The 55046-nt window shown below is 62.4% G+C and carries 56 protein-coding genes and 4 pseudogenes (1 of these 60 running past the window's edge); 28 read left to right on the top strand and 32 right to left on the bottom strand.

Features of this window, described 5'->3' with window-relative positions:
* The 5 genes from BLQ58_RS24875 to BLQ58_RS24860 form a co-directional block, all read right to left on the bottom strand.
* Positions 1-1242: the 5' portion of a CHAT domain-containing protein gene (locus BLQ58_RS24875; protein WP_175459996.1), read on the bottom strand. The gene continues 882 nt to the left of window position 1, outside the view; 1242 of the gene's 2124 nt are visible here — the first part of the coding sequence; it begins with the start codon at positions 1240-1242; the stop codon falls past the left edge of the window.
* A 308-nt stretch (positions 1243-1550) separates the two neighbouring features.
* Positions 1551-2054, bottom strand: a complete 504-nt coding sequence (locus BLQ58_RS28945) for a hypothetical protein (protein WP_029051353.1) — start codon at positions 2052-2054, stop codon at positions 1551-1553.
* Positions 2055-3152 (bottom strand): sensor histidine kinase, encoded by a 1098-nt coding sequence (locus BLQ58_RS24870; RefSeq protein WP_049815926.1) that lies wholly within the window; start codon positions 3150-3152, stop codon positions 2055-2057.
* On the bottom strand, positions 3152-3961 hold the full coding sequence (locus tag BLQ58_RS24865) for a LytR/AlgR family response regulator transcription factor (RefSeq protein WP_029051352.1): 810 nt from the start codon (positions 3959-3961) through the stop codon (positions 3152-3154). The genes BLQ58_RS24870 and BLQ58_RS24865 overlap by 1 nt, the downstream gene beginning before the upstream one ends.
* A gap of 117 nt (positions 3962-4078) precedes the next feature.
* Positions 4079-5623 (bottom strand): hypothetical protein, encoded by a 1545-nt coding sequence (locus BLQ58_RS24860; RefSeq protein ID WP_139186166.1) that lies wholly within the window; start codon positions 5621-5623, stop codon positions 4079-4081.
* Between the two features lie 144 nt (positions 5624-5767).
* Here BLQ58_RS24860 and BLQ58_RS24855 point away from each other — a divergent pair, with 144 nt between their 5' ends.
* Complete coding sequence (locus BLQ58_RS24855; RefSeq protein WP_029051350.1) at positions 5768-6292, top strand: hypothetical protein; 525 nt, start codon at positions 5768-5770, stop codon at positions 6290-6292.
* A gap of 93 nt (positions 6293-6385) precedes the next feature.
* On the opposite strand, the gene BLQ58_RS24850 is transcribed toward BLQ58_RS24855, so the two are convergent.
* Entirely contained in the window at positions 6386-9304 is a 2919-nt protein-coding gene (locus BLQ58_RS24850) for a Tn3 family transposase (protein ID WP_092602837.1), read from the bottom strand.
* Positions 9305-9584: 280 nt separating this feature from the next.
* On the opposite strand from BLQ58_RS24850, the pseudogene BLQ58_RS24845 reads away from it, so the two are divergent.
* Positions 9585-11195, top strand: a pseudogene (locus BLQ58_RS24845) (phage integrase family protein); the annotation flags it as partial.
* Between the two features lie 239 nt (positions 11196-11434).
* On the opposite strand, the gene BLQ58_RS24840 reads toward BLQ58_RS24845, so the two are convergent.
* Entirely contained in the window at positions 11435-11659 is a 225-nt protein-coding gene (locus BLQ58_RS24840; RefSeq protein ID WP_029051165.1) for a hypothetical protein, read from the bottom strand.
* 41 nt (positions 11660-11700) lie between these two features.
* Positions 11701-12324, bottom strand: a complete 624-nt coding sequence (locus BLQ58_RS24835; RefSeq protein ID WP_254776132.1) for a hypothetical protein — start codon at positions 12322-12324, stop codon at positions 11701-11703.
* 443 nt (positions 12325-12767) lie between these two features.
* Between BLQ58_RS24835 and BLQ58_RS24830 the strand changes: the two genes are divergently transcribed.
* From BLQ58_RS24830 to BLQ58_RS24820, 3 genes are all read left to right on the top strand, one after another.
* Entirely contained in the window at positions 12768-14306 is a 1539-nt protein-coding gene (locus BLQ58_RS24830; protein WP_029051163.1) for a DUF1254 domain-containing protein, read from the top strand.
* A gap of 55 nt (positions 14307-14361) precedes the next feature.
* The gene (locus BLQ58_RS24825) at positions 14362-15882 is read left to right on the top strand and encodes a DUF1254 domain-containing protein (protein WP_049815897.1); all 1521 of its coding nucleotides are present in this window, start codon (positions 14362-14364) and stop codon (positions 15880-15882) included.
* 313 nt (positions 15883-16195) lie between these two features.
* Positions 16196-16570 (top strand): hypothetical protein, encoded by a 375-nt coding sequence (locus tag BLQ58_RS24820; RefSeq protein WP_049815896.1) that lies wholly within the window; start codon positions 16196-16198, stop codon positions 16568-16570.
* 427 nt (positions 16571-16997) lie between these two features.
* Here BLQ58_RS24820 and BLQ58_RS24815 read toward each other — a convergent pair whose 3' ends face one another.
* On the bottom strand, positions 16998-17228 hold the full coding sequence (locus BLQ58_RS24815; RefSeq protein ID WP_092602833.1) for a beta-propeller fold lactonase family protein: 231 nt from the start codon (positions 17226-17228) through the stop codon (positions 16998-17000).
* A gap of 20 nt (positions 17229-17248) precedes the next feature.
* Here BLQ58_RS24815 and BLQ58_RS24810 point away from each other — a divergent pair.
* Together BLQ58_RS24810 and BLQ58_RS24805 are read left to right on the top strand one after the other, a co-directional pair.
* Positions 17249-17731: pseudogene (locus tag BLQ58_RS24810) on the top strand (ChbG/HpnK family deacetylase); the annotation flags it as partial.
* Positions 17728-18714 (top strand): lysylphosphatidylglycerol synthase domain-containing protein, encoded by a 987-nt coding sequence (locus BLQ58_RS24805; RefSeq protein ID WP_029051161.1) that lies wholly within the window; start codon positions 17728-17730, stop codon positions 18712-18714. The pseudogene BLQ58_RS24810 and the gene BLQ58_RS24805, both read left to right, overlap by 4 nt.
* Before the next feature lie 51 nt (positions 18715-18765).
* Here the strand turns inward: BLQ58_RS24805 and BLQ58_RS24800 are convergent.
* Positions 18766-19012, bottom strand: a pseudogene (locus BLQ58_RS24800) (SRPBCC domain-containing protein); the annotation flags it as partial.
* A gap of 377 nt (positions 19013-19389) precedes the next feature.
* On the opposite strand from BLQ58_RS24800, the gene BLQ58_RS24790 reads away from it, so the two are divergent.
* Positions 19390-19833 (top strand): hypothetical protein, encoded by a 444-nt coding sequence (locus BLQ58_RS24790; RefSeq protein WP_029051159.1) that lies wholly within the window; start codon positions 19390-19392, stop codon positions 19831-19833.
* Positions 19834-20134: 301 nt separating this feature from the next.
* Here the strand turns inward: BLQ58_RS24790 and BLQ58_RS24785 are convergent, their stop codons facing one another.
* Together BLQ58_RS24785 and BLQ58_RS24780 are read right to left on the bottom strand one after the other, a co-directional pair.
* Positions 20135-21193 (bottom strand): bifunctional UDP-4-keto-pentose/UDP-xylose synthase, encoded by a 1059-nt coding sequence (locus BLQ58_RS24785; RefSeq protein ID WP_049815895.1) that lies wholly within the window; start codon positions 21191-21193, stop codon positions 20135-20137.
* Between the two features lie 70 nt (positions 21194-21263).
* The gene (locus tag BLQ58_RS24780; RefSeq protein ID WP_029051158.1) at positions 21264-23036 is read right to left on the bottom strand and encodes a glycosyltransferase family 39 protein; all 1773 of its coding nucleotides are present in this window, start codon (positions 23034-23036) and stop codon (positions 21264-21266) included.
* A gap of 286 nt (positions 23037-23322) precedes the next feature.
* On the opposite strand from BLQ58_RS24780, the gene BLQ58_RS28940 reads away from it, so the two are divergent.
* Entirely contained in the window at positions 23323-23658 is a 336-nt protein-coding gene (locus BLQ58_RS28940; RefSeq protein WP_139186164.1) for a hypothetical protein, read from the top strand.
* Between the two features lie 342 nt (positions 23659-24000).
* The gene (locus BLQ58_RS24775; RefSeq protein WP_029051157.1) at positions 24001-24408 is read left to right on the top strand and encodes a hypothetical protein; all 408 of its coding nucleotides are present in this window, start codon (positions 24001-24003) and stop codon (positions 24406-24408) included.
* 420 nt (positions 24409-24828) lie between these two features.
* On the opposite strand, the gene BLQ58_RS24770 is transcribed toward BLQ58_RS24775, so the two are convergent.
* Positions 24829-27114, bottom strand: a complete 2286-nt coding sequence (locus BLQ58_RS24770) for a heavy metal translocating P-type ATPase (protein ID WP_254776131.1) — start codon at positions 27112-27114, stop codon at positions 24829-24831.
* 328 nt (positions 27115-27442) lie between these two features.
* Positions 27443-28282 (bottom strand): universal stress protein, encoded by an 840-nt coding sequence (locus BLQ58_RS24765; protein ID WP_029051155.1) that lies wholly within the window; start codon positions 28280-28282, stop codon positions 27443-27445.
* A 222-nt stretch (positions 28283-28504) separates the two neighbouring features.
* On the opposite strand from BLQ58_RS24765, the gene BLQ58_RS24760 reads away from it, so the two are divergent.
* From BLQ58_RS24760 to BLQ58_RS24750, 3 genes are all read left to right on the top strand, one after another.
* Positions 28505-29050: an Hsp20/alpha crystallin family protein gene (locus BLQ58_RS24760; RefSeq protein ID WP_029051154.1), complete on the top strand. Its 546-nt coding sequence runs from the start codon at positions 28505-28507 to the stop codon at positions 29048-29050.
* A gap of 145 nt (positions 29051-29195) precedes the next feature.
* Positions 29196-29435 carry a hypothetical protein gene (locus BLQ58_RS24755; protein ID WP_029051153.1) on the top strand — a complete coding sequence of 80 codons (240 nt, stop codon included), beginning with the start codon at positions 29196-29198 and terminating at the stop codon, positions 29433-29435.
* Between the two features lie 107 nt (positions 29436-29542).
* Positions 29543-30661 (top strand): PAS domain-containing sensor histidine kinase, encoded by a 1119-nt coding sequence (locus tag BLQ58_RS24750; protein WP_029051152.1) that lies wholly within the window; start codon positions 29543-29545, stop codon positions 30659-30661.
* Positions 30662-30664: 3 nt separating this feature from the next.
* Here the strand turns inward: BLQ58_RS24750 and BLQ58_RS24745 are convergent, their stop codons facing one another.
* Together BLQ58_RS24745 and BLQ58_RS24740 are read right to left on the bottom strand one after the other, a co-directional pair.
* The gene (locus BLQ58_RS24745; protein ID WP_029051151.1) at positions 30665-30883 is read right to left on the bottom strand and encodes a YgaP family membrane protein; all 219 of its coding nucleotides are present in this window, start codon (positions 30881-30883) and stop codon (positions 30665-30667) included.
* A 181-nt stretch (positions 30884-31064) separates the two neighbouring features.
* Positions 31065-31361: a hypothetical protein gene (locus BLQ58_RS24740; protein WP_254776141.1), complete on the bottom strand. Its 297-nt coding sequence runs from the start codon at positions 31359-31361 to the stop codon at positions 31065-31067.
* Positions 31362-31542: 181 nt separating this feature from the next.
* Between BLQ58_RS24740 and BLQ58_RS24735 the strand changes: the two genes are divergently transcribed.
* The 3 genes from BLQ58_RS24735 to BLQ58_RS28935 all read left to right on the top strand — a co-directional run bounded on the left by BLQ58_RS24735 (position 31543) and on the right by BLQ58_RS28935 (position 33320).
* Positions 31543-32076, top strand: coding sequence for a flavodoxin family protein (locus tag BLQ58_RS24735; RefSeq protein ID WP_092602874.1), 534 nt, complete (start codon positions 31543-31545; stop codon positions 32074-32076).
* A gap of 165 nt (positions 32077-32241) precedes the next feature.
* Positions 32242-32886: a BON domain-containing protein gene (locus tag BLQ58_RS24730; protein WP_092602829.1), complete on the top strand. Its 645-nt coding sequence runs from the start codon at positions 32242-32244 to the stop codon at positions 32884-32886.
* A 5-nt stretch (positions 32887-32891) separates the two neighbouring features.
* Entirely contained in the window at positions 32892-33320 is a 429-nt protein-coding gene (locus tag BLQ58_RS28935; RefSeq protein ID WP_139186163.1) for a hypothetical protein, read from the top strand.
* Positions 33321-33386: 66 nt separating this feature from the next.
* Here the strand turns inward: BLQ58_RS28935 and BLQ58_RS24725 are convergent, their stop codons facing one another.
* The 8 genes from BLQ58_RS24725 to BLQ58_RS24690 all read right to left on the bottom strand — a co-directional run bounded on the left by BLQ58_RS24725 (position 33387) and on the right by BLQ58_RS24690 (position 38273).
* Positions 33387-33890 (bottom strand): universal stress protein, encoded by a 504-nt coding sequence (locus BLQ58_RS24725; RefSeq protein WP_092602827.1) that lies wholly within the window; start codon positions 33888-33890, stop codon positions 33387-33389.
* 224 nt (positions 33891-34114) lie between these two features.
* Entirely contained in the window at positions 34115-34690 is a 576-nt protein-coding gene (locus BLQ58_RS24720; RefSeq protein ID WP_139186162.1) for a Spy/CpxP family protein refolding chaperone, read from the bottom strand.
* A gap of 8 nt (positions 34691-34698) precedes the next feature.
* Positions 34699-35613, bottom strand: coding sequence for a sulfurtransferase (locus tag BLQ58_RS24715; protein ID WP_092602825.1), 915 nt, complete (start codon positions 35611-35613; stop codon positions 34699-34701).
* 186 nt (positions 35614-35799) lie between these two features.
* Positions 35800-36231 (bottom strand): YeeE/YedE family protein, encoded by a 432-nt coding sequence (locus BLQ58_RS24710; protein ID WP_092602823.1) that lies wholly within the window; start codon positions 36229-36231, stop codon positions 35800-35802.
* Between the two features lies 1 nt (position 36232).
* Positions 36233-36667 (bottom strand): YeeE/YedE family protein, encoded by a 435-nt coding sequence (locus BLQ58_RS24705; protein WP_092602821.1) that lies wholly within the window; start codon positions 36665-36667, stop codon positions 36233-36235.
* 198 nt (positions 36668-36865) lie between these two features.
* On the bottom strand, positions 36866-37309 hold the full coding sequence (locus tag BLQ58_RS24700) for a universal stress protein (RefSeq protein WP_092602819.1): 444 nt from the start codon (positions 37307-37309) through the stop codon (positions 36866-36868).
* A gap of 251 nt (positions 37310-37560) precedes the next feature.
* Positions 37561-37905 carry a hypothetical protein gene (locus BLQ58_RS24695; protein WP_092602817.1) on the bottom strand — a complete coding sequence of 115 codons (345 nt, stop codon included), beginning with the start codon at positions 37903-37905 and terminating at the stop codon, positions 37561-37563.
* A gap of 89 nt (positions 37906-37994) precedes the next feature.
* Positions 37995-38273, bottom strand: a complete 279-nt coding sequence (locus BLQ58_RS24690) for a DUF1488 family protein (protein ID WP_092602815.1) — start codon at positions 38271-38273, stop codon at positions 37995-37997.
* A gap of 298 nt (positions 38274-38571) precedes the next feature.
* On the opposite strand from BLQ58_RS24690, the gene BLQ58_RS24685 reads away from it, so the two are divergent.
* Entirely contained in the window at positions 38572-39081 is a 510-nt protein-coding gene (locus tag BLQ58_RS24685; protein ID WP_092602813.1) for a hypothetical protein, read from the top strand.
* 177 nt (positions 39082-39258) lie between these two features.
* Here the strand turns inward: BLQ58_RS24685 and BLQ58_RS24680 are convergent, their stop codons facing one another.
* Positions 39259-39597: an ElaB/YgaM/YqjD family protein gene (locus BLQ58_RS24680; protein ID WP_175459995.1), complete on the bottom strand. Its 339-nt coding sequence runs from the start codon at positions 39595-39597 to the stop codon at positions 39259-39261.
* A gap of 456 nt (positions 39598-40053) precedes the next feature.
* Here BLQ58_RS24680 and BLQ58_RS24675 point away from each other — a divergent pair, with 456 nt between their 5' ends.
* The 3 genes from BLQ58_RS24675 (at position 40054) to BLQ58_RS24665 (ending at position 41314) form a co-directional block, all read left to right on the top strand.
* Complete coding sequence (locus tag BLQ58_RS24675) at positions 40054-40278, top strand: hypothetical protein (protein ID WP_092602809.1); 225 nt, start codon at positions 40054-40056, stop codon at positions 40276-40278.
* Between the two features lie 254 nt (positions 40279-40532).
* A complete protein-coding gene (locus tag BLQ58_RS24670; protein WP_254776130.1) occupies positions 40533-41039 on the top strand; it encodes a lecithin retinol acyltransferase family protein in 507 nt (168 codons plus the stop codon).
* Complete coding sequence (locus BLQ58_RS24665; protein ID WP_092602805.1) at positions 41036-41314, top strand: hypothetical protein; 279 nt, start codon at positions 41036-41038, stop codon at positions 41312-41314. Before BLQ58_RS24670 ends, BLQ58_RS24665 begins: the two co-directional genes overlap by 4 nt.
* A 183-nt stretch (positions 41315-41497) precedes the next feature.
* Here BLQ58_RS24665 and BLQ58_RS24660 read toward each other — a convergent pair whose 3' ends face one another.
* Positions 41498-41929, bottom strand: coding sequence for an Hsp20/alpha crystallin family protein (locus tag BLQ58_RS24660; protein ID WP_092602803.1), 432 nt, complete (start codon positions 41927-41929; stop codon positions 41498-41500).
* 381 nt (positions 41930-42310) lie between these two features.
* Between BLQ58_RS24660 and BLQ58_RS24655 the strand changes: the two genes are divergently transcribed.
* Both BLQ58_RS24655 and BLQ58_RS24650 read left to right on the top strand, forming a co-directional pair.
* Positions 42311-43435 carry a PAS domain-containing sensor histidine kinase gene (locus BLQ58_RS24655; protein WP_092602801.1) on the top strand — a complete coding sequence of 375 codons (1125 nt, stop codon included), beginning with the start codon at positions 42311-42313 and terminating at the stop codon, positions 43433-43435.
* Positions 43436-43439: 4 nt separating this feature from the next.
* Positions 43440-44084: a response regulator gene (locus tag BLQ58_RS24650; protein ID WP_092602799.1), complete on the top strand. Its 645-nt coding sequence runs from the start codon at positions 43440-43442 to the stop codon at positions 44082-44084.
* 6 nt (positions 44085-44090) lie between these two features.
* Here the strand turns inward: BLQ58_RS24650 and BLQ58_RS24645 are convergent, their stop codons facing one another.
* Positions 44091-44576, bottom strand: coding sequence for a universal stress protein (locus BLQ58_RS24645; protein WP_092602797.1), 486 nt, complete (start codon positions 44574-44576; stop codon positions 44091-44093).
* Positions 44577-44761: 185 nt separating this feature from the next.
* On the opposite strand from BLQ58_RS24645, the gene BLQ58_RS24640 reads away from it, so the two are divergent.
* Positions 44762-45589, top strand: coding sequence for an adenine nucleotide alpha hydrolase family protein (locus tag BLQ58_RS24640; protein WP_092602795.1), 828 nt, complete (start codon positions 44762-44764; stop codon positions 45587-45589).
* 78 nt (positions 45590-45667) lie between these two features.
* Here the strand turns inward: BLQ58_RS24640 and BLQ58_RS24635 are convergent, their stop codons facing one another.
* From BLQ58_RS24635 to BLQ58_RS24630, 3 genes are read right to left on the bottom strand one after another with little or no spacing between them, the layout of a single operon-like run.
* On the bottom strand, positions 45668-46507 hold the full coding sequence (locus BLQ58_RS24635) for a universal stress protein (RefSeq protein ID WP_092602793.1): 840 nt from the start codon (positions 46505-46507) through the stop codon (positions 45668-45670).
* 32 nt (positions 46508-46539) lie between these two features.
* The gene (locus BLQ58_RS29570) at positions 46540-46797 is read right to left on the bottom strand and encodes a universal stress protein (RefSeq protein ID WP_254776127.1); all 258 of its coding nucleotides are present in this window, start codon (positions 46795-46797) and stop codon (positions 46540-46542) included.
* A 14-nt stretch (positions 46798-46811) separates the two neighbouring features.
* The gene (locus tag BLQ58_RS24630) at positions 46812-47363 is read right to left on the bottom strand and encodes a hypothetical protein (RefSeq protein ID WP_254776125.1); all 552 of its coding nucleotides are present in this window, start codon (positions 47361-47363) and stop codon (positions 46812-46814) included.
* 156 nt (positions 47364-47519) lie between these two features.
* Between BLQ58_RS24630 and BLQ58_RS24625 the strand changes: the two genes are divergently transcribed.
* On the top strand, positions 47520-48509 hold the full coding sequence (locus BLQ58_RS24625; RefSeq protein ID WP_092602791.1) for a zinc-dependent alcohol dehydrogenase family protein: 990 nt from the start codon (positions 47520-47522) through the stop codon (positions 48507-48509).
* 42 nt (positions 48510-48551) lie between these two features.
* On the opposite strand, the gene BLQ58_RS24620 is transcribed toward BLQ58_RS24625, so the two are convergent.
* A complete protein-coding gene (locus BLQ58_RS24620; RefSeq protein WP_092602789.1) occupies positions 48552-49208 on the bottom strand; it encodes a BON domain-containing protein in 657 nt (218 codons plus the stop codon).
* A gap of 279 nt (positions 49209-49487) precedes the next feature.
* Here BLQ58_RS24620 and BLQ58_RS24615 point away from each other — a divergent pair, with 279 nt between their 5' ends.
* Together BLQ58_RS24615 and BLQ58_RS24610 are read left to right on the top strand one after the other, a co-directional pair.
* The gene (locus BLQ58_RS24615) at positions 49488-50255 is read left to right on the top strand and encodes a helix-turn-helix domain-containing protein (RefSeq protein ID WP_092602787.1); all 768 of its coding nucleotides are present in this window, start codon (positions 49488-49490) and stop codon (positions 50253-50255) included.
* 241 nt (positions 50256-50496) lie between these two features.
* Positions 50497-50880, top strand: coding sequence for a hypothetical protein (locus BLQ58_RS24610; RefSeq protein WP_139186161.1), 384 nt, complete (start codon positions 50497-50499; stop codon positions 50878-50880).
* 51 nt (positions 50881-50931) lie between these two features.
* Here BLQ58_RS24610 and BLQ58_RS24605 read toward each other — a convergent pair whose 3' ends face one another.
* Positions 50932-52290, bottom strand: a complete 1359-nt coding sequence (locus tag BLQ58_RS24605; protein WP_092602870.1) for an MBL fold metallo-hydrolase RNA specificity domain-containing protein — start codon at positions 52288-52290, stop codon at positions 50932-50934.
* A 253-nt stretch (positions 52291-52543) separates the two neighbouring features.
* Between BLQ58_RS24605 and BLQ58_RS24600 the strand changes: the two genes are divergently transcribed.
* Entirely contained in the window at positions 52544-54040 is a 1497-nt protein-coding gene (locus BLQ58_RS24600; RefSeq protein WP_092602783.1) for a thymidine phosphorylase family protein, read from the top strand.
* Between the two features lie 713 nt (positions 54041-54753).
* Positions 54754-55046: pseudogene (locus BLQ58_RS28930) on the top strand (hypothetical protein); the annotation flags it as partial.

Genomic DNA, 55046 nt, shown 5'->3' with positions numbered 1-55046 from the left:
GTTAAGAGCGCCATCCGGGTCCATTACCCAGTCTTTTGCCCGGTTGACCTCTTCGGGGAGCTCGGCCAGCAGCATCTGTGCCAGGTTTTTGCCCACTCCCTCGGGATGCCGGCCAGAAAGCAATGCTCTGCGGAAGCTGAAAATCTGTTTGTCTATGACCGCGCATCCCCCGACTATGTGAAACTGGATGCCGCCAGGGTACAGAGCGTAGCGAAGGTAGATCGGAGGCCCGGCTGCCCCGTCGGGCGGCGGAAATGCTCGACAAACGATAAAGCCGATGGCCGGCGTCGTCCCGAGGTGCCGCACGACGTCGTCCAACAACGTTCCATCGACAGCCACGTCCTTACCAAGTCCTGCGTCGCGCAAGTATGGCAGCAGCCCGTCGAGCACGTCGATGTAGCGCATCGCCAGAGCTTGGAAAGTGGCGAAGCCCGCAGTGCTTGTTGGCTGCGATGCCATTTCGTCCTCAAGTTGATCCAGAACCTTACGCTTGCTAACAACGTCCTCGCGTGTGGCTTGGTCAAGGAGTGACCGCAATCGCTCAGCGTAGCGGGTAACGGCGCCTTTGGCTCGAACGATGTGGGACAACATCAAGGCCATCCTGGCATCGATATCCCGCCCGCTCGGCCACTGGCGTGCAATCGTGCCGCGCGAATGAGATGCCATAAACGCGCCAAGCCAGCAAGCCAACATTTCCCGGCCGATGCCAAAAGCCGCGAACAACGCCGTACCGTCCGGCATGGACGCGGTTGCTCCGGCAGAGCGAGCGAAATTCGCAGAGTACGCACGCTGAAAAGCCTCGTTTGCCAAAGGCCACTGATCTACCCGTGCGAACAGTGTAGCCAGCTTGAATTGCCTATACTCCCGTGCGACGTTCGCAACGAAGGTCCAGGCGTCGATAGGACCTTGAGTACGCAGTTCGTAGCGGTATAGCTTAGCCAGCGCCGCCGTATCACCACAAGCGACCAGTACTCGGCCCAGAGTGAACTGGATTTCGATGGATCCAGCCCCTGTGTCGTAGACCAGATTGGAGAGCGCGCGTGCTCGTCCTGATGCCAATACAACTGAGGATAGAAACTGTCGATCGAATTCGGCCTTGAGTAGAGCCGACCCCATAGCCTTATCTTGCCCCGCATCGGCGAAAATGAAGGGCCGCAGTCGGGTCTCGCGAACGCGACTCTGTGCCTCAAGTGCCTCCTCCAATACTGCGCGTGCCCTGTCTCGATCTCCAAGTTCGAACAAGACGTGTCCCAACTTCGGGCCTATATATATGCGCCACGGCCACCGCCTGCTCGGAGCCTCTTCCAATATGGTATTGGCGGCCTCAAGGACCGAAAGGGCTTCTTTCAATCGCCCAGCTTGAATCCAGAGCATTGCCTGATTTGCCAACCCCATGAGTCGCACTGCAAACGCAGGGCTCGCAGCGAACTCAGGAGTAGTTTCGTCCGAAGCCATTGTTATCTGCGGCGCCAGCATTGCTACGCCTCCGCTTAATGCTGCACGCAGGACAGTTCTACGACCGTTGTTGGGCGGTCGGCTGATACCGCGGTTCATCGGCGTCCCCCGCGCTGTGTTAGAAGAGCCGTCCAGCGCTTCCATTCTTCGACGTCAGGAGGGTAGCCCGCCATGCGCGTGACGCACTGCCGAAGTTCAGGTTCATCGGCGGCCACCCCAAGGCAGTACCTCCCCTGCTTTAATTTCTCGGCAACGCGAGCCTCCTTCTCCAAAATGCTGGCCACCACACTCACTATCCCCCTCCGCGAGTCGTCTTCTGGCCCTATGGAACATACTTCGGCAGCCCGCCGCACCGCTTCCATCGCGATGCGGGAGGGCCGGCCGTTGGCGTATAGCTGTTGATGGACCTGCGCCGTTTGGTCGATGCAGACTGCGGCGTCGATCTCAAGTGGGGTGTCTAACCAAGTCTCGTAGGCGAGTACCCGAGTTACGAACGTCATTTCGTCGGGAGCAGCATTGGTGACCTCGGCGGCGACGGACGCAGACAACGCCAACGAACAAAGAAGAATCGTGACGGTGCAGGCGGGGCGGTGGTTCATTTAGGCGGCTCCCGTTGCACCTGGAATGGAAATTCGGGCGATGACGCCGCCGCGTGGTGCCGCCATGATGGTCAGCGCCGCCCCTTCACCGTAGGCAAGCCGCAGTCGCTCTCGCACATTTCGGAGACCAATGCCCGTGCCACGAGTGGGAGGCGTAGCCTGCAGCCCCACACCGTCGTCCTCGACGTCGAGAACGAGGAGTTCATGTTGGACGCCGTTCAGTGCCGCGCTTACTGTTACCGAGACGGGTCCGATCTTCGGTTCAACGCCATGCTTGATCGCGTTTTCGACCAAGGTTTGCAGCAGCAACGGTGGAAATTCCTGCGCACGGAGATCCTCCGCGACATTTACGCTGACCGTAAGCCGCGCTCCCATCCGGATCTTCATCAGCGCAAGATAGGCCTCGACTGACTCCATCTCCGTGCCCAACGTTGACACCTTCTCGCGCATTTGAGGCATTGCCGCCCTCAAATATCGAATCAGGTGCGCCATCATTCTGGTTGCATCGGCTGGATCCTTGCTAATCAGAAACTGAACGTGAGCCAGAGAATTCCACAAGAAGTGCGGTTCGACCTGCGCCTGTAGCAACATCAGTTGTGACTGGGCGAGTTCCTTGTCGCGCAAGGCGGCGGCTGCCGTGGCCTTCGCGACCGCAACCTGGGCTTCCGTGGCCTGCGCCCTGGCGGCAGCGTATCGTCTCCAATATCGCACAGCCGCTAGCAACGCCAGGCCGACGCACGCAATGACAATGAGATCCGCCAGGGCGTCTGCCACGAACAGCCGGGAGACAACCGGAGAAGGCAGCGCGTACACAGCGGACATGCTCAGGCCTGCCACTACTGCCGCCCCTGCGGTGATCTCCAACAACGCCTGTAACGTCGCCATAAGTGCGGCGGCTTGCGCCGATTGGTGGCGATCAAGGAATGCGATTACAAGAGCCATGATGCCGACAAAGGCTATTCCCAGTAGAAAGCCTGGTAGTCCGATGTCGGCCCCGCCCTCTCTGGCCGGCCACCAGGCCACCACAGCCAATGCCACCATTGCTATGAACGTACCGCCCAGTACGACGAGGCGCTTCCGATCCGCGACCAGTTGCATCACATTGCCTTGAATTGGTGGTGGTGTGCAGTGGACACTCGAATACGCTCTTGCCGCCCACGTAGCTCAATTTCCATCGTTTCGCCTCGCCTGTGGACGGCTCGGATAAAACGACGATTCACCACGACCCCTCGATGGGTCTGCAGGAAAAGGGCTTCATCTAACTGGGCGAGGAGTTCTTTTAGCGACGCGCGAATCAGTCCTTCCACCTCGCTCGTGACCACGCGGGAATACTTGTTGTCGGACTCGAAATAGACGACGTCGTCGACGTGAACCATGTGAACCTGTTGGCCAACCGGCACTTGCAACCATTCCAGGCGAGTTACCGCGGGCGTGCTGCCGGCTTGGCCCGCTGCATCGCCCACGACGGTCGAGTTGCCGCCCACATCTGGCACGCCCGCCAGTTTGGCCAGCGCCTCCATGAGTTGTCTTGGAGAGAGGCCGTCGGCCGCGTCTAACGATTTGCGCAACCGGGTCACGACTTTCGCCAACCTTGGCAACTCCACGGGCTTAAGAATGTAGTCCACGGCGTTCGCTTCAAATGCCTCGACCGCGTAGCTATCAAATGCAGTGGCAAAGACGATACGTGTCGGCACTGTCACTGCACGTGCGACCTGAAGGCCGGTAAGCCCTGGCATGCGGATATCGAGAAAGGCGAAGTCCGGGCGCAGCTGTTCGATCTGCAACAGGGCAGTCGGACCATCCTCGAGTTCGGCAATGATCTCCAGATCAGGCCAGATCACGTTTAGCTGCTCGCGCAGCATTTCCCGCAAATGAGGTTCGTCGTCAGCAATAAGAGCTGTGGGCATAGTGCTTTGAATATGCAGGCCGGAACCTGTGCGTGATAGGCGTACTGCGCTTATCGACAGTGTGCAGAAACGACTTGAGCGTTGCCGCCCCCCTACCGAAGAGGGGGCGGCCTTGGCTTAGCGCAATACCTGCGCCATTAGGCCGTCCCGATCGACGGCAACGCGGTCGCCAACCCAGAGGAGCACCGCGCGACCGCTCTCTGGATCGACAGCCGTCACCGGTGCGGTACCCGTGAGGTCGTGCGTGGTGCGCTGCCAGGTATCAGCAGTCGCGCGCCAAGTCATGACGTTGGTACCGCGCATCGATAGCAATGCCGAACCATCATCGTTGAGATGTGCCTGTGGTTGGCCCACGCCAGCGGTACTGGTCGACAGCGCCCGAGGTGCCGTCCATCCGCCAGTAGCCGCGGTGTATCGTGCCACCCAGGGCGTACGCTGGTAGTAGCTAGCACCCACGCTGTCGACCGCCGAGAACATCAAGACAGCATCGCCCTGCTTGCCAATGGCGACCGCTGGCAGGTAGTTCGCGGCACTGCCTTGCATGCGCTCCGGCGCGGTCCATACCCCTTCGCGGCTTGCCCGAATAGTGGTCATGATTTGTCCAGTGCTGGTACCAATGCCCAACACGGCCGCGCCGCTCTCGGCTCCCGCAAGACTGAAGTCAATATCGCCGCCCGTGTCCTCCAACACGCGTTCGGGTGTGCGCGTCATGTTTGTCGCCGTGGCACGCAGCACGTTGAGCTGGCTGCCTGTGGTGCTCGACGAAGCCGCACCGCTGCTGGCGGTACGCCAGGCAATTGTCATCTCGCCGCTGGCGTCCAAGACGACTTGCGGCGCAGAGACGCGTGAGCCGGCGTCAACGCCGCCAAAGCTGCTAAGCTGGCCGCCGGCCAACATCCTGCCTTGCAGAACACTGTTGCCAGCACTGCCAGGCGCCGCCCAGACAACCGCGATATCACCGCGCCGATTGGACGAGACAGCCGGCATGGTGGTGGCGTAGCCGAGGCGCACCGGCGCCACCCACATGTTCGCGGCCCGTGTATAGCGCGCCATCCAAACCGAGGCTTGCCCCGGAAATGCCGCATCGGCCTGGGAGGCCCACACGAACACCGCGTCGCCGGTTAGCCGATTCAGGGCAACCTGGATCGCCGGGCTAGAAGGTGCCCAGCCTGACGCCGGCGTAATGCGCACGGGCTTCTGTCCCATGGGACTCATGACAATCGGCAGGCTCCACGAATCGGCCTGCGGCTGACGGGTGGCCACGTAGACTCGCCCGCCATCGGTACCGCTTTCCGCCACGTAAGCGGCCACGGCAAAGCCATCAGCAGCGATCGCGGCGGCAGGATAGTCAATCTTGGCGCCTGCCGTTGATAGCCGAACAGCCGCCGACCATGACAATGAGGAAGAGACTGGCGTGTTGGGGTTAGCCGCGTCAGTCGCGCCATTTGAGCCGCCTGGCTGTGAGGAAATCACTGCTGTAGCATCGTCTTCGCCGCCGCCACAGCCGGTCAATCCGAATGCAACGACGATTGCAGTCAAAAGTACGGTGAATCGAGATTTCATGCTGACCTCCATCAGGTGGTTGATGGCAGCAAGTCTGGAGGCGAAGCATATGGAAAGCACCGACGTTCTGACCAACACCCCGCAATTGACGACAGACATCCGCCCATGGCGGATCAACAAGGGGTAGACCCATGCAAGCCATATCACCACGTTTGTCGGCCAATGCCGACGCTCGTCGCCTGACGGGTGCGCGCAGCACTCCAGCACAGCACGATCGAGGCCCCTTCACTCAATAATCTATCGATGCTCGTTACCCTCACTCGTCCGATTCTGTGCGCCGTTGCGGCCTGCGCTGTCATGGTTTGCCCGCTGAAGGCCGGCGCAACGGGGCAGATGCCCGATTACCTTGTCATTGATGGCCAGACCCATGGCTTGACGCATGCTCGACCGTTCGAACCGATCCTTCGTAGCGATCGTCCCGGTGCTGGCGCGTTGCGCGATCAGCTTCAAGCCGCTCGTGGAAATTGCTCCGCCCTGTGGCGCGGGTATCACGGCACGTGGGAGGTGCGCGACGGCGCCCTGTACCTGACCAGGCTTACCGTGGGGCCATGTGGCATGGGCCCCGATGTCAAGGCCGCCGTTTTTCCCTACGCTGCCGGTTCGGTCAAAGCTACCTGGGTGACGGGGCGCCTGGTTTTTAACGTCGGCACCACACAACCGTACGCGCACCTGCTAGCCGAGACCCTCATGCAGAGTATCGACGTTGTAGAGGGCGAAGTGGTGGGACCACCGACCATGTTCGTACCCCCGCCATCGTTCCGGCACTAATTCGACAAAAACCGCCAACGGCATCGTTCGGCAAGGAAGTAGGGGCCACTTCAGAATTCGGAAAATATTGCCCTCTAAGACCTCGCTCGCGAGTTAGCGGTCCGCCAGGCGCCGCAAGGGGCGGAATTTTCCGGCCCCTGGTTTGTGGCTCATACGCCATACGTAGTCGCCAGTCAAGTTAATGTGCTCCCACCCCAGGGGCGACAAATAGGAATACAGCCCGGGGTCGGGCGGCAGCCCGCGATCGCTCATGGCTTGGACAGCGCGTTCGAGATAGACAGTGTTCCAGAGGACAATCGCCGCGGTCCCCAGGTTCAGCCCGCTGGCGCGGTAGCGTTGCTGCTCGAAGCTACGATCACGAATTTCGCCGAGCCGGTAAAAGAAGATGGATCGCGCGAGGGCGTTGCGGGCCTCCCCCTTGTTCAGGCCGGCATGCGTGCGACGGCGCAATTCTAGGTCCTGGAGCCAATCCAGCGTGAACAATGTCCGCTCGATGCGCCCCAACTCGCGAAGGGCAACGGCCAAACCGTTCTGCCGAGGATAGCTGCCAAGCTTGCGGAGCATCAGTGAGGCAGTAACAGTGCCTTGTCTGATCGACGTGGCAAGGCGGAGAATCTCGTCCCAGTGAGACCGGATTAGGTTTTCCCTGTACGTTCCGCCGATCATCGGCGCCAAGGCCGGATAGTCATCTGGGCTACCAGGGATATACAGCTTCGTTTCCGCGAGATCGCGAATACGCGGCGCGAATCGAAATCCAAGCAGATGCATCAGGGCAAAGACGTGGTCGGTGAACCCATTGGTATCCGTGTAATGCTCCGTGATTCGTAGATCCGACTCGTGATGAAGCAGGCCGTCGAGTACATAGGTGGAATCACGAACGCCTACGTTCACCAGCTTGCTGTGAAAAGGACCATACTGGTCGGAAATATGCGTGTAGATCATACGGCCGGGCTCGGAGCCGTACTTCGGATTGACGTGCCCGGTGCTCTCCGCCCGCCCGCCGGCCTTGAAACGCTGACCGTCCGAGGATGAGGTGGTTCCATCCCCCCAATGCGCGGCAAATGAATGCGCCGACTGTGCGTTGATCAGCTCCGCCAGGCTTTGCGAATATGTGTCGTCCCGAATATGCCAGGCCTGTAACCACGCGAGCTTGGCATAGGTCGTGCCGGGGCAGGAATCTGCCATCTTCGTCAACCCGAGATTGATGGCGTCTGCAAGAATCGTCGTCAGCAGCAACGTCTTGTCGGAGGCTGGCTCGTCGGTTTTCAGGTGCGTGAAATGACGAGTGAATCCGGTCCACGCATCAACCTCCATGAGGAGTTCGGTAATCTTGACGCGCGGTAACATGATGGACGTCTGGTCGATCAAGGTCTGGGCCTCCATCGGGACAGAGGCGTCGAGAGGCGAGATCTTCAAGCCAGTTTCGGTGATGATCGCGTCCGGCAGCTTCTTTGCGGCGGCCAATCGGTTGGCGGTGGTTAGCTTCATCTCCAGTAGCCGGCGCCGCTCTTCCAGAAAACGGTCACAATCGGTGGTTATGGGCAGCGGCAGCAAGCGGCTCTCCCGGAGCGCACCGAACTTCTCGGTGGGCAGCAGATACTCCTCGAAGTCCTTGAATTGCCTCGATCCCTCAACCCAGATGTCGCCAGAACGCAAGCGGTTCCGCAGCTCGGACAGCGCGCACATTTCATAGAACCGTCTGTCGATACCGTTCTTGGTCTGTACCAGAGGCTCCCACCGTTTCTTGATAAAGGAGGTCGGAACGTCGGCCGGGACCTTGCGAGCGTCGTTGGCATTCATGGTCCGGATTGCTTCGATGGCCGTCAGCAAGTCCTTGGCTGCTGGTGCCGCACGCAGTTTCAGTATATCGAGGAACTCCGGCACATAGCGACGCAGTGTGGAAAAGTAGTCACCAACCAGATGCAGGAAATCGAAGGTCTCTGGCTGCGCTAGCTGCTCGGCCTCCGAGACGCTCTTCATGAACACGTGCCATGGCATCACGGTCTCGATCGCCTCGAACGGGTCGACGCCGCTCTCTTTGGCCTTCAGGAGGGCGCGGCCGATCTTTGAGTACTGGTGGACCTTGTCATTGATCGCCTTGCCTGACAAGTGAAATTGCTCGCGGTGCTTCTTCTTTGCCAGATTGAACAGCCGCCCAATGATGCGGTCATGGAGATCGACGATTTCGTCGGTCACCGTTGCACGAGCCTCGACAACGATCGCCGTCAGCGTTGCGTGACGGCGTTGTTGTTCAAATTTCGCGAGGTCATAGGGTGTCATCTGGGCACCCTCGCGGGCAATCTTGAGCAGCCGGTTCTGGTGAACCAGCCGTTCGATCCCATCTGGCAGGCCGATAGCTCGTAGCATCTTCAAGCGACTGATATGCTGTAGCATCTGGCGCGAACTCGCCTTGCCGGGAGGTAATCGCAGCCAGGCAAGCCAGGTCAGGCGCCCATCAGGCCGGCGCTGCAGAAGTTGATCCAGTTGCTGTCGGTGGTGGTCCGTGAGCGGTTCGGTCAAAGCCTGGTATATGCGGCGGGTTGCTCGCGTTACGGCTTCCGCACAGATGCGTTCAATGACGTTGACGCCAGGCAGCAACAGGGCTTGCTGCCTCAGGGAATCTAGCAGTGCCTTGGCCACGATAATTCCCTTGTCGGTTTGCTGCGCGAGCTCGACGAGTGCCTGGACTGCTATGCGATAGTCGACCATCGTGAACGCACGCATCTGAAGCACGGCTTGCAGTTCAGCCTGGTGCTCTCTTCGGGTTTTATCTCGCCGCCCGTAGTCCGCCCAATGCGATGGCGCAATGCGAAGTTGACGCGCCACCATGTCGAGCAATGCCGAGGGAGGATCCTCATTGGCCGGCAACATGACGCCGGGATAGCGCATGTAGCAGAGTTGCACGGCGAACCCCAGCCGGTTTTCAGCGCCGCGCCGCTGCCGGATCAGCGCAAGGTCATACCAGCCGCGAAGTGCGGCCAGCGAATCGGCATCGGGGAAGCTTTCCGCCATTGAGCGGGAAACCCTGCTCGCATTCCCGGAAAGCGAGGACGAGCTCATTCGCCACTACACATTCAACGAAACGGAGTACAGTGCGGCGTGGCATGCCACTCCTCGATGAATCGGATTTCAGCGGGCGGCACGCCGATTTCCGAGGCAAGTTTCAGGAAAAAATGTGCAGTCTATATCGTACTATCGAGATAATCGTTATTATCACAATGCATGCTTTTTGATAGATAACCTACACTGCTGAGAACGGACCAGACCATGGCCTCGGCTTCCGCCACTGCCAGCAGGGCTCAGTTCCCGTGCCGCTGTGGAGCACTATCTGGCAGCACGCAAGGTAGCCGGTCAGTCCGCGCGCGGCATGCTGGGGCACGTCCTTCGGCAGCTCATCGACTTCGCCAGTAGCCGCCATCGGCCAGATCTGGCCGAATTGTTCCAGCACGCCCCAGAAGAACGGCATGAGCGCGCCCGCGCTGTCGATCGAGCCATCAAGCTACTGCCCACGCTTCCAGTTCCGCAGCCCCAGATCAGTGACGACATCGACCAATGGCTGACGCCCAGGACCGTCACGGCCCTGCAAGCGCACGGCATCCGCACTCTCTCGGATCTGACTGTCCGGATTCCGCGCCGGCGCGGCTGGTGGAAAGCCATCGAGGGGCTCGGCATGACCGGCGCCCGACAGGTCGAAGCCTTTTTCGCCGCGCACCCGCACCTGACCGAGCGCGCTCGGGCCCTCATTGCGGTCACCGAGCCCCGCGGCATCGTGCCGTGGGAGCAGTTGCATCTGCCGAACGAAGTCGATGGCTCGCAGGGCAGGTTCCGCGCCCCGCGCGAGGCCTGCACGCTGAACGCAACGAACGACTACGAGGCGGTGCAGGCCTGGCTATCTCTGCACGAGACAGCTGCCACGCAGCGCGCCTATCGCAAGGAAGCCGAGCGGCTGATTCTCTGGGCAATCGTTGAACGCGGCCGGGCGCTCTCATCGCTGACGACCGATGATGCCATCGCCTACCGCGCCTTCGTGCGGCGCCCAACCCCGCGTGAGCGCTGGGTCGGGCCACCACGACCACGCGACTCGGTGGAGTGGCGCCCGTTCTCGGGCGGCCTGTCGGCGCGCTCGGCTGCCTATGCGCTCACGGTGCTCTCGGCCCTGTTCCGCTGGCTCATCGAGCAGCGCTATGTGCTGGCCAACCCGTTTGCTGGCGTCAAGGTCCGAGGGCATGCCTCGCGGCCCGCGCTGGATACGGCGCGAGGTTTTACCGAGGGCGAATGGCTGCTGCTGCGCGCCATTGCCGATGGCTTGGAGTGGTCCTACGGCTGGTCCGAGCCGGCGGCGCAGCGCCTACGATTCCTGCTCGATTTCGGCTATGCCACGGGCCTGCGCGCCAGCGAACTGGTCGGCGCCGTCCTTGGCAATGTCCGCCTCGATGGACACGATGAACACTGGCTGCACGTTGTCGGCAAGGGTGGCAAGCCTGGCAAGGTATCCGTGCCGCCGCTCGCGTATATGGCGCTTGACCAGTACCTGACACAGCGTGGGCTGCCGGTCAGTCGGGACCGGTGGAACCCGAAGACACCCCTAGTCGGCAGTCTGGGCGAGGATGGCACTATCGGCATTACCGGCGATCAACTTTGGCGTGTACTGCGGCGGTTCTTCATGCAGGCCGCTGACACCATCGAATCCGATCACCCAGTGGCCGCCGAGAAGCTCCGACGCGCCACGCCCCATTGGATGCGGCACAGCCACGCCAGCCATGCGCTGGCACGCGGGGCCGAGCTCGCTGCCGTGCGCGACAACCTACGCCATGCGTCGATTGCCACGACGTCAATGTACCTGCACGGCGATGAACTTGAGCGCGCCCGGCAGATGCGGCAGGCTTTCGGCGCTCGAAAATAGACCATTGATCTGCAAAGATTTTTGGGTCTCCGCGAGCTCATTTTGTGCGGTGCGATGTATCGTGTGGCGTGGGCGGATGAGGGTCGCCGAACGGCCAGCTACAGCCGCCCGCGCGCGGCTTCACCGAGACGTTCAAGCGTCGGCTGCGCGAAGATAAGAGACATCACAGATCAAGCTACTTGGTCGCCGGTGAGAAGGGGCCGCAGACTCGTGCGTATCGACCTCAGTGGATGCGTGCCTTAGCCGTCCAGTTCGCCATGCCGTGGTGGGCGCCAAGCCGTGCCGTAGGCGAAGTAGCAGACGACAAGGCCGACCAATCCGGGAGATGCGAAAGTAAGTCCCAAACCAAGCCCCTCGCCAGGAATGTAGGCGGCTTCCAGGTTAACGGCAGTGAAATAGCCGATCGTCAAGCCAATCCACAGGACGGATAGCCACCAGATGACCTCAAACAGTCGTCGTTTCATCACGTGCCGTGCGTGGATGAGCTAGAAATTTCTTCGCAATTTCAGTCGTCGTCTTCTATGTCCACCTGGTGCCCGTTGTGCTTGCCCTTCACCTTATCCTTGACGTGCTTTGGTTTTCCCTTAGTGTCGACCTCGAACGTACGGTCGTCTTCAGCCGCCTGCACGCTATTGCTGTCAAAATCCTTTTCCTTTAGCGTCACCAATACGGACGACGATGTATCAGGGTCGACACTATAGGAAAGCTCCACGGTGCCTGTCTGGTTTGTACGGGTATTGTCGGAAAACATCTTGCCGGTTGCTAACGTGCCGCCGTCGCCCGGCTTGACCGACGCCGGGTAGGTGTAAGGGGGAAAGTCGACCACCGTACCGCCCCGGTCTTCGCTGACTTCTGCGAAGGTATCCGGGTTCCTGAAGATTTCCATCGTTTCCGTTGCCTGTTCAGAAGTACCGTTCAGCACAATCGTGTCGGTCATGGTTTCTGTTGTCTCGACGACCGTGGTGCCGTTAAGTGTTGTGGTGACTCCCGGGGTATCGGTCAAGGTGCCATTCCCCGTCACAGCAACGTTGTCCGCAGTGCCAGAAATGGAAAAATTGACGGACATTCCCCCCATGACCACATTAGCCACGGCGGTCTGTAATGGGACCGAGACATCCTGCGGGGACACGACACCGCTACTACCCATTGTATTGTCACCCCCATCCCCTCCACAGGCGCCAAGAAGCGTTGACAGAATCACAGTCAAAGCGAACTTCCGCATGGCTCCCCCTTGGTGCACTAAGTCCCCCACGAAGCAGATTCACTATAGAGGCCCCGCGCCGTCACTGAATTAGATGAAGGTTAAATTAGGTCTGCACATCTCACACAACAGAATGGATGGAGCGCTAGGGAGACGCCGCGGGTTCCCTTTGAGTGGCAACGCCGGAACGATTCGGCCACCCAAGACGCTCGCTGTGGAATCGTTCATATCTAGCGCAAGAAACTTTTACTTCTGGCCGTTCGCCAATCTGTGCAGTATTAGAAGCTCGACTGGGTGTGCAGATGACAGTCTGCGGCTGCATGTTTTGACGTCTTCACACCCAGCCCCTCTCCTAATAGATGAGGCTGACGATGGCAAACTCGGACAAAGTTGATACCACGCGCAGGCTACTAGCCGTACTCGGCGGGACGGCACCACTGACCCTGGCGTCGCTGTCGACAATGTCGGCGACCGCAGGAGCTGCAGAATCGAAGGGCGGCGCCCAAGCGAACGCCGGCTCGACCGGAACACCTGCCTCAAAGGAAATACAACCGCCTACCGGCTTGCCGATGCACGCTGGCTATGCGCAGGTCATCGCTCGCATGGCCTATGTGTGGGGCTGGCCGATGGTCAATATGCTCAACCGGTTCGCGCGCATTACCCAGGCACCTCATCCAGGCCTGCTTAATGGCGTGTTGCCGGCAGCTCCGCGCGGGCAGGTAGGCATGCTGCACGACTACATCGATCCCGCCGAGACCTTCGTGACGTGTCCAAATCAGGACGTGGTCTACGGGCTGGGATTTTTCCATTTGGACGAAGAGCCAGTAGTGGCCCAGGTGCCCAACTTTGGCGACCGGTTCTGGGTCTATGCGCTGTACGACGCGCGAACCAACCAATTCGGCCAGGTTGGCAAGCCTTACAAGACCAAGCCCGGATTCTACCTGCTGGCGGGGCCCAATTGGAAAGGCAGCAAGCCCGCCGGCATCAACGCAGTGATCCGCTGCCCGACGTCGCTGGCCAACGCTATTCCGCGCGTCTTCATGAACGATACGGCAGAGGATCGCAAGGCAATCCAACCGGTCATCAACCAGATCGTCTTCTATCCGCTGAAGCAGTTCGACGGCCGCATGAAAACCATCGACTGGGCGAAGGCGCCGGAGATTCCCGGCCCCAAATCCGATGCCGGTGCCAGCGCCGGCGAGACCAAGTGGGTCATCCCGGAAAAGTTCTTCGACCAATTCGGAGAGGTGCTGGACACCGTGCCGCCGCTGCCTGGCGAGGAAGCGCTGTACGCGCAGTTCCGTTCGCTGATGGAAGTCGCCAACCGCGATGCGGAGATCAAGAAGCTGCTCGTCTCGACTGCGGTCGAGACCGAACGTGACGCCATCGGGCCGTTCTTCGAATGGCGCCGCAATGGCCTGCCCGCCGGCAATGGCTGGAACCGCTCGACCAACAACGCTCAGACCGGATTCGACTACTTCGACCGTACCGGCACGGCCAAGTCGAACATGTTCGACAACCGGCCCACCGAGACTCAATATTTCTATACCGACTTCGACGGTGCCGGTGGGGCACTGACCGGCGTCAGCAATTACGAGATCGTCTTCCCGGCCGGGCAGGAACCACCTGTCAACGGCTTCTGGTCCCTGACGCTGTACAACGACAAGCACCTGTTCCATCCGAACAACCTCAAGCGCTACTCGCTCGGCACGAAGAACACCACGCTGAAGCGCAACGCAGATGGATCACTAACGCTGTATGTGGGTGCGAAATCGCCGGGCGCGGAGCGTGAGTCCAACTGGCTGCCGGCACCGAACGGCGCCTTCTCGCTTTATATCCGCGCCTATTGGGGTAAGCAGCCGATCCTCGATGGCTCGTGGAAGCCGCCGGTGATCCGCAAGGTGGCATGACATTCGACGATCGCAGGTGCACTGCAACAGCCAATTCAAATATCTAGGGGTTCAAATGAAAGCACCACACCCGACATCGATCATCATGGCCGTCATTGCGTTGTGCGTGTCCAGTGCCGCGATCGCACAGGGCTCCCGCTACGACACCCTCGCCAACGCGCCGTTCGTGAAGGACTATCCCACGCCGGAATCCTCGCGCATGCTGCAGGACGAACTGCTCTTTCAGCGCGCGACGCAGGCCTATCTGTGGGCGCTGCCGGCGATCAACCTCTGGGCGATGAAGGAAGGATCCGAGAAAGTCTTCGGCGCTGGCTACAACGTGCTGCCAACGTGGAAAGAACGGATCAGGGCCTCCACACAGGTTACCACGCCGAACTCCGATGTCGTCTACGCGATGGGATACCTGGACCTGAAGAAGGACGGTCCGCTCGTAGTAGAGGCACCCGCCGGTGTGCAGGGGATCCTGGATGACTTTTTCCAGCGCCCACTTGTCGGCCCGACGATTGACGGTCACACCTGGACCGGTGATGTCGGCCTAGCTGGCCCAGACAAGGGCAAAGGTGGCATCTATGTGCTCCTGCCCCCGGACTACAAAGGCGAGCCACCCAAAGCCAGCTTGCCCAAGGGCGCCTTCGTCTATCGTTCGCGCACCTACAACGTCTTCCTGTTCTGGCGCACGTTCTTCAGTGACCCGAAAGACCTGTCGAAGGCGAACGCGCAAATCGCCGCCACGCGAATCTACCCTCTCGGCCAGAAGGCATTGGCCAAGCCCATGCAGTTCCCCGACGGAAATACGAAGCCCGCCAATCTGCTCTTCCCGAGTGATGCGAGCTATTTTGACATGCTGTCACGCTTCATCGACAGCGAGTACGTCGCCCCCGCTGACCTCGACATGCGGGGCTTCCTGCATACAATCGGCATCGAGAAGGACAAGCAGTTCTCTCCGACTCCTGAGATGCGTTCACTGCTTGACCGAGCCGCGAAGACCGCTTTCAAGATGAGCAAGGTCGTGATCACCGATATGGTCACGCGCGAGCCTGGGGGCTTGTACTATCCAGATCGCAAATGGGTGAATGTATTCGCGGGCGAAGACACCTCCTTCCAGTCAGGCCGATCGTTTACGAATCTCGAACAACGCTCTGGCTATTACACCAGCGCCTATTCCGCCAGCCCAGGCATGGTGAAAAATCTGGTGAATGCCGGTGCCAAGTATCCGGTCACGTTCCGCGACAAGGACGGCAATTTCCTCGATGGTGGACAGTCATACAGCCTGCACCTGCCACCGAACATCCCGGCGAAGAACTTCTGGTCCGCAACCGTCTACGACGGCATGACCGCATCTGGGCTCGACAACGGCCAGGATCACCCGTCGTTGAATCAGATGGACAAGCCCGTGCAGAACCCCGATGGTTCAATCGACTTGTACTTTGGCCCCAACGCGCCGGCCGGCAAAGAGAAGAACTGGCTGCGCACGCTGCCGGGCAAGGGCTACTTCGTCATCCTCAGGCTCTATTCGCCTGAGGAAGCGTTCTTCAAGCAGACCTGGAAGCCTGGGGACATCGAGAAGGTCCGTTAAGAAGCGCGCCCGTGCATCGCTCCAGCTAGCGATGCACGGGCACTCTAATTCTGTAGCGTTCACGGTCTACCGACCGCTCTTTGGCCCGAAGCGGACATCACACCTCCAGTCGCCAAATGACCGAGAAGGGTCGCGAACCGCCGATTGAGCTGGACCTAGCCTGTGAATGTGGGTCGACGACGGGGTCCGGCCAGTAACGGCCGGTCGTCGGCGGCCTGGAAATCGGTCAGTACCAGTCGTTCGATAGTGCGCCTCAGATCGTCAACAATCTCTAGCTGGACAGCCCGTCGAATTCAGAAGTCTCGCCCATATCATGATCTGCAAACGCATTTTTCCGCTCCTCCTGGCGCTATTCCTGCCGTGCGTAACGCTGGCCCAAAAGGCGCCGACATTTGTATTCGTGAGAATCAACGAATCAATTATGCCGATCGAGAGGGGGCAAAAGTACGAGGACCCACTCGATGCAGCCTTGAAAGAAGCAAAGCTCGGTAAGGTCACGGGCGGCGGCAGCTCGCTCTCGAAGGAGCGCAAAATTATATGGGTAGGCGTTGACGTGGATCTGATCGACCTCGACAGAGGACTCCCCTTCCTAAAGCAGAAACTCTTTGACTTGGGTGCCCCGAAAGGAAGCACATTGGAGTATCAAGTGCAGGGCAAGAAAGTCGACGTGCCCATTCGAGACCGATAGGCTGGCTCGCCGGTCGAACGGATCGGCTGTTGGCCCTGGCTGCAAGTTCTCCCTCCGCGCCCCTCAGGTAACGCGCCGCGCGTCTCCTTCTGAAGAAGACGAGCTCGTTCAGAGACCGCCGGCCATGCCGACGGAAAACCGGCAGGGCGAGGTCGGCCAACAGCAGCCAATCCCAAGCCCGTCGGCAATGACTCAGTTCGCCCGCAAAGCGGCCGGTCGATCGACATCACACCACGTAGCATTCATTTGTCTCCGCTCCCGGCTATCGTAGAAGCGCATCCCATGCGATAAAGCTGGCGGCCAAAGTTAGTATTAGCCCGGCCACAAGACTGTAGTACTTGACCCTATGCAGGGATCGAGATCCAGTACCCCCGGAGCGGAGGCGAGATGTTTTCATCTTCGTTTGTTTGGCTTGCCGGTCTACGAGTCACTGCCTAACGACGATGCAAACAGGGCTACCCGTTGGCATCACGTTTCCGCTTGCAATCAACTGGCCCGAATGCTCGTCGAACGTCAGCTCGGCAGTGCTGTCGCTACCTTCGTTGGCCACATACATCGACTTTCCAGTAGAGGACAAGGTGAAGAACCGATGGCCTTTCTCACCGGTCGGTGTCCAGCCAATAGGTTTCAGAAGACCGGATTCCGGCTCGACGGCCATTGTCACCACACTGTCGTGCCCGCGCCCAGTTCGACGCGTTCGCGCGTACCGGCCTGCCACTCGACCACGTGAACGCGCACAAGCACTTCCACCTGCATCCCACCGTGCTGGGGCTGATCCTGCGCATCGGGCACGACTATGGCCTGCGCGCCATGCGGCTGCCACGCGAGGCCCGTGGCCCGCTGTTCCTTCGCCCTTGGCTGGCCTTGCTGCACCGGCGGCTGGACCGCGCCGGCATTGCGCACAACGATTTCGTGCTCGGGCTGTCGTCCAGCGGGGCGATGGACGAATCCGCGCTGCTTGCCGCGCTCGATCGGCTGCCGGACGGCGTGGTGGAGATCTATTGCCATCCGGCTGTCAGCTCGGGCGCGCGGATCGGCGCGTCGATGACCGGTTATCGGCATGCCGACGAACTGGCGGCGCTGCTGTCGCCCCGGGTGCGCGCGGCGGCCGAACGCGTGGCCCCGCGGCGCGGCGGCTTTGCCGACCTGATCGCCGCATGAGGCTCAAACGCTTGGCGCTGGCGGGCGCGCTGGCGGGCTTGCTGATCCTCACCGCCGTGGTCACCCTGTCGGGCCTGGCCGAAGTGGGCGACATCCTGCGGCGCGCCGGCTGGCCATTGCTGTGGCTGGTGCCCATCCACCTGGCCGCGTTATGGCTCGATGCACGCGGATGGCGCACGCTGCTGGCGCCGGCCGATCCCGCGGCCCGGGCCGATACCAGTTTCCTGCTCTGGGTTGCCACCGTGCGCGAGGCCGTCACGCGGCTGCTCCCAAGCGCCGGCATCGGCGGCGAAATCGTCGGTATCCGCCTGACGTGGCGCCGCGTGCCCGACGGGAGTGCCGTCACGGCCAGCGTGGTGATTGAAGTCATGGTGACGATGTTCGCGCAATACCTGTTCGCGCTGGCCGGCGTGCTGCTGCTGGTCTCGACCACCCCGTTGACGGGCCACGGCATGCTGATTGCGATCGGGCTGCTGCTGTCGCTGCCGGTCCCGGCGCTGTTCGCCTGGGCGCTGCGGCACGGCGCATGGTTCACGCGGCTGGAAGGGGCGGCGCGCCGCATCCTGGGCCACGAGCACTGGCTGGCATCGCACATCGATGGCAAGCGGCTGGACGCGCAGATTCGCGCACTCTGTCGGCGCGCACGCGCGCTGTTCAGCACGCTGGCATGGCAACTGGCCGGGCTGTCCGTGGGCACGCTGGAAGTCTGGTGGGGCCTGTCACTGCTGGGCCATCCCCTGAACTTTGGCGCCGCGCTGGTCATCGAAGCCCTGACGCTGGCGGCGCGCCAGATCGTCTTTTTCATCCCCGCCGGCCTGGGCGTGCAGGAAGCCGTGCTCGTGGTGCTGGGCACCGGCCTGGGCATCGCGCCGCAGACCTCGCTGGCACTGGCCCTGGTCAAGCGCGCAAGGGAACTGGCGTTCGGCGTGCCCGCGCTGCTGTCGTGGCAGTGGGCCGAATGGCGCAGCCTGCGCAAGGCCTAGCGTTGCGCCCTGCTGCCCCACCCATTCACCGACGGCATCGAGCAGCAGCCGCTAGTCGTGTTCGCGCGAGCCGGCATCGTCATAGCCGTCGAGGAATGCGCCATGCTCGGTCAGCCTCAGTTGCGTGCCCTGCCCCACGGCTTTCAGCTCGAACACAGCCAGCGACACCGAGATCTTGCGGTCGCCCATGTGCATCTCGTAGCTGTACACCAGCCGCTCGGTCGGAATCATGTCGAAATACACCGCGTCGAACGTCGTTCTCCCATTTGCCGCGCAAATGCTCGAAGGCGCCAGGCCGTGCAGCGCAGGGGGCCTCCGCTGAAGCGTGTGCACGGTCCGCGCTGGCGGCCCAGGCGGGTGCCGAGGCTGTTGTGCCGTTGCATGTTGGACCTCACGGCGAATTTCGTCGCTTCCTACGCAGCCTGGTGGCAAGCCTGATCGATCGGGCGCTGGCATGCCGTCGGGTCGCCAAAACGCTCGCCGCCTCGCTGCAACTCGATTTGCCCAATGCCGCTCGGCGCTTACCAAGGTCACGCGCTTGCGGCTCAAGGCGCCGTCCTTGGCGACTTCGGTGCGACCGATGCGGCGCATAGCGTTGGACGCGCACGCTGAAGTCCGCGCAGCATTGCTCACAGCGCCAGGCTGGGATGGAGGAGATCCAGCCGCGTCATTTAGATGTGGCCGTTCCTGAACCATCAGGTTTTGGACGACGCCGGACCGGCGATCACGCGGCCGGTGACCTCGCAGAAACGGGTACGAATTGCCCGTGAGGGGCCGCGAATTGTCCTCGGGTTCGAGTGTGGTTTCGTCGAGGCGATGTTGCTCATCCGGTGCTCGATTCCAATCGTGCCGATGGACGGACAGCGGTTACCCAACGGCATGTGCTACGCCGGCAGTGGAAGCCTCAATCTCGAAGCCTATCTGGTGCAGGATGACCCGATGGCGGCGCTGGATAGCCTGCTTCGGCTGATTCGCGATGCCGGCGGCGTGCCGCAACTGGCGCCAGGGTTCCTGGAACACCCGGTATCGCTCCGAGACCGGGCAAACTGTGTGCCAAAGAGTGCACGTGTCGGCTGGTTCCTATTCATGGAATGCACTCTTTACACGCCGGTTCCGTGACGATCCTTTGTGGTTACAACGGACGTCAACACTGATGCGCGGGAAGTAATCACGAAAAATGCACCGTTGAAGGCGTCGCGATGCGTGATAGGGCATGCGCAAAGCTGAATCCCTCTTGACGCATTGGGCCACAGTGAGCGGGAATTATCTGCGTACTTCTGAGTATAGCTGTGTGCGTGAGTGAGAAGGGTCTCGCACGCCGGAGCGTCGATGCAAGAATGCAATCGTCCCCGCTCATCGAGCACGGGAATTCGCCGCAAGCGACGCCCACGTGCGCATGACGACTGGCTTAACGCCGCCTTCACTGTGTGTCGTTGACCAGCGTACGGGCGTCCACCACCTTGTCGCGGTAGGCCTCGAAGATGCGGCGCAGCGCCTGTTCCATCGTCACCTCGGGCTTCCAGCCCAGTTCGTCGATCGTGTTGTCGATCTTCGGCACGCGATGCTGCACGTCCTGGTAGCCCTTGCCGTAGAACTCGCCCGACGACGTCTCCACGATCTGCGTCTTGCGCGCTTCCTCGGCGTACTCCGGGTAATCGGCCGCCATCTTCAGCATCATCTCGGCCAGCTCGCGCACCGAGTGGATGTTCTTCGGGTTGCCGATGTTGAAGATCTTGCCGCTGGCCACGCCATCCTTGTTCTCGATGATCTGCATCAGCGCCGAGATGCCGTCCGAGATATCGGCAAAGGCCCGCTTCTGCGCGCCGCCATCGACCAGCTTGATCGGCTCGCCGCGCACGATATGGCCAAGGAACTGCGTCACCACGCGCGACGACCCTTCCTTCGATTCGAAGATCGAGTCCAGCCCCGCGCCGATCCAGTTGAACGGGCGGAACAGCGTGTAGTTCAGGCCCTGCTCCATGCCGTAGGCGTGGATCACGCGGTCCATCAGCTGCTTGGAGCAGGCGTAGATCCAGCGCGGCTTGTTGATCGGGCCGTAGATCAGCGGCGAGGCCTCGGGGTCGAATTCCTCGTCGGCGCACATGCCGTAGACCTCGGAGGTCGACGGGAACACCAGGTGCTTGCCGTACTTCACGGCGCTGCGCACGATCGGCAGGTTGGCCTCGAAGTCCAGCTCGAACACGCGCAGCGGGTTGCGCACGTACGTGGCCGGCGTGGCGATGGCCACCAGCGGCAGGATCACGTCGCACTTGCGGATGTTGTACTCCACCCACTCCTTGTTGATGGTGATGTCACCCTCGGAGAAGTGCATGCGCGGATGGTTCACCAGGTCGCCCAGGCGGTCCGACGACATGTCCATGCCGTAGACCTCCCACTGCGTGGTTTCCAGGATGCGGCGCGTCAGGTGGTGGCCGATGAAGCCGTTGACGCCAAGAATCAGGACTCGCTTTTGGTGCATGGATCGGGAATCTTTCAAAACGAAAAAGGGCCGCGCGGTGTCGGCCAAAACGGGTAGTTCGAAGGTCGGTCTAGCGCGCCTGTGGCGGCGGCTCAGCCGGGACGTTGGTCACCACCACACGGCGCCAGTCGCGCGCCACGACGTAGAGTGGAAGGCGTGGCGACAGTTCCCTGTAGGTCTGGGACGACATGACCGCCATCGCGGGCTCGCCCTGCTTCCAGACCGTTGCGAAGGCCGCCATGTCGGGCACCCATCGCTGCGGTTCCACCGTGGTGCCGAATGTCAGCTCGTCCGCCGCCCCCACCATCGTCAGCGGATGGCCCAGGTAGAACGGCAGTGTGTGATCCAGCATGTTGACGCCGTACAGCTTCATGCCCGGCGTCAGCCGCTGGTGGATCTGCGGCACCAGGTCGGCGCCCGATGCCGGGCCGCCCACCGTCTCGTGGCCGAGCAGTGCGGCGGTGAATCCCATGTACATGCCCAGGGCGTAGACGGCCACGCTGGGCAGCACGCCACGACGCTGCAGCAGCATGCGTGCGGCAAGGATGGCCAGCAGCATCACCACGAAGGCCACGGCGACCCAGACGGCATAGGCGCGGTAGAACGCATTGGGCGTGTGGTTGGCATTGAGCGTGGCCACGATCGGGCTGGCCAGCAAGCCGCAGATCGCAACGATGGCCATGGCCCGCAGCTGGCGGCCCCAGGCCCGCGCATCCATGCGGTCGAGCGCCACGCCGGCCAGGATGCCCAGCGCCGGGAATACCGGCACGATGTAGCCGGGCAGCTTCGAGCGCGACAGACTGAAGAACACGAAGATGGCGATGGCCCAGATGCCGGCCATCAGCGCCGGACGGAAGCGCGCGCGCGTGGTGGCATCCTCGGCCGGGGCCGCGCTGCGCATGGCTGTCCAGAGCCGGGGGAACAGGCCCGCCCAGGGCAGGAAGCCCGCCAGTACCAGCGGCACGAAGTACACGATCGGGCCGCCGCGCGAATGCACGCCGGACGTGTATCGCTGCCAGTGTTCGTGGATAAAGAAGAAGTTCAGGAACTCGGGATTGCGCTCGGACACCAGGTAGAACCACGGCATGGCGACGACCAGCATCGTCACCGCGCCAGCGCTCAGGTGCAGCCTGCGCCACAATCCCCAATCGCGCGTGACCAGCGTATAGACCACCAGCACCAGGCCGGGCAACGCGATGCCCACCAGCCCCTTGGTCAGGATGGCCACGCCCATCGCCGCCCAGCACGCGACCATCCACCGCAGCCGGCTTGCTGGCGAGGCGCCCGGGTGCTGGGCCACCAGCATGCAGGCCAGGATGCACGACATCACGCCCGCCAGCGTCATGTCGAGCGTGTTGAAATGCGCGGCCACGCTCCACATCGGCGCGGCCAGCAGCGCCAGCCCGGCAAACGCGGCGGCACGCGGGCCGAACCAGCGCCAGGTGGCCAGCATCGACATGCCGATACCCAGCAGGCCGGCCAGCGCCACGGTCAGGCGTGCTTGCCATTCGCCCACGCCGAACAGCGCGTAGGTCACGGCGGTTGCCCACATGTGGAATGGCGGCTTTTCGAAATACTTCAGCGCGTTGTAGCGGATCGTGACCCAGTCGCCCGTGGCCAGCATCTCGCGCGAGATTTCCGCGTAGCGCCCTTCGTCGGGCCCCACCAGGTGCCGCAGGCCCAGCGTCCCGAACCACACCAGCAGCGCCACGGCCACGAACAACGCCGCCCAGCCCATCACAGCAGACGATCGCCAGGCGCTCGCACCGGTAGGCGACGAAAACGGATGGTCGTGGTCAGCCGCGTCTCTGTTGATGCGTTCCTGGTTGGTGGACTGGTGCATGTCGGGTATGGAGAGGGCCGTCGAAATTGCGTTATGCCGCCCGGAACACGCGGCCGTGCCCGGGCGAAACCGAACGCGCAGATTAGGGAAAAGATCTTAATCTTAGATTAATCCCTCGCGCCATCGCCTTCGACGAAGGTACCTGCATCCCTCCCGTTCCCATGAGATCACGACTTAAGAACTCTTAAGAGGGACGAAATGGAGGCCGAAATGGCTGCGCCTCTGGAGGGATCAATTATCACGATGGGCCACCCTTCGCCACACCCATCGCATACAGAGATACAACATGAAGATCGCCCAGGGCAAGCCGCCAAACAATAAACGTCAGCTTTTCCACGACAGCCCAGCCGATGCTCTTGATCGCGCCCATACCCACACACCCCTCGGAACGCCCGCACCCATCGTATATAGGAGCTTACGAGGGCATCGAGTGTTATGGCACGCAGACACGCCGCCGCTTACGCTGACGTCCCGCCGCACCCGTCAACAGCTTGGTGAGATTCGCAAGACGATGAGCCCCGGGAAAAAGCGATTCAAAGGCGCGGTCATTTTGCCCATAGCGGCCTGGCGATGCAGCACATTACTGCTGCGATCGAAGAGCCTCGTCATAATTCAAATCTGAGATAAATTGCACCTGCCGTCGGCCGTGTCAGAGGAAGAGCTTGGGGGGTCTCGAAGAGTCGCTGTTAGGGCGCTTCGGCAGGCGCTTTGCAGTGCGGTCTGCATCGCGCATACCATAGTTCTCCATTCGCCCCATCCCTCTTTTCGAGGGGATTGGCATAGGAATGTGGCCGCCGATAATGCCTCATGGCACGCGACGAGCGTACATTCCACGGGCACACATTCGAATTACATACATTGCCCGGTTGAGAAGGGTCAAGTACTGACGCACCATACGTGGTTCGATTCTCGAACGGCGTTTGCTCGTATCGGGCGCGTCTAAGCCAGCAATTCGTTGAGGCCGATGGAGCCGCGCACCTCATATAGCAACGCCGGTAGTTTTACGATTCCGTTTCCATTTCCGAAGCCATACGACTCGGGCCTGTGCTACTACGTGCTAGCTCCAAAAAATTCAGCTTCGTTCGGCTTTGCCCGTCAGCCCAACCTACATATCGAGCGTATCGAAGCGGCCCTGGCAGCGCTTCCAGAGACTGATGTGAAGTTCTTTCGCGAACTAGCCAAGGCGTTCCTGTGCTATGGAAAGCTTGCTGCGATCTTTCGTATCTTCATCGGATACCACAATGGAAGCCCGCAGGTGGAGGCATCATCGATCCGCTATTACGATGTGGACAATCCTGACGGCGGAGCACAAGAGACCATGCTCTCTCTCGACTGGGCCGGTTTCAACCGACGTTTGGTCGGCTTGACGTGATGGACGCGGGGTCAGAAATAAATCAAAAAGGAGTCATCCATGGTGTAGCGCCCTGGATGTCTCACATGGGTCGGCTACGGAAGTCCGGACCCGCATCGAGTCCTGGTGGCCGGGCGACTTCCGGATTCGGCCAGAAGGCGACATTGCCATCGCATACTGCGGCCGGCCGTTTCGAGCACAAAACCCGCCATTTCTCTCGTTTTAACACGAGCGAAAAACCACGTCGCAGACGACGTGTTGGCGAAGATCACTATTAGGTGACTTTCCGGTTCGAAAAAACTTGCCAGTCTTCACGTGCCTCTCCGCCAAGGACTCACAGCCTTAGCACTCGGCTTGTTCGCCCCGGAGCGGTCACCACACTTCAGGATGCCGTGTTGTCGTGCGCATTCCGGTATCCGGCGCGGTGCGCCCAGCGGGGTCTCATGCCCGCTTTGGCTCAATTTTCTCGAGTGCGTGATACAGCTCGTCTTCCTGCGCGCAATGCAGTCGGACAACCGCTTCAAGGGCGTACAACGAGCGCTGTATGTGATGCACGGCCTCACTGCTCGGACCATGGGGCGGCAACGCAGCGATGGCCTTGTCCAGCCCCGATGTCAGTCGAAATATCTCGCGGTGCATGCCACTCATCGCTGCCATCGGGTCCTCGCCGCCGAGCAACTGCGCGACACCCGGGTAGAGGTGAAGATCGTCCTTGCGTTCGTGCGGCACCAGCACCTCGCTCAGAGACCGGTTCAGCGCGCGCAACTCGGAGCGCGCCGTCTCGCCACTCAACGTCGGTAAGGTGTCGGCCACTACGCGAATCCTGTCCATGATCGGTTCCAGCAACACATGCTCCGCCCTCAGATGGCCCACAACTTCGGGGGCCAATGTCGCTTTTCGCTCCTGGCGCGCGGGTACTGCGGCGCGTAGGGCCATCAGGATGGCCAACACATCGATCGCCTCCTGAAGAATCGCGCCTTCCAGCGGCGGCAACACACCAAGGCCCGCCGCGACCATCGCGCCCACGGAAAGCACCATGCCCAATATTGCGCTCTGCTTGGCGAGCCGCAGCGTGCGGCGTGCGATCCGCACCCCGTCAGCCAGATGATCCAGGCGGTCCACTAGGAGCACCACGTCCGCCACCTCCGAAGCCGAGGCCGCGCCGCGAGCGCCCATCGCGACGCCAACATCAGCGGCGGCCAGGGCAGGCGCATCGTTGACACCGTCTCCCACCATAATGACCAGCCCATCCTGCCGGGCGGCCCGAATCCGCTCGAGTTTCTGGGTCGGCGATTGTGTCGCATAGACCTCCTCAACACCTAGCATTGCCCCCAGGGCTTCCGCCAGATCCTGCCGGTCCCCTGTCAGCATGGCCTGTCGCGCAAATCCCTCGCGCCGCAAAAGCCGCAATGCACGAGGGGTCTCAGCCCGTATAGCATCCGCCAGTGCCAGGATGCCAACCAGTTGACCATCGACGGCCACGAACACCGCCGACATGCCGCCCATGCGGATACGCTGGTCTATCGCGCCGGCCCAGAGCGGCAGACTGGCATCACCGACCACATAGGCGCTGGAACCCATCCTGACCAAACGACCGTCGACAATCCCCTCGACACCTGCGCCCGCCTGCTCTTTCACACCCGCTGGCGTGGCAAGCGCCATGCCACGCTCGCGCGCGGTCGTCATCAGCGCATCGGAGATAACATGCGACGATCCCTGACCTAGCGATGCAGCAAGGCCCAGCAGCGTCTCGGTCGACTCGCCCGGCGCGCTAGCCATCTCGGCAAGCCGCGCCGCACCGCGGGTAAGTGTGCCGGTCTTGTCGAAGAACAGGATGCTGGCGCGCGCCAGGCGTTCCATCGCGCCGCCGCCCTTCACCAGTACACCGTGGCTTGCGCAACGCGACAATCCGGACACCACGGCAACCGGTACACCCAGAATCAGCGGACACGGCGTGGCCACGACCAGTACCGCCAGCACGCGCAAGGCGTCTCCGCTCCATAGCCAACTGGCACCCGCGACGGCCAGCGCCACAACGATGAAGAACAAGGCATAACGATCGGCCAGGCGCGTCAGCGGGCTGCGTTCGGCCTGTGCCGCCGCGACCATACGCAGAATTCCGGCAAACATACTCTCCGACGCCGTGGCACGCGCAACCATTTCCAGCACGGACCCGGCGTTCAGCACACCGCTGCAAACGGCTTCCCCAGCAGCCCGCCGCTGGATTGTGGCCTCTCCCGTCAGGGCAGATTCATCAAGATCGCCAGCGCAGGCCAACACACCGTCGACGGGCAGCACCTCGCCATGCCGCACCAGAAGCCGATCGCCTGGGCGAACCTCATTCACGCCCACGGACACCCAGTTGCCTTGTTCCTGTCGGATAGCCTGGCGAGGAGCATGCCGGAGCAATGCGGTCATCTCGCGTTGCGCCCGGAACTGCGCGTAGTCTTCCAGCGCACGGCCACTGGCCAGCATCAGCGAGATAACGGCCGCCACGAGGAATTCGCCGAGGCTCAGCGCAACGACCACCGACGCCAGGGCCAGCAGATCCACACCGGTTTCCTTGCGAAACACGGCCTTGGCGCTCGTGACGGTGAGCGCGATGACGTTGGGCAACGTCCCGAGCAGCCAGACGCCGTCGGCGACGGTATCCCCGAACCACGCCCGCGCGACAAATCCACCCGCAAGCGTGACGGCCGAAAACACTGTTCCGGCGCTATTGACCATTCTGGCACCCGACATCCTGATCGTGCCCCCAGTACATGACAGCTCGCGCCTTCCTCAGCGCACACCATGCCTGGCTCACGCGCTAACAGCGACGGCCGGACGTTTTCCCTCTTCAAGATACATGGTGCGTGCCAACGTGCCAACGTGCCAACGATTGTGTCTGCCATCCGCATCATGAGATTTACGCTACGAATCATTCGCATTTCGTCTTACACCTTCGCGGGACTTGCGGATCAACTGGACTGGCCTCCGTGCACATAATCTGAAATAGATCATGCGCTGGCTGCGCGCCGCCAGCCGGCCGTCCACGAGGGCTGCGCACGGCGTGCTAGTGTGACAACAAGACCGGCGTCGTCATCGTGCGCAGCAGGGTCCGAGTGGCGCCGCCAAGCACGACTTCACGCATTCTCGCGTGACCATACGCGCCCATTACAAGCAGATCCGCATCCGAATCCGCAAGGCGGGACAGCAGCAGTTCGCCTGCCTCGGCATCGTTGTCCAGCATCGACTCCGAAAGGGTTGCATGAATGCCATGATCATGCAGCCACGCGACGGCATACTGGCCTGGCGAGCACCACGGATCTTCCCAACGATCCGGCGCCACGCATTGGACGATCTCGACGGAAGTGGCGCGCGCCAGAATCGGCAGGGCGTCGCGAATGGCACGCGCCGCCTCGCCCCTGCCATTCCACGCCACCACCACCCGCTGCCCTATCGTTGGGAACGACCCCGTGTGCGGCACCACCAGGACTGGACGTCCGCAGCGCAGGATGATCTCGTCGACCGCCTGGTGATCGCCAGACGCCATCCGGTCGGTGGGATCGGTCTGTCCCAATACGATCAAGTCGGCCAGCCGAGACGCCACAAGAACGGCCGACTGACTGCCCGACTCCGATTCACGCCATTCCGTCGTAATACCTACTCCGGAAGTCGCGCCCTCAAACGCAGTCCTTGCCGCCCTGCACGCCTGATCGTGCCAGGTGTTGAAAGACGCGAGATAGCGATCGCCATCTATCAAGCCCCGAATGTCATTGGGATCGGGCCGGGCGGTAGCGAACAAGCCAATGAGCCGTGCCCCATTGGCCAGAGCCAGTTGCGTGGAAAGGTGCACACGTTGATGCAGGTGTCGGGTGCCATCCAGGTGTACGAGGATCGTGGCGAAGTCCATGACGAAACACTCCTTCCAGGCTCCAGGCCTGCTGCCCGCACTGTATATGCCGGCAACCGCCACCACTTGCGATACGTCAAGCCAACACGTTCAGTGCCCGCAAAGCCTCGCACGACGAGGCCCTGCATCCGAGGGCAGCGGGCCATTGATCTTTATCAACGGGACGGGATGCACACCACCTAGCATGACATCGCCTTTCCCAATTTTTTAGGAGACGATGAAATGGGCGAAACAGAGAGCAAATTGCCTGTCACAAAGGACCAACAGGAAATGATGCAGCCCTGGATGCCGCACGCGTGGCACCCGTTGGAAGGACTGCGTCGCGAGGTTGATCGTCTGTTCCAGAACTTCGATCGAGACTTCAAGCTGACCTCGTTCCCCCGGCTGACGCAGGGCCTCGCGTCAGCCATGCCCGACATGGGGTCGATGTTCTCGGCTGGTCCCGCCGTCGATTTCGTAGAAACCGACAAGGGCTACGAAATCACGATGGAATTGCCGGGCCTTGATGAGAAGAGCATCGAAGTGAAGTTGTCAAACGGAGGGCTCGTCGTCAAAGGGGAGAAGCGTGTCGAGAGGGAGGAAAAAAACAAGGACTATTTCCTCCATGAGCGCCACTACGGCTCCTTCGAGCGCGCATTCCGCATGCCCGAGGGCGTCGACGTCGAGCAAATTGACGCGGCGTTCAAGAACGGCGTATTGACGGTGACCCTGCCGAAGACGGCCGAAGCCCAGAAGCCGGAGAAGAAGATCGCAATCAAGTCCGTATAACGCTTCTTGTTCGGGCCGGGCGCCACTTCTGCCAACGACGCCCGCCTTCTGGTGACAGACAGTTGTTCTGTCCCAGCGCATCGCGCGTCGTTCGTGCTGACGGCGGCGAAAAGCGATTTACCCATGCCAAATAACGGGGGATCCCATGATTAAGCATCAAGCTACCGCAGAACAAATCCGTCGCGAGATACTGCGTCGGCTGCAAGATAATGCCGATCTCGGGGAGACATGCTGGGGATGCCAGATTCCTCTTCCCAAGCGGACAATGACGGCCGGACAAGCCTGCAACTGGGCGATCGATGCCTTCCCCGGCGTCAATGCGCCCTGCCTTGCACTGGTCGAGGCCGTCACGCGCGAAGTCATGCGGGAATACGATCTCGAATAGCGGAAATCGGTCCAAAACCGTTTTTATTTGCTTTCCAACGCCCCCTTGCATACGCGGGCAGCCGTGCATATAACGAGTTACACCGGAATTCCCACTGGAGGCGTACCGTGGCATCTGTCGGCTTGGCGTGGCAAGGGGCCGCCAACTTCAGTGACATCGAGATCGATCACAGATATCGATTGCTGGTCGAAGCCGTCAGTGATTATGCGATTTTCATGCTCGACGCCAGCGGACATGTGACGAGTTGGAACCTCGGCGCCCAAAGAATCAAGGGATTTACCCCCGACGAGATCATCGGCCGACATTTCTCGGTCTTCTATACGAAGGAAGACCTGGCTGCTGGAAAACCGGAGCAGTTGCTGCGCACCGCGGCAACCACGGGACGCGCACAGGACGAGGGGTGGCGCATTCGAAAGGATAGCAGCCAGTTTTGGGCCGACGTTACCATCACCGCCGTGCACAAGGACGACGGGACACTTCTGGGCTACGCCAAGGTCACGCAGGACCTCACTGCCCGGCGCAGGCTATGGGAGTTGGAAGGCTCCGCTTCCACCGCGGCATTAGTGCAACACGCCAGGGAGAACGAGCAAAAGCGAATCGCCCGGGAACTCCATGACGACCTGGGTCAGCAAATCGTTGCCATGCAAATGACGCTATCGCTGCTCAAGGCCGACATGTCATCGGCTAGTACCAACCGCGCCGGCGCCGCTCATGCCGAAACGCTCGACGAGATCAACCATCGGCTTGAAAACATGGCTTCCGCCGTGCGCAGGATCGCGGCGAATCTGCGACCCGCCCTCCTCGACGATCTCGGTCTGGATGCGGCAATCGACTGGATCGCGCATGAGGTGGAGCATCGTCACGGTCTACGGGTGCAATGCCAAATCGACGAGACGATCGGAATGGTGGACGAGCGGGCCGCCATCACCCTTTACCGGGTCGCGCAGGAAGCCCTGACCAATACCGTGAAACATGCGCACGCGGGCCACGTGGTTGTAGACCTTTCCACGAATGCCCAAGGCTACCAGCTCAAAATCCAGGATGACGGTGTAGGCTTCGCGCCGGAAGTGGCGCCGAGGCAAGACGCGTTCGGTTTGCTCGGCATGCGGGAACGTATTCTGCAACGCGGCGGCAGCCTCCAGATCGAAAGCCCCCCTGGCGCGGGAGTCTGCATCGTCGCCAGCCTGCCATTCTCCGCTCCGGAGGAAGCCGTACCGGCACGCTAGGTTTCAGTCGTGTTGACCTCCGTGGGAGGTACCGCCACGGCGGGCACAGGTGGTCCACCCGAACACGCGGTAGAGCGGACAAAAGCCGATGAGTCCCGTCAGTAGCGGGACAAGGCCAACCCAACCCCACGGGCCAATGATTCCACCCAGGGCGAATACGACCAGCGCGATGCCAACCGCCAGGCGCAGGGCGCGATCCACGCTGCCTTCGTTTCGTTCCATGACGTCTCCGTGACCACTACACAATCTTCACACCAGACGTGGCGCGAAGCTCGATCTTGAAAGGATGACTTACAGCGCCGCGCGTCAGATCGATCCGGCGCAATCGCCGTTGCGGAGAAAGGCAAGCAAGATGCCGTGGCGACATGCCTTTGCCTGCCCGATCGCGCCCGTCGATGCACGCCTACTTGCTCTGTCCTTCCGAATACGGATCGAACTTCCCGGATCTCGCCACATCATCCGGTTGCGGGCGCTCGTCAGGAAATTTCTTCGCGCCGGAAGACGCCGTCTTCTCACGTACGCCGTCAGTGTAGGGATCGAACTTCCCGGAGCGTTGTGTCGATGACTTCTTGGCTTCCTTCGACGGTGCTGCCTTGCCCGTTGCCGCATGTGCCCCGCCATAAAGATCCCCACCATCGGTGTAGTTCTTCTGCGCATGCGCGGCGGATACGGCCAGCGAACCCATGACCACAGCAGCCATCGCACTCAGTGCAAGCTTTCGCATCATCGCAACTCCTTCACAAGAAAGTCTGTTCCTGCATTCAGCGTAGGAAACCTGACTGCCGGGACCTTGACGCATATCAAGCGAGGAGAATCCGAGAAACCTAGCCTTGGGTTGGGAAGACTTGTATCCCAATGATCCCAACTACCGGTCACGCGCCATGAACGACATTGCTGTGATTTTCTACTCTCGTAGCGGTACCACGCGACTGGTTGCCCAAATGCTCGCCGATCGTCTGGACTGCCCCCTATTTGAAGTCGAGGACACAGTCAGTCGCGCTGGCTTCCGGGGTGACCTCCGATGCGTCATAGACAACCTTCTGCGTCGGCACGTGCCCTATCGCTACGCCGGCCCACCCTTGTCCGAGTATGCAAACCTGGTCTTTATGGCGCCCGTCTGGGTCGGTCATCTCGCCGCACCGATGCGCAGCTTCCTGAGGGATCAGCGCCCGTTCAGGCGTGGCGTGGCGGCCGCCGCCGTCATGGCCGCACGCGGCGGGTTCCGCGCTGCCGAGGAGATTGCCGAGGCACTGGGTCGTACTCCGCACCCCGTGATGGTGTTGTTGCAGCGTGATGTCATCAGCGGCGACGCACGCCCCGACATCGACGCGTTTGCAACGGCGCTGATTTCCCAGCCGACAACCGATCCCGGCGCCTCTCCGCGCCCTGCATGGCTGTCGCCGAACGAAGCCTAGCCTGCATGCCACCGCGGGCGGGCCGGCAGTACTGAGCAAGCTGCTGCCTTCCCGTCGCCGATGGGCTGATTTGTGCCACGTCAAGGGCCAGATGCCAGGGTCTTCTAGATTGCAGCATGCAGGGCCATCCTTCGATGGCCAGCATGACCGAGGCAGGAGGATGGAATGAAAACTGACATGGAACTCAAGCAGCTTATCGATGAGGAGCTCGACTGGGATCCCCGCGTAGCCGCCGCCGGTATCGGCGTCGAAGTGCACCAGGGAGTCGTGACCCTCTCCGGCCACGTTGGTACGTACTCGGAAAAGATTGCCGCGGAAACCGCCGCCGAGCGCATAAGCGGTGTCAAAGGTGTCGTGGTCAAACTTGAGGTGACGCCGAAGTCGACGCTGGGCGACGAAGCTGTCGCGCTGGCCGCGCGTAATGCGTTGCAATGGTATGTGCATGTGCCGGCCGACAATCTGCACGTGGAAATCGAAAAGGGCTGGATTACGCTCCGTGGCACCGTCCAATGGGGCTTTCAGCGCCGTGCGGCGGAAAACGCGGTCATCCATATCCGCGGCGTAGTTGGCGTATCGAACCTGATCCGTGTCGTGCCGAAGATCGTGCCCGAGGCAATTGAAGGAAAGATCGAATCTGCGCTTCGGCGTCGTGCGGAACGTGAAGCCCATCACATCTCCATCAAGGCAAACGCCGGCGTCGTCACACTGGAAGGAACCGTCGACTCGCTGGCCGAGCGCCGAGCCGCTGCCGGCGCCGCATGGTCCGCACCGGGCGTTTCCGATGTGGTAAACAACCTACGCATCCGATAGCCGACATGGCCTACGTCAACACCCAACTCGAAGACCGAATGCGCGCGTGTGCCTGCCTGTTCTGGTTTGAATCCTATCTTGGCGCGCCCGAGTTTCCTGCGTCAGATGGCTTGATTCCGTTGGATCCTGTGCTGCGTCAGCGATACATCGACTATCAGGATCGCTGCCACCGCCGGTGGCTTCAGCACGCGCTCAGCGTTGGAGGGAGCGTCAAAGCATTCGAGGCCGCCTGCATCGCCGTGCGCGCGTCTTGGTTCGGCCAGTGCGACCTACTGATGCGGGTTCGCGGATTGGCAAGCGCCATCTCCGAACCACAGCAGCCGGAACACCCTGCTGGGCCGCCACAGGCTACAGCCAGTCATGATTCGATCAACATCGATACCACGCGGAATCGGGATTCTCCGCCAGCGACACCAGTCACGCCACTAGCGTGACTGGTGCAAGAACGGGCCTGGCGCGGTCCAGATCGATCGGTCTCATTTGCAGCAGCAAACCGACGGTCATCGCGAGGCGTCCGCTAGCGCCTCGCCGGGAGAAATCTCATGCGTGTGCGTGCGCGGAACCTCCCTGACCAGAAGCACCGGCACTGCGGAGGCTCGCGCCAATGATTCGGCAACGCTCCCTAGAAATACGCGCTTCAGTCCGTGACGCCCGTGGGTGCCCACCACCACTACGTCGGCGTGGGATGTGTTGATCTGCTCCAGGATCTGCCCGGCAACATCACCCAGACAGATGATGTTATCGATCAATGTCGTCGTGCACTTTACGCCGGCCTGCTCGGCCGCGCCTGCAGCGTCGCGCAAGAGATTCTTACCGTACTCCAGCAGTTCCGGAGTGATATCCGCCCGGATTCCGTAACCGCTGTCGTACTGCAAGAACGAGTAGTCAATTACGTGCACGACTTCCAGTTGCGCGCGGCATGCCGCCGCAAGCCGGATCGCCTCAGTCAGCGCACGCAGGGCGCAGGCGCCGCCGTCAACAGCGACAAGAACATGGTGATACATCGACCGTCTCCCAATCCATTCGCCAGACAAGCTTTCCATCAGATGCAGCGCGTCGTCGGTGGTGCCGCACCATCGCTGGCAACGGCATCAACGAAGGTGATGGAGGTTTGCGTCGAGTTCCGCTGATGTCTGCGTGCAATCGCGGCGCATGCCCGGCAGACCACGGGGTTGTAAAGCAGTGCTCGGTAGGCCCGGATGTTGGCGGGCTACGGACTCGGCGACACTTAGCGCCAATACCTGTGGAGGACGTCTTGCTGCTCCTTCGTCAGCACCGCCTCCATGCGCTTGTGTGCATCGACTGTCGAGTCATACATTTGGCTGCGCAGCTTGCCGATGGTCTTGTAGGCGTCGTCGATGGCGGCCTCGTCCGGCTTTTGCGCGCCGTAGAGGTCGCGCAGCCGCGCCTGCTGGTCCAGCATGGCGCCTACGGTAGTCAAATGCGCCTTACGCGTGTCGTCGGCGATGCGATTGATCTTCGCGCGTTGTTCGTCAGACAGGTTCATGCCCGGAATGCGCGCCCAGTGCTGCGCACCCATGCCCATCCCGTGGCCCTCACCATAGCCCCCCATCATGCCGGGACCCATCCCTCCCCCCATCATGCCTGGGCCCATGCCTCCCCCCATCATGTCGGGGCCCATGCCGTAACGGCCGTGCATCCCATAGCCGGGCCCACGCGTGCAGTCATTTGTGCCGCGCGCTGCGGGAGCTGGCGGCGCCGCCATCGCCACGATGGCAACTGACGTGAGACACAGGCCAACGGCCTGGCGGAAAGCGAACTTCGATGTGTAATACTTGGACATGGCGTCTCCTAGCTTTGGCAATTGCGGTCACCGACTGGCCGCCCGGCGCCGGCGCCGGCGCCCGCATAAGGCAACCCCGCTTCGATGGGCAAGGTCATGGCCCTCGACCACTCGTTCCACGATCCAAGGTAGAGGCGTATGTCCTGTATGCCGGCCTCTTCCAGAGCGACGAAGGTGTTCGACGCACGAGCGCCCTTGAAGCAGAACACGACAACGGGCGTATCGCGGCGAATTCCCGCCGTGGCGCATTCGGCCAGGATTTCCTCGGCCGACTTGAACCGCTTCCCCGTGGCAGACGGCTTAATCATGCGGTACCACTCGATCCAGACGGAATGCGGGATGCGGCCCTTGCGGGGGCAGAAGTCCTTGCCGTACGGCGAGGAACTCGCGCCGATCCACTCATCGACATCACACACGTCGAGCTTCACGTTGCGTGGGTCGTCGACGATGCGCTTCATTTCCGCCAGATCCACCAGCAGGCCGGTGTCGTCGTCCGTGGTGGGAAAGGTCGCGCAGGCAGGCGTGAAAACCTCGGTCGTACTCGGCAGGCCGGCCGCGCTCCACGCCTGGTAGCCACCATGCAGGACCTTGATCTTGTCGCGCGGATAACCGAGGTATCGGAGCAGGATATATCCCCGGCACGATTGACCGAACCCCGTGGCCATCGCCTGCTCATAGACGACGGCAGTTTCATTGCCTGACAAGCCCGCCTTGCCAAAGGCCGCCGCAAAGGTAGCGCGCAGCGCCCTGAGACCTTCCGGTGTGGTGGTCGCAAGATAGGTGAATATCTCGTGGATGTTCACCGCGCCGGGCAAATGCGCCTCAGCGTAGTGGGCCGCATCTCTCGTATCGATCCGCACAACCGCTTCCGAACGGATTGCTTCGTCCAGTTCGGCGGACGATATGAGTACGCTATCACGCATGGTGGTCCCTGTTCAGGAATGGGGTCGCGACTCGCGGACGGCCAGCATCGTCGTGGCCAGTGCGATGTAGGACTGGCTTGACGGCCAGTGCTTTGCGTAACGACCTGTCAGTTCCGATTCTGGGATAGCAGGCGGACCTGGGGTTGATTTGTGTCAACCCACGTTCGACCTACGATCAGCCCACGCTCAAGCGCGCGCCACACGCGATTTCGCCTGTTCGATAAGTTCGAACACCATCATCCCCGCCAGCATGGCTAGGACGAAACCGGCGGCCTTCGGATATCCTGCGCCCAGCGCCACCAATGCGGGCCCCGGGCAGAAGCCCGCCAGCCCCCAGCCGATGCCGAAGGTGGCACTGCCGAGGATCAGGCGCCATGTGATCGACGTGCTGGAGGGCCACTGCATCGGCAGTCCGAGCCACGAACGTGCACGGCGCCGGGCGACCAGAAATCCGAGTGCGGCCAGCGAGATCGCACCGATCATTACAAAAGCGAGCGAAGGGTCCCACACGCCGGCAAGGTCCAGGAAGCCCAGGACCTTGGCAGGGTTCGCCATGCCCGACACCATCAGGCCGAGCCCAAATACCAGCCCAGCTACCCACGCAGTGACCACGCCCATCTCAGGCTCCCTGCAAATGACGTTGTACGAAGACGGTCAGGAAGCCCGCTGCCATGAAGGTGAGCGTGCCGGCAATCGACCGTACTGAACCGCGCGAGATTCCGCATACGCCATGCCCGCTGGTACATCCGCTTGCATATCGCGTGCCGATGCCCACGAGCAAGCCGGCCACCAGTACTTGGGGCCAGCCAGCCTCGATGCTGGCAACGGCAGGATGACCCGCAAGGCGGCCCAGCACCGGTGCGGCGAGCAGCCCCGCAAGGAAGGCAATGCGCCACGCCATGTCACGGCGAGGCACGCCCAGCAATCCGCCCAGGATGCCGCTGATGCCGGCGATGCGGCCGTTGAAGAGAATCAGCACGGCCGCCGCCAAGCCGATAAGGAGCCCGCCGCCGAGCGACAGCGATGGGGTGAAGTGTTCAAGATCCAGCGTCATGGGTTTTCCGATTCGATATTTCCTCCTGAACCGCGGCACATCGAGAGGCGCGAGCGGTTCCGGCAAGCGCAATCGGCTCGTGTCGACGACGGCCGGCCCAGGCCGCCAAGAATCTGCGGCTGCGTCGAATTACCGCTGCCCGATGTGCCCCGGCACAACCACGAACCGGCTTTACTGCCCGGCATCAGGCATGCCAGGTCATCGGCCGCGCGCGGCTTCACCCTTCACCAGAATGACGGGGCACGGCGCATGAGCGATGACACGGCCCGCCACGGAGCCGACGATGGCATCGAAGAATGCGCCCCGGCCGTGAGTACCCATCACAATCGCCGACGCATCGACGGAGCGTGCAAATTCGACGATGCGTTCTGGCGCGAATCCGGTCAGCGCGTGCTGCTCGAACGACACGCCGCCGAGGTTCAGGGTCTCGGCGGCCGACCGCAATGTCCGGCTGCTTTCGTCCGCGTGCCATGCTGCCAGGTCGGGGGCGCTGATGTATGACTTCACCTCGCCCGACACGTCCGGCATGCAATGGACCAGATGGACGATCAATGGTCCCTTCAGCAATTTTCCGGCGGCCACAAAGTGCGCCGCCGCATCGCTGTACGTTGACCCATCAGCGGCAAGTACGATGGATTGCATTACAGACTCCTTGAATCGAGGACGGCAGCACGCGCTTGTTCGCCGTACAGCACTGGAAAGGTCGCTAACGCGACACGGTGATTCCAAAACCGGTGTATCCGCCCTTGTTCTGACAAGGTAGGCGAACAATCCTCCATCGATTTGGGCTGGATCAAGGAAAAGGCCTTTGTCCTTCGCAGAGTCCATGGGAGCGGCGTGATTGCTATCATCGGATTATCGGCATGGCCAAGCGGGTGCACCCGCGACCCATTTCAAGGGACAACAGGGTCGTCTTTCATCCTAACCAACGAATGCCGGCGAAGGATGCCTTGTTTGTCAAAGGACAGTACCAGGCTGTACTTGGCGCTCCAAGCGGCTTCCCTGCGCCGCATCGGGACATAACCCTGATGGTTGTGGTCAAGCTGATAAGTCAGGATGCGGCCATCTTCCCACACCGCGCTCGGCTCGGCCAATTTCATGTACACGTCCTCCCGGGTTGTGACGCCGTCCTGCAGGAATGTCAGAAGGTGTGGATCGCCTGGAGGATAGCTCGCGCAAGCGGTGAGGATCGCCAATAGGATGACAATGGCACGGCGACGGGCCCAGATAGTTTTCATCGTCAATCATCTCTTCGCAAGACGCTCGGCTTGGCTCGCTTGTGGTTTACCGCAACTCTCGCAACGTTCAAGATCCCGCTGTCTCGCAGTTACATGCCAAATCGAAAATGCCCGCTGTGCAGCAAGATGCTGTGGGCGCCGGTCATCTCGAACAGGCCGCGGGCCATCGTCTCGATGGCCCTCTTGTGCTTCTGATAGGCCACGAACAGGTCTTCTGGCCGACATGATCGCGCACCGAAATGGTCCTCCAGAGCTTCGGCCGTAATGCCGTAGCACGCCGGCGCACCATCGACGCGCGCCTGGCACTGAAGGCTTGGGCCTGCGGAGCAGTAAGTCGGCAACATGCCTGAAAACTCGATTGCGCTCATGATGTGTTCGACGATACGTAGCCGTACCCAGAGATGTCACCTTCCCTAAACTAGGCGTTGACGCGATCGGTGATTTGATTCACCGCAAGGGCGCACGCATCGCGCCACGCCGCGTGTCAGTCGCGCCGCCTGTCCGGTAACAGGCCATATCGACGCCGTAACTCGCACCGTTGGTGACAGCTCGCCCTGCTCCCTGAGCATTGCATGGCAATCGCCTTGCGCTGTATCAACGCCCACCGCCCATGCGGACATAAAGTGAAGACCAACGCGGCAACGCAACCACAAAGCGGATTCGATCATGAGATTCCTCGGCAATCCCCGCTACTGGGTCAACGTCATGATCCTTGCTGCCTTCACCTCATCGGCCGGCACGGCTGGCGCCCAGGCGGATGCAAGCACGCCCAAGGCCACCCTGCAGCAGGGCGCCACCAGCATTCCGTACCTGTCGGGAGGCATCGGCGCCGACGATGTAGCTCGCATGCGCTCGCTCGCGCCGCAGTTCAATGTGCACCTGCGATTCCAGGATCAGTCGGATGGCGCGTCGCTTGCGGATGTCAAGGTACTGCTGCTCAATGCGCGACACGAACGCGTCCTGCGCGTGGTTAGCGAGGGGCCACTGCTGTATATGCGGGTGCCGCCCGGTCAATACTATCTGGCGGCGGTGTACCAGGGCATCATCCAGGAACACGCGCTGATCGTTGGCCGCAAACCAATAGATCTGACCATCTCGTTCACAATGAATAGCGAGGAAGGCACCTGGCAGTACTGCAAGCGTCAGGCCAACCTGTGCGAAGGCATCGCCCCTTAAGTGCGCGGCACATCGAGGATGACAGACGCGGCGAACATGGCGAACGAATTGGGCGGGCGGAATCGGCGCCAAACCAAACGCTGGCAGGGCCAGCCGCGTACGCGACGGCCTCAGCTCCAATACGAAGCATGAACCGGCCGCCTTCAGACAAGCAAGCCGTCGGCTTCGGTGAAGAGATTAGTGGCGTCGGCTGCCGGCCAATGTCGAAATGGCACCGATGGCGGCAGACAGCACGGCCACCGTGCCGATGCACTGCCATGGGTGCTCGTGCACATAAACGTCGGTGGCCTTTGCGAACTCGCGCGTACGCTGGCGCGCGCCTTCGCGCAGCACGCCCATGCGTTGGCGAAAGTCTTCCACGCGTCTTTTCATATCGGCATGGGCCACAGCCGAGCGGCCAGATGCATCGCTGGCAACCTCGCGCAACAACGCTTGCGCATCGGTAACCAGAGCGTTGAGATCATTGATCAGGGCATCCCGGTAGGCGGGAAGCGTGGCGTGCACATCGTCGTTCATTTGGCGTCTCCTTTGAGTCATGCATGGTTCGTTTGGCAATGCACGAAGCGTAGGCGACAAGGGTCACTAAGGCTTGGGATAGATCAAGGAACAACGCACTCGGCATCGCTCCGTGACGGGCCACTGTGCCGGTGTCATAGATCGCGCCCGCGTGCGGTACTAGACGATGAAATCAGACATGGATCCGCGAAGTCTGGTCAGCGATGCACTGGAATGGGGCCCGTCGTCATCGCACGCGCGATCGGCGAGTCTCCGACGCCGGGGGCCCTCGCCTACGTGTTGGGAAGCCTAGGATAGGACAGGGCGAGGCAAGTCACGTGGCATCGTCCATGCGCCCTCCAATTGATCGTTATCAAACAGCTATGGGTTTTAGCGCACTAACGATTTGACAGTGGCTATCTTCACTAAGCAAAAGACGAGACACACACAGTTGCCGCTGCCAAGGGGAGACATGCCATGTTGAGTGCCCATGAAATCGCCGCGTTGATGGTGCTGGGATCGCTGGGGTCGTGCCGCGATATCGATCCACGCGATCTCGCCGCGCTTGCCACCCGCCGCCTGATCGACATGGCCAACGCACCGGCCGCGTCTCCCACGGTGCACCTTACCCCTGCCGGCTACCAGATGCTGGGTGCTGTTCACCGCGCTTCGCGGGCGCGGTCTTTCCCGCGGATCGCGTAGCCATTGCGGCGCCGGCGAATGCAGGCGCGAGTCAGGAAATCCTGACAGCCGTGCCAAGAAATCTGACGCGCCGCACAGCCCCATTCCCACATCGCGCATGGCAATCGGGTGACGCGTTTGCCGGCATGCGCTGATAGGTACCAATATCCCGCATGACCAATACTCCAGCCACACCCCCGGCAACGCCGCGCGAAATTCCGTAGAGCAACAAGCCGCGCGTCCGTGCCCTCGGTGCCAACCGGCGGGAGATGGAAATGGACGATTTTGACATAGCGCCAGTGGCAACCAACCGCGCGCCGCAGACGCTGCGCGAAGGCACGCACCTTGTCACGCCGCGACGCTGGTATCGCCATCATGGCATCTACATCGGCAACGGGCAGGTGGTGCATTACGCGGGATTCAAGTCGCTGCTGCGTCGAGGCCCCGTGGAATGCACCACGCTCGACGCCTTCGCCGACAGCCACGGTTTCGAGGTCGTCACCGTGCAGCATGCGCGCTACAGCGGCGCCGACGTGGTGCGTCGCGCCACGTCGCGGCTGGACGAGGACGCCTATCACCTGCTACGCAACAACTGCGAGCATTTCTGCAACTGGTGCGTACATGGCACGCCCACGAGCACCCAGGTCAAACAATTGACACACGACCCGATTCGCACCCTACTGGCTGCCGCGTGCATGCTGCACGCGTGGATGTGGGCGCGCATGTACACCGGGCGCGGCGGCAACTTCCTTTCTAATCTTCCAGGAGAGGAAGCTTCATGAACACCGTCACTTACACCTATCGGGGCTTTCATGTCACCCTGCGTACCGATGCCGTTCACCCTGAGTTTCGTATTCTGGCTCCTGACGACGATATGGGCGTGAGCTTTACCGCGCGCTGGGACGCATTGGCGCCAACGGCATCCGAAGCCCAGCAGTGGCTGCAAGGTTTTGCGGCCGGCCTGATCGACTGCGAACTGGCCGGAGGCTTCGGCATCTTGCTCCAGCGCGACGCTCAGCCCAGGCAAGGACGCGGCAATTGTGTGGGGGCAGCCTGAAGCGCGGTGGTCTGACGCTACTTCGAGATACGCGCGCGCGGCCAGCGTCGCGCGGTTTCCCGCCTTCAGCGCGCCCGATCGACGACGATCAAGGCGTTCGCGCGACCGCTGCGTCCTGGACCGAGCCGGTCAGCGGAATGTGGATCGGAGCGGAGCGGAGCAACCAAGTTCATCAATTTTCATTCATTGCGTGGCCACTTCTGCCGAACGGATCTGGATACGCTTCTGCGGCGTGGCCTCCTTCTTGGGCAGCTCCAGCCGCAGAACGCCGTCGGTATAGGTGGCGTCCACCTTCGATTCGTCGATGTCGGCATCCAGCGTGAAAGCTCGGCGCATGGCGCCGCTGTAGCGCTCGTGGCGGATCACGCGTTCGCCGTCGCGCTGCTCGGTCGTACGCTCAACTTTGGCGGAAATCATGACCGTGCCGCGAGCGACGTTGATATCAATGTCCTCGCGTTTCACACCGGGCACCTCGGCGGTTACCGTGTAGCTGCCCTCTGACTCGGTCACATCGACTTTGAACACCATGCCGGGATCGGCGGTGCCGCGGAACGCGCGCAGCATGTCGCTGATTGGCTCGATGGAAAGCGGGTCGTAATGTCTGAGGCTGGTCATTATGGACTCCGTCATTCAGCTGCCGGCAAATCCGGCTGTCTTCAGCATGGCAGTCCATGGCGACCGGCCTTTGCGTCGCGTCAAGCGCTAGGGGGGCCGGTTTGCCAGACCTGCATTTGATGAGACAACAGCGCCGCGTCGTCTCGGCGAGGTATGTTGGGTGCCGATCGCAGCAAGGTACGGCGCGCGCGATAAGTGAACCATGAAGCATACGTACACCGATGAAGTGCGATATATGTGAGCGGATGGGCGCCCGTATCCCGAGCGCCAGTCGCGCGGGCGTTACGCATCTTCTATATTCTGATCAGCAGACTGCTGCCGTCTTAGGAAAAAAGAAGAATTACGCCTTTGGCATTAAGCGTCCCTTAAGAGTGGCCCGACATGACCCAAGACACGCCCTTTCGCAGCGATGCGACGCACTTGCCCGCCCAGATCTCGGGCAACGAGGCGTGTTTGGCAGCCATCGTGCGGACTTCCATGGAAGCGATCATCTCGATCAACGAACAGCAGCAGATCGTGCTGTTCAACCCAATGGCCGAGGCGCTGTTTGGGATTGCCGCGCTGGATGCCATCGGCAAAACCCTCGACCTCCTGCTGCCTGAGCGTTTTCGCTCGGCGCACACCCAGCACGTGCGCCGGTTCGGCGTGACGGGGGTGTCGGATCGGCAGATGGGCCTGCAGCGTACGCTCTATGCGCTGCGCCGCGACGGTAGCGAATTTCCCATCGAGGCTTCCATCTCCCAGACGAACGACGGCCAGGGGCGCAAGTTGTTCACCGTCATGCTGCGCGACATCACCGAGCGTGTACGGGCGGAAACCGCGCTGCGGCGCTCGCGCGAGGAACTGCAGGCGCTTTCCGAAAGCATCCTGGCAAGCCGCGAAGAAGAAAAGCGCCGCGTCGCCCGCGAACTGCATGACGACATCGGGCAACGCCTGAGCGCGCTGAAGATGGACCTTGCCATGCTAGAGGGCGACCTGCGCGAAGCCGGCACGGCGTCGCATTGCCTGAGCCGCGCGGCAGCCATGCATGGCGCCATCGATGCCGCCATCGCCGCGGTCCGGCAGATCTCCGCGGACCTGCGCCCGGCCCTGCTCGACGAACTGGGGCTGCCGGCGGCGCTGGACTGGCTGGCCAAGGATTTCAGCCGCCGCTACGGCCTGACGATCGACCTGCGCGCCCCCGATCACCTTGACGTAAGCGAACAGGAGGCGACGGCGGTTTTCCGCATCGTGCAGGAGGCACTGAACAACGTCGTGCACCATGCCCAGGCCAATCGCGTGTGGATCGCCCTGGACCAGCACGGCGACGAACACGTGCTGCGCGTGCGCGACAACGGAAATGGCTGGGACGGCGCGCTACGCGACCGCACGCGCCGTTCTTTCGGACTGCTCGGCATTCGCGAGCGAACCCGGCTGCTGGGCGGAACGCTCGCGCTGACGCACGCGCCGGGGCAAGGATTCGCGCTATGCCTGCGCTTTCCCATACGCGCCACTGTGGCGGAGTGAGACGATGATACGAGTGGTCATTGCCGACGATCATGCCGTGGTGCGCAACGGCTTGCGCCATATTTTGGAGCGCGAGGACGACGTGGAAGTGGTCGGCGAAGCGGCCAAGGGCTCCGAAGTGCCGCAGGTGTTGCGCGAGACCACGCCCGATGTGATCCTGCTGGACCTGTCGATGCCCGGGCGCAGCGGCCTGGAACTGGTGCGGCATGTCCGCAACGAGTATCCGGCCAGCCGGGTGCTGGTGCTGACCATGCATGCCGAGGAGCAGTACGTGGTACGGGCATTCCGGGCTGGCGCGGCCGGATATCTGACCAAAGACAGCGCCGCCAATGACCTCATCGCGGCCCTGCGCAAGGTGGCCTCGGGCGGCACCTATGTCAGCCTCGAGATGGCGGAAAAGCTGGCGCTTGGCGTGCAGGAGCAAACCGATGCGCCGCATGCCAGCCTATCCGACCGCGAGTTGGAGGTGTACCGGCGCATCGTCAACGGCGAATCGCTGACCGAAATCGCCGATGCCCTATGCGTCAGCTCGAAGACCATCAGCACCTACAAAATGCGGCTGCTGGAAAAGCTCCAGCTTCGCAGCGACGCCGCCCTGGTGCGCTACGCCATCGAGGCGAACCTGTTTCCCGGCGAATCGCCGCTCTAATATCTTTCATCCCACCTGCCCGCGACGGCCGGCCGCCACACTGCTGGCTTCCGCGCGAATCAGCAGCACGGGCTTGCTGGTCTGCGCCACCACGCCTTCAGACACGCTGCCCATGATGACCCGCCGCATGCCGCGACGCCCATGCGTGCCCATGACGATCAAGTCGGCCGGCCAGGTGTCCGCGCGCTCGACGATGGTCTCCGAAATGTTGCCGCGGCCAAGCGGACGCTCCACGAGCTCCTTGATGCAGGTGACCCCGGCTTGAGAGCACCGCTCGGCGGCGAGGTCCAGTGCCCGTTCGCCGCCCTGTACAAGCTGGCTCAGCACCATAGCGGTGTCCGCCATGCCCGCCGTATCGAAAAATTCGCTGTCGTCCACCACATACAGCAGCTTGATATCGGCATGAAACGCCCGAGCCATGCCGATGGCCTGCGTCATCGCCAGGTCGGCGGAATCGCCGCCATCCACCGCCACCAGAATTCTCTCGTACATGATTGGGCTCCGCCTGCGTCAGGGTGCTTCGAGACTAGGCTGCTCCAGCCCATCGCACTTGATCTGCCGCAATGCCTTTGATTGATCGAGTCAGTCCGCTATTGATTGATTTTTCGCAACGGCTTCTTCACTTCATGGCATAGATTTGACGCGTGCCCAATGTCGTGGCACTGGCAAGGGGGCAGATGGACATCTCAGCTATCGTGGTCCACGTCGATGCGTCAAGGTACGCCACGGCCCGGCTTTCCCACGCGGTCGCCCTGGCTTGTGCGTTGCCGGCAACGCTTGTGGGCCTGCTGCCGCAACGCGGCCTGGCTCCCGACGCGGCGCTCTTCGCCGATTGCGAGTCCAGCCGCCTGGCCTTCGAGGCCGCGACGGCAGGTGCCCCCATCGCCGTGGACTGGCGCGTGGGAGAAGGCACGCCACTTGAAGCCATGCAATGCGAAGGCCGCCTGGCTGACCTGATCATCGTCAGCCAGCCGTGCGCTGGCGACGGCCATTGCCCGGTTGACACGCGACAGTTTGTGGAAGGCACCATCCTGGAGGCCGGACCACCGGTCCTTGTCATTCCGCTGACGCACGACGCCGCGCCCACGCAGGCGTGGCCCTATGCGCGCGTAATGGTGGCGTGGAGCGGCACGCGCGAATCGGCGCGTGCGTTGCGCGACGCGCTGCCGATCCTGCGCCGCGCGCAGCATGTCGCGCTGGCTTGCTGCATTCCCTTCTCCCGACACCGCCACACCGATATGGCACCGGCCAGCTACGCGCTGACGTGGCTGGCGCGCCGGGGCATCCGCGCCTGCCTGTTCGGACTTACGGGCGACGCGCATCCGTCACTGGGCAAGGCTTTGCTGGCCACCGCCCGGACGGCGCGCACCGACTTGCTGGTTTGCGGCGCGCAGGCGCGCGACGAAACGGTCGGAAAGCTGGCCGGAAAGCTGGCCGGCAAGCTGGGAGACATTCCCGGCACCGTGCTCGAGGAATCTCCGATCCCGGCGCTGTTCGCACGCTAGCGATGCGCATGCCGACGCCGCCCGCGCCTATCGGAACCCCGGGGCGCGGGCGGCTTCACCAACTTGGCGTGATGCGTCTCAGTGCGCCAGCAGCACGGGAATCGTCATCGAACTCAGGATGGTCTTGGTGACGCCGCCCAGCACCAGTTCGCGGAAGCGTCCGTGCCCGTACGCGCCCATGACCAGCAGGTCGGCTTGCACATCGGCGGCGCGCGACAATATCAGGTCGCCGATGGCGGCGTCGTTCGCGCCGGGTTCGAACTCCGTGCGGACATCGGCGCCCACGTCGCGCAGCACACGGCACGCGATATCCAACGGTGCCGCATCGGCGCGCGGGGCGTGGTGGACCGGATTGGCATGCAGCAGGTGCACGGTGCTACCTAACAGCAGCGGCAGTGCATCGTGCAGGGCGCGCGCGCATTCCTTGCCGCCATCCCACGCCACCAGCGCGCGGCGCCCCACGGTCAGCGCCGGCCCGGCATAGGGCACCACCAGCACGGGCCGACCGGATTCCAATATGAGCGATTCGAGAAACTGCGGCGCCACCACGCTCTCGGGTTCGCTGGCATCGATTTGCCCGGCCACCAGCAGCCCGGCCTCCTTTACCTCCCTGAGCGTCCGGCGTACCGGGTCGCCATCCACGCTGCGCCATTCCGCCGACGCCGATTCGCTCCATACCGCCGACTCGAATCGTTGTTGCAGCGTTTTATGCTGGCGTTCGCGTCGGGCGCGATCCTGCTCCAGGACGGCCGCCGCGTGATCCACGCGATAAAACGACTGTGGATCGGTGGCGAACGTGGCACATACGCCTACCAGGCGGCAACGCTGGGCGGTGGCGATTCGCACGGCCAGCTTCGCGCGAATCAGCGCGCGCGGGCTGGCGTCCACATGCACGAAGATGCTTGGATAGGCGAGCATGGCTTGATCTCCTGGCATGGCGGCGCGGCCGCCTAGTGCGAAATGAGCAATGGCACCGGCGTGTTGCGCAGCAACGTGCGGGTCGTGCCGCCGGTCATCAGCTCGCCAATTCTTGAATGCCCGTAGCCGCCGGCCACCAGCAGGTCGGCTGATACCTGCAGCGCCTTCTGCAGCAGGCAACCCGCCACCGATGACGGCTCTTCCACCACCAGCGACGCTTGGACACCATGCGTGCCAAGCCAGCGCACCAGCTCGCCGTCGCCATGCTGCCAAAGCCCCTTGCCGCCCATCACCACCAGCAGGATTACTCGATTCGCGCGCTGGAGCAGCGGCAGCGCATCGCAAACCGCGCGAGCCGCCTCGCGCCTGCCGTTCCACGCCACCAGCGCGGTATCGATCTTCGACAGCCGCGCCTGGGGCGGCACCACCAGCATCGGCCGGCCCGCGTTGACAGTGCATATTCGGCCGCCGACGCCATCAGCACGGGCAGTTCACTGGGCGCCCCCGGCAGACCGGGCAGGATGATGTCGCTGGCCATGCCGTGCGTGGCCAGCGCCCAACCAGCATCCTGTTCCGCCAGCACGTGCGAATAGTCGGTCGGCGTACCGTGACGCGCACAGGCATCGGACAGCGCCTGCGTACCCGCTTGCTCCACGCCGCGCAACATATCGGCGTGCATGGCCTGATAGCGCATCGTCTCCGCGCCCACGCTGCGATACGGATCGAGCATCGGTCCGGTCGCACTGAGTCCGATCACGCGCCCATTGGAGTCCGCCGCCAGCGCAAATGCCGCATCCAGCCGCGCCTGCCTTGCCCCGTCGTCGGTCAGATCGACCAGCACTGTCTTGTAAGCCATCGCCATGTCCTCTCGCGTTGTTGAAGCGACTACAGTCAAAGGTAATCAGTGCAGGAGTGCGACACTTGCGCCAGATCAAGTCAGTGCGCGTGGCGCGTGCAACCATCGACTCAACTGCCCGCGCGTTACGCGGGCGAGTCCGACAAGGAATGCCAGATGGACGCCAGCATGCAGGCCATGATCTTCGACGGTCACACGCTTGGCACGCAGCGCGTGCCCGTGCCCACGCCGGGCGCCGGCCAGGTGCGCATCCGCGTACATGCCTGCGGGGTATGCCGCACGGACCTGCATGTGATTGACGGGGACCTTCCACATCCGAAGCCGGCGCTGATCCCGGGGCACGAGATCGTGGGTTGCGTCGAGAAGCTGGGCGAAGGCGTGGCCGGCGTGGCCCTCGGTGACCGGGTGGGCGTGCCGTGGCTAGGCCATACCTGCGGCGTCTGCCGCTTCTGCATCAGCGGGCGCGAAAACCTGTGCGACGCGCCGCTGTTCCACGGCTATACCTGCGATGGCGGCTACGCGGAATACGTGCTGGCCGACGCGCGTTACTGCTTCCCGATTCCCGACGCCTACGATGACGCGCACGCCGCGCCGTTGCTGTGCGCCGGCCTGATTGGTTATCGCACGCTACGCATGGCGGGCGACGCGCAGCGGCTTGGCATCTACGGCTTTGGCGCGGCCGCGCACATTGTCACGCAGATCGCCGTGGCGCAGGGCCGCACGGTCTATGCGATGACAAGGCCCGGCGACACGGCGGCGCAGGCACTGGCCACGCAAGTGGGCGCGGCGTGGGCGGGCAGCAGCCTGGAGGCGCCGCCAACTGTGCTGGATGCGGCACTGATCTTCGCGTCGGACGGCGCACTGGTGCCGGCCGCGCTGGGTGCCACGGACAAGGGTGGCGTCGTCGTATGTGGCGGCATCCACATGAGCGATATTCCGTCGTTCCCGTATCGGCAGCTTTGGGAAGAGCGGCACATCGTGTCCGTTGCCAATCTCACGCGCGAGGATGGCGTGGGGCTCATGCAGGTGGCCGCCAGCCTGCCGATCCAGCTACACACCACGGTCTATCCGCTGCGCGATGCCGGCAAGGCACTCGACGACATGCGCGCGGGACGGCTTGCCGGTGCCGCCGTCCTGTGCATCTGAGCGCTGAACGCGCGATGGCGCACGCCTTGCGCCACCGCAACGCTACTGCGGCAGCACCTGGATATCGTCCACCACCTTCATCACGCCCGGCGCGATCCACGCGGCGTTGAACGCCGCCTGCCGTTCGGCCAGCGACGTCACATGGCCCGACAGTGTGACCACGCCATCCTTGACGATGACCTTCACATGCCGCGCATCGCGCGCCGCCTGGCGCCGCATGGCATCCTCGATGCGCTGCTGCACGTCGGGCGCGCTGGTCCGGGGGCGCAGCACGATCTGGTTCACGATGCCGCGCACGCCGTTGAGGCGGCGCACCGTATCGGCCGCGGCACGCCGCTGGTAGTCCCAGTCCACTTCACCCGAGAGCGTCACCATGCCGCGCTCCACTACCACGCCGAGCTGGCCGGCGGGCACCACCGAATTCCACGTCAGTGCGTTTTCCACGGCCCAGGCGATATCGGCGTCGGTCCGCACGGCGTCACCCGGCAGCACCACTTCCAGTTCCACTGCAATTGCGCGCACGCCCGCCACGCGCCGCGCGGCCCGCTCGGCGCAACGCTTGGCATGGAATGACCGTAGACTCCCGGTGAGCGTGACGATGCCGTCCCTCACCTGCACGCCGACCTCTCGCTCGTCGACTTCCGGGTCCCAGGCAAGCTCGTCAAGCACGTCCTGCTTCAGTTGATTATCGCCTTTCATCTCCCCCCCTTATGCCTGTCCGCGTATTGCCTCTCAATGACTCTAGGCGTAATACGATGCGCGGCTTTGCGTTGGCGCAAGGCCGCGCCGGGCGAACGCGGATTCGGCGGGCAAGCGCGTGTCAGGTTTTCCTGACACGCGCTCAGCACAGTCTGACCCACCTCTCAGCCACGGCTGATTTCGGCCGGACCAGCCGTGGCCAATACTCCAGGCAAATCGGGAGACACCGAATACCGACGCCGACATACAGCCAGCGCTTCGACCAGCAAAGGGGATGACATGCTGCACCAGGTAATACAGTTGCGCACGGCCGTGCCAATGCCCTACCCAGAAGCCTACGCGCCACCAGCGCAGGTCATGGCCCTGACACCCAGATGCGCCCATTGCAGCCTGCGGCCGCTCTGCCTGGCGGCGGGACTCGATGACGACGACCTGCCCAGGCTCGAATCGGTCATCGGACAGTGGCGCATGGTGCATCGCGGCGACTACCTGTTCCGTGTGGGCGACAGATTCCAGTGCCTCTATACGCTGCGCACGGGATCGTTCAAGACGGTGGCGGGCCATGAGGAAGGTGTCGAGCACGTTACGGCCTACCTGTTACCGGGCGATATGCTGGGGCTGAGTGCCATCTCAGGCGAGCACTACGATTGCGATGCCGTTGCACTGGAAGACAGCACCGTGTGCGTGATCCCGTTTCCGCCGCTTGAACTGCTTTGCCGCGACATGCGCGGCGTGCAGCGCCAGTTGCACAAGCTGCTGAGCCAGGAGATCGTGCGCGAATCCCGCCAGACCACGCTGCTGTCGGGCATGCCTTCGGAGCGTCGGGTCGCTGCCTTCCTACTCAACGTTTCGCGGCGCCTGAGCGCAAGGGGCTACGCGGCGCATGCGTTCACGCTACGGATGACGCGCGAGGAAATCGGCAGCTACCTCGGCATCAAGCTTGAAACGGTCAGCCGCACGTTCTCGCGCTTCCAACGCGAGGGACTGATCCGCGTGGACGGCAAGCAAATTGAAATCTTCGATCTGGACGCGCTGGCACAGGTCTGAGCGTTGCGTGGTGCGGACAACCCACGCGGGCACGCCGCGCAGTGCGTGGCGACGCGTGCCTACCCGGCCCCGCCCGGCGCAATCGAACTGCACAAACAAGCTCATTCCCGAAATGCCCCCCGATCTTCTTGACTAGGATCAGATGTTTTTTATGGTCGCTTTCTATATTGAACCAGGGCTTACACGCAGGCATCGACACCATCGATATCGGTGTGTCCGGTGGCAAGAATAGGAGACGAACATGAGAGTGCTGACCCTGTCGAGGGTTGCGCCGCAATGGATGCTTCGGCGCTGGCCCGGCATGCTCCACACGGATGCGCCGGCAGCGGACGCGCCGCCCGAGCCGGATTGCGCCGCTCCGACGGATGCCGACGACCTGTTCAGGCGCGCCTGCAACTGCGACCTGCGGGCCTACACGCAACGCACCGACAAGGGCTACAGCCAGGGCTTCGTGCTCGTGCGCGACTACGCGCCGCCCGGTCCGGTGCAGCGCATACTGCCCGCCGGCGTGTCGCAGCCGCGCAGCGCCGTGGCGCTTGGCCTCGCGCGGGCCAAGCTCGAAGAACTGAGCGCGCTCGTGGCGCAGCACCAGCTTCGGATGGGCCAGGACGAGCATTCCATATAAGTTCAAATCCGCGATTTCCCTTTCGCAACCTTATCGCGTCATGTTTTCGCCCTACTCCAGCGAATACTTCTGGCGGTACTCGGGCATCGTCACCTGCCACTTCAGCTCGTGTTCGATGCGCTGGCGTAACGCGTCGCTGGCCGCCGGCTCGCCATGCACGACGAACGTCTGACGCGGCGGGCGCTCGAACCCCTTCAGCCAGGCCATCAATTCATCGGTATCGGCGTGGGCCGACAGGTTCTCGATCTGCGCCACTTCGGCGCGGATGTCGATGTCCTTGCCATGCAGCCGGATTTGCCTGGCGCCACTGTACAGGCGGGCGCCGCGCGTGCCGGGCGCCTGGAATCCAGACAGCAGGATGGTGTTGCGCGGGTCCGGGCCGAACGCTTCCAGGTGGTGCACCACACGGCCACCGGTGGCCATCCCGCTTCCTGCGAGGATGATCTTCGGACTGCGGTCCGCGTTCAGGCGGACAGATGCCTCGGTGCTGGTTACGGGGCGCGCCATATCGCAAGCGCCTGCGCAGCTGGCCTCGTCGATGCGCAACTCGGACACATGACGGGCAAAGATCGTCGTTGCCGCGATTGCCATAGGGCTGTTCAGGTAGATGGGTACGTCGGGCAGCCGACGCAGTTGCCTGAGTCGGTACAGGCAATAGAGCAATGACTGCGCGCGGCCCACGGCGAAGGTCGGGATCACGAGCGTGCCGCCCCTGTCGATCGTACGGCTGACGATATCGCCCAGTGCGTCGATGGGATCGACGTCGGGATGGCGCCGGTCGCCGTATGTGGATTCCACGAACAGCCAGTCGGCATGCTTCAGGAAGGCGGGCGCGCGCATCACCGGATCGTTCAGGCGCCCAAGATCGCCGGAGAACACCAGGCGCTGCCCATCCACGTGCAAGGTGACACTGGCCGCGCCGATGATGTGACCGGCGTGACTGAACTCGGCATCGATGCCCGCGCCCACCGGCACGCGCGTGTCAAATCGCACCGCCTCCAGGCGATACACCGCGCGCTCGGCATCGGCGCGCGTATAGAGCGGCATCGCCGGATCGTGACGCGAGAACCCTTTTCGGTTTGCATACGTCGCGTCCTCCTCGGCCAGCGCCGCGCAGTCGGGCAGCAGCACGCCGCACAATTGCGCGGTCCCCAGCGTGCAGTACACGCGTCCCCGGAATCCGTTGCGGATCAGCAGAGGCAGGTATCCACTGTGATCGATGTGCGCGTGGGTCAGCACTACCGCATGCAAGCTGGCGGGATCGACCGGGAGAACATCCCAGTTGCGCAGACGCAGGGCTTTGTATCCCTGAAACAGGCCGCAATCCACCATCACGCGGACGCGTCCCGTGTCCACGACGTACTTGGAACCGGTCACCGTGTCGGTGGCGCCCAGACATTGCACTTTCATCGATATCCCCTTGTCCATGCCGCGCCATCGCGAACCGGATGCCTTGCGATGCGCACTGCGGGCAACTGTATTTTTCAGGATGGATCGCATGCCGGGCGGCAGCTTGATTTTCATCAAGCTCCGGGCGCTTCTCGCGCAAAATGCCTGGGCGATGCACCCGCTGCGGCGATGGCTGTCATCCATGCCCTACAGACAGCTCAGCGCATCCTGATTTCATTGACGGCGCGCGGCGTCCATAGTGGGATGACCGTTGATGCTGCCCTTCTCCCCCGCCATGCTGGTATTCAAGCCGCTCGGTATCGACACGTGGCAGGAGCACGTGATCTACCTTCATCCCGACTGTCCGGTGTGCGGAGCCGAAGGATTTTCGGCGCAGGCACGCGTGCAAGTGCGAATTGGTGCGCGCACGCTAATCGCCACGCTGAACCTGGTGGGCGCCCCGCTGCTGCATACCCACCAGGCCAGTCTCTCGGCGAGCGCTGCGGCGGAGCTGGGCGCGCGTGAGGGCGACGCCATCGAGATTACGCACGCGCCGGCCCTTGAGTCGCTGCGCGCGGTCCGCGCGAAGATTCATGGCCTGGCCATCGACGACGCACAACTGGCCGGCATCGTCGAGGACATTGCAGGCGAGCGCTACACGGAAATGCAGATCGCGGCCTTCCTGGCGGCCTGCGCGGGCGGCAGGATGAACGAGCAGGAGGTCATCGGCCTGACCCGCGCGATGATCGGCACGGGGAAGCAATTGCACTGGGGCTGCAAGGTGGTGGCTGACAAGCATTGCGTGGGCGGCCTGCCCGGCAATCGCACCACGCCGATCATCGTGGCAATCGCGGCCGCCGCCGGGCTGACGATTCCCAAGACCTCGTCACGCGCGATCACGTCGCCAGCGGGCACGGCGGACACAATGGAAACGCTGACGCGCGTGACAATGGACGTGCACGAACTGCGGCGCGTAGTGGAACGCACGGGCGGCGCGCTGGCGTGGGGCGGCGCTCTGAACCTGAGCCCGGCCGACGACGTGATGATTCGCGTGGAGCGCGCACTCGATATCGACAGCGACGCCCAGTTGATTGCGTCGATCCTGTCGAAGAAGGTGGCTGCCGGGGCCACGCACGTGCTGATCGATGTCCCGGTAGGCCCCACGGCCAAGGTGCGTTCCGAAGCCGACCTGCTGCGCCTGGGATCCTTCATGCAATGCGTGGCGGCGGCGTTCGGGCTGCAAGTGATGGTGGTGCATACCGACGGCGCCCAGCCCATTGGTCGTGGCATTGGTCCGGCGCTGGAGGCCCACGACGTGTTGGCCGTGTTGCGACGCGAAGCCCACGCGCCCACCGACCTGCGGTGCCGCGCGCTGCTGCTGTCTGGCTTGCTGCTGGAGTTCTGCGGGGCGGCCACGGTGGGCGAAGGCCAGGCCAAAGCCGAGCAGATCCTTGACACCGGCGCGGCTTGGACCAGGTTCCAGTCCATTTGCGAGGCGCAGGGCGGGCTGACGGTGCCAGGCGAGGCGCTGTTCCGGCGCGAAGTACTGGCGCCAAACAGCGGCACCGTCACCACCATCGACAACCGGCGCCTGGCGCGCACCGCCAAGCTGGCGGGCGCGCCGCGCCACCAGGTGGCCGGCATCGCAATGCGCGTTCGGCTGGGCCACACCGTGTCGGAGGGCGATCCGCTGTTCACCATCCATGCGCAGGCGTCGGGCGAACTCGATTATGCACTCGCCAATCCCGCCTTCGGCGTGAATCCAACCTGACTACGCGCCACGCGGCTTACAGGTAGAGCTAGGAGCGCCAACAACTTTGGGAACGGCCAATCCTGTGGCCGTTGGCGTCTTACCACAGGAGCAATTGAGCTGCCGAATGCAGACATCACGCGAAGATCGCCATGTTACGACTATGGCACTCTAGGTATGCAAATTTTGACACCTTCCATCTTTAGTACCGACCGGCGCTCGCAGCCTCCTACGCGCTGGCATTTGTATTTTCGACGACCGGTTCATTGGCAGGCCGATGGCTACACATCTTTCCGGAGTTCGTCAGGACACGTTGGCGGTAGAGGTCGCGCGATAGCATATCGCCAGCCCAGATGCAGGGTTGTAATCGATTGTGAGCGACGGAAGCAAGGCCTTCAGGTCTGCGAGTCATCCGAGATAATCTTAGACAACTGGGATTAATCAAGGTGATGCGGAACACTACGGCAACAGGCTCTCCGTTGTCGATCAGGAGGTTCGAGTCCGAGTCCATCGGGAAGGACGTCTAATACGGTGTGAAGCCGAAATACGCTTGCCCTACTTTTGATCACGAAGATAGGAAGCCATGTGTGACTGCGAGGTTCGAGGCTTCTGTGCGCCAACAAATCCGTTCAAGTGCTGTAGAACGAACGGGCGCCGGCAACACAGGGGGCATTTCTGAGCATTGGCGGAAGGCCGCAGCGGCAGTACCGCAGTGGTTGCATTACAATAGCGCTATGTCACGTGCAATCCCGATTGTCTCGCTCCGGGGCGTGGTGTTGGTGCTTTTTGTACTGACGCAACTGCTGACCCCGCTGCTGCACGGCCATTTCGGAACTCCGATACAAACTGGCCTGCACGTGCACGCTGGCCTACCTGGCGAAACTGATTCGCATTTCTGGGTCGCAGCACTGTCGATGGACACTACCGTGCCGGAAGGGCTTCAGAAGGCCGATCATGTCGATTCGCCGCTGGCAAGCGGTGATTCGTTCGAAGTGGACGTCGAATCTGGGCTCGGCCCGCTGGTGTT

It is taken from the genome of Ralstonia sp. 25mfcol4.1, assembly GCF_900104095.1.
In the GTDB taxonomy this organism is placed as follows: domain Bacteria; phylum Pseudomonadota; class Gammaproteobacteria; order Burkholderiales; family Burkholderiaceae; genus Cupriavidus.
The sequence above is the reverse complement of the archived record's forward strand: the minus strand, read 5'-3'. Positions and strand labels throughout refer to the sequence as shown.

What these genes read in the sequence shown, in the direction of transcription:
- BLQ58_RS24725 (WP_092602827.1), bottom strand. Translation starts at nt 33,890, where the DNA reads ATGTATCACCATGTTCTTGTCGCTGTTGACGGCGGCGCCTGCGCCCTG.
- BLQ58_RS24620 (WP_092602789.1), bottom strand. Translation starts at nt 49,208, where the DNA reads ATGAAAGGCGATAATCAACTGAAGCAGGACGTGCTTGACGAGCTTGCC.
- BLQ58_RS24660 (WP_092602803.1), bottom strand. Translation starts at nt 41,929, where the DNA reads ATGACCAGCCTCAGACATTACGACCCGCTTTCCATCGAGCCAATCAGC.
- BLQ58_RS24680 (WP_175459995.1), bottom strand. Translation starts at nt 39,597, where the DNA reads ATGAACGACGATGTGCACGCCACGCTTCCCGCCTACCGGGATGCCCTG.
- BLQ58_RS24685 (WP_092602813.1), top strand. Translation starts at nt 38,572, where the DNA reads ATGAGATTCCTCGGCAATCCCCGCTACTGGGTCAACGTCATGATCCTT.
- BLQ58_RS24610 (WP_139186161.1), top strand. Translation starts at nt 50,497, where the DNA reads ATGAGAGTGCTGACCCTGTCGAGGGTTGCGCCGCAATGGATGCTTCGG.
- BLQ58_RS28945 (WP_029051353.1), bottom strand. Translation starts at nt 2,054, where the DNA reads ATGAACCACCGCCCCGCCTGCACCGTCACGATTCTTCTTTGTTCGTTG.
- BLQ58_RS24615 (WP_092602787.1), top strand. Translation starts at nt 49,488, where the DNA reads ATGCTGCACCAGGTAATACAGTTGCGCACGGCCGTGCCAATGCCCTAC.
- BLQ58_RS24710 (WP_092602823.1), bottom strand. Translation starts at nt 36,231, where the DNA reads ATGGGCGTGGTCACTGCGTGGGTAGCTGGGCTGGTATTTGGGCTCGGC.
- BLQ58_RS24860 (WP_139186166.1), bottom strand. Translation starts at nt 5,623, where the DNA reads ATGTCTGTCGTCAATTGCGGGGTGTTGGTCAGAACGTCGGTGCTTTCC.
- BLQ58_RS24600 (WP_092602783.1), top strand. Translation starts at nt 52,544, where the DNA reads ATGCTGCCCTTCTCCCCCGCCATGCTGGTATTCAAGCCGCTCGGTATC.
- BLQ58_RS24760 (WP_029051154.1), top strand. Translation starts at nt 28,505, where the DNA reads ATGGGCGAAACAGAGAGCAAATTGCCTGTCACAAAGGACCAACAGGAA.
- BLQ58_RS24645 (WP_092602797.1), bottom strand. Translation starts at nt 44,576, where the DNA reads ATGTACGAGAGAATTCTGGTGGCGGTGGATGGCGGCGATTCCGCCGAC.
- BLQ58_RS24865 (WP_029051352.1), bottom strand. Translation starts at nt 3,961, where the DNA reads ATGCCCACAGCTCTTATTGCTGACGACGAACCTCATTTGCGGGAAATG.
- BLQ58_RS24840 (WP_029051165.1), bottom strand. Translation starts at nt 11,659, where the DNA reads ATGAAACGACGACTGTTTGAGGTCATCTGGTGGCTATCCGTCCTGTGG.
- BLQ58_RS24825 (WP_049815897.1), top strand. Translation starts at nt 14,362, where the DNA reads ATGAAAGCACCACACCCGACATCGATCATCATGGCCGTCATTGCGTTG.
- BLQ58_RS24630 (WP_254776125.1), bottom strand. Translation starts at nt 47,363, where the DNA reads ATGGCTTACAAGACAGTGCTGGTCGATCTGACCGACGACGGGGCAAGG.
- BLQ58_RS28935 (WP_139186163.1), top strand. Translation starts at nt 32,892, where the DNA reads ATGGCCTACGTCAACACCCAACTCGAAGACCGAATGCGCGCGTGTGCC.
- BLQ58_RS24765 (WP_029051155.1), bottom strand. Translation starts at nt 28,282, where the DNA reads ATGGACTTCGCCACGATCCTCGTACACCTGGATGGCACCCGACACCTG.
- BLQ58_RS24665 (WP_092602805.1), top strand. Translation starts at nt 41,036, where the DNA reads ATGAACACCGTCACTTACACCTATCGGGGCTTTCATGTCACCCTGCGT.
- BLQ58_RS24740 (WP_254776141.1), bottom strand. Translation starts at nt 31,361, where the DNA reads ATGGCTGCTGTGGTCATGGGTTCGCTGGCCGTATCCGCCGCGCATGCG.
- BLQ58_RS24745 (WP_029051151.1), bottom strand. Translation starts at nt 30,883, where the DNA reads ATGGAACGAAACGAAGGCAGCGTGGATCGCGCCCTGCGCCTGGCGGTT.
- BLQ58_RS24635 (WP_092602793.1), bottom strand. Translation starts at nt 46,507, where the DNA reads ATGCTCGCCTATCCAAGCATCTTCGTGCATGTGGACGCCAGCCCGCGC.
- BLQ58_RS28940 (WP_139186164.1), top strand. Translation starts at nt 23,323, where the DNA reads ATGAAGATCGCCCAGGGCAAGCCGCCAAACAATAAACGTCAGCTTTTC.
- BLQ58_RS29570 (WP_254776127.1), bottom strand. Translation starts at nt 46,797, where the DNA reads ATGGGCGGCAAGGGGCTTTGGCAGCATGGCGACGGCGAGCTGGTGCGC.
- BLQ58_RS24655 (WP_092602801.1), top strand. Translation starts at nt 42,311, where the DNA reads ATGACCCAAGACACGCCCTTTCGCAGCGATGCGACGCACTTGCCCGCC.
- BLQ58_RS24700 (WP_092602819.1), bottom strand. Translation starts at nt 37,309, where the DNA reads ATGCAATCCATCGTACTTGCCGCTGATGGGTCAACGTACAGCGATGCG.
- BLQ58_RS24605 (WP_092602870.1), bottom strand. Translation starts at nt 52,290, where the DNA reads ATGAAAGTGCAATGTCTGGGCGCCACCGACACGGTGACCGGTTCCAAG.
- BLQ58_RS24695 (WP_092602817.1), bottom strand. Translation starts at nt 37,905, where the DNA reads ATGAAAACTATCTGGGCCCGTCGCCGTGCCATTGTCATCCTATTGGCG.
- BLQ58_RS24830 (WP_029051163.1), top strand. Translation starts at nt 12,768, where the DNA reads ATGGCAAACTCGGACAAAGTTGATACCACGCGCAGGCTACTAGCCGTA.
- BLQ58_RS24815 (WP_092602833.1), bottom strand. Translation starts at nt 17,228, where the DNA reads ATGGCCGTCGAGCCGGAATCCGGTCTTCTGAAACCTATTGGCTGGACA.
- BLQ58_RS24770 (WP_254776131.1), bottom strand. Translation starts at nt 27,114, where the DNA reads ATGGTCAATAGCGCCGGAACAGTGTTTTCGGCCGTCACGCTTGCGGGT.
- BLQ58_RS24650 (WP_092602799.1), top strand. Translation starts at nt 43,440, where the DNA reads ATGATACGAGTGGTCATTGCCGACGATCATGCCGTGGTGCGCAACGGC.
- BLQ58_RS24870 (WP_049815926.1), bottom strand. Translation starts at nt 3,152, where the DNA reads ATGCAACTGGTCGCGGATCGGAAGCGCCTCGTCGTACTGGGCGGTACG.
- BLQ58_RS24855 (WP_029051350.1), top strand. Translation starts at nt 5,768, where the DNA reads ATGCTCGTTACCCTCACTCGTCCGATTCTGTGCGCCGTTGCGGCCTGC.
- BLQ58_RS24625 (WP_092602791.1), top strand. Translation starts at nt 47,520, where the DNA reads ATGGACGCCAGCATGCAGGCCATGATCTTCGACGGTCACACGCTTGGC.
- BLQ58_RS24780 (WP_029051158.1), bottom strand. Translation starts at nt 23,036, where the DNA reads ATGCACCAGTCCACCAACCAGGAACGCATCAACAGAGACGCGGCTGAC.
- BLQ58_RS24715 (WP_092602825.1), bottom strand. Translation starts at nt 35,613, where the DNA reads ATGCGTGATAGCGTACTCATATCGTCCGCCGAACTGGACGAAGCAATC.
- BLQ58_RS24850 (WP_092602837.1), bottom strand. Translation starts at nt 9,304, where the DNA reads ATGGCGGAAAGCTTCCCCGATGCCGATTCGCTGGCCGCACTTCGCGGC.
- BLQ58_RS24805 (WP_029051161.1), top strand. Translation starts at nt 17,728, where the DNA reads ATGAGGCTCAAACGCTTGGCGCTGGCGGGCGCGCTGGCGGGCTTGCTG.
- BLQ58_RS24675 (WP_092602809.1), top strand. Translation starts at nt 40,054, where the DNA reads ATGTTGAGTGCCCATGAAATCGCCGCGTTGATGGTGCTGGGATCGCTG.
- BLQ58_RS24820 (WP_049815896.1), top strand. Translation starts at nt 16,196, where the DNA reads ATGATCTGCAAACGCATTTTTCCGCTCCTCCTGGCGCTATTCCTGCCG.
- BLQ58_RS24735 (WP_092602874.1), top strand. Translation starts at nt 31,543, where the DNA reads ATGAACGACATTGCTGTGATTTTCTACTCTCGTAGCGGTACCACGCGA.
- BLQ58_RS24730 (WP_092602829.1), top strand. Translation starts at nt 32,242, where the DNA reads ATGAAAACTGACATGGAACTCAAGCAGCTTATCGATGAGGAGCTCGAC.
- BLQ58_RS24755 (WP_029051153.1), top strand. Translation starts at nt 29,196, where the DNA reads ATGATTAAGCATCAAGCTACCGCAGAACAAATCCGTCGCGAGATACTG.
- BLQ58_RS24785 (WP_049815895.1), bottom strand. Translation starts at nt 21,193, where the DNA reads ATGCACCAAAAGCGAGTCCTGATTCTTGGCGTCAACGGCTTCATCGGC.
- BLQ58_RS24705 (WP_092602821.1), bottom strand. Translation starts at nt 36,667, where the DNA reads ATGACGCTGGATCTTGAACACTTCACCCCATCGCTGTCGCTCGGCGGC.
- BLQ58_RS24720 (WP_139186162.1), bottom strand. Translation starts at nt 34,690, where the DNA reads ATGTCCAAGTATTACACATCGAAGTTCGCTTTCCGCCAGGCCGTTGGC.
- BLQ58_RS24690 (WP_092602815.1), bottom strand. Translation starts at nt 38,273, where the DNA reads ATGAGCGCAATCGAGTTTTCAGGCATGTTGCCGACTTACTGCTCCGCA.
- BLQ58_RS24670 (WP_254776130.1), top strand. Translation starts at nt 40,533, where the DNA reads ATGGACGATTTTGACATAGCGCCAGTGGCAACCAACCGCGCGCCGCAG.
- BLQ58_RS24790 (WP_029051159.1), top strand. Translation starts at nt 19,390, where the DNA reads ATGTGGCCGTTCCTGAACCATCAGGTTTTGGACGACGCCGGACCGGCG.
- BLQ58_RS24775 (WP_029051157.1), top strand. Translation starts at nt 24,001, where the DNA reads ATGGAGCCGCGCACCTCATATAGCAACGCCGGTAGTTTTACGATTCCG.
- BLQ58_RS24640 (WP_092602795.1), top strand. Translation starts at nt 44,762, where the DNA reads ATGGACATCTCAGCTATCGTGGTCCACGTCGATGCGTCAAGGTACGCC.